The sequence below is a fragment of the Mesorhizobium sp. STM 4661 genome (assembly GCF_000359125.1).
GTDB lineage: Bacteria > Pseudomonadota > Alphaproteobacteria > Rhizobiales > Rhizobiaceae > Mesorhizobium.
The window spans coordinates 1-54,875 of the sequence record NZ_CAAF010000073.1 but is presented as its reverse complement, the minus strand read 5'-3'; the positions used below and the strand labels follow the sequence as shown (position 1 = coordinate 54,875).

Here is a 54,875-nt window from a genome sequence, read left to right as displayed (position 1 = left end):
ACTCGCCGATGGTGTTGACGCCGATGCCGGCCAACCGCTCCCTGGTGACCGGGCCGACGCCCCACATCAGCTCGACCGGCAACTCGTGCAGGAACTCAAGCTCATGGCGCGGATCGACCACCACCAGCCCGTCGGGCTTGGCCACTTGCGATGCGATCTTGGCCAGATGCTTGGTGCGCGCCACGCCGACCGAGATCGGCAGGCCGAGCTCGGCCTTGACGCGGCGGCGGATGGCGGTGGCGATCTCGGCCGGCGCGCCGAACAGATGGGTGCAGCCGGCGACATCGGCAAAGGCTTCGTCGATGGAAATGCGCTCGACCACCGGCGTGAAATCGCCGAGCACCTTGATGGCCGCATCGCCCAGCCGCTGGTAATCCCTAAAGTTGCCGCCAACGAAGATCAGCCCAGGGCAGAGTTCGCGCGCACGCCGCCCCGGCATGCCGCCGCGCACGCCGAAAGCCTTGGCCTCGTAGGAGGCGGCAAGCACCACGCCACCGCCGACAGCGATCGGCTTGCCGCGCAAAGAAGGGTCAAGCAATTGCTCGACCGAGGCATAGAAGGCATCGAGATCCGCGTGGAGGATGTTGGCTTCCATCCGAGCCGTTCGCCCGCGGCGGTTCGAATGCCGCATTGTCTTGAGTGGTGGATTTATGGAACATAAAGGGAACAAAATGGACGGATTGTCAAGGCACTCGGTCGCGTGGCAATCGCATATGGATTTTTTTGCGAAGAGGACCCCCACCCTAACCCTCCCCACAAGGGGGAGGGAACGCTGCCGCGCGCCTTTACTTGCCTTTTTGGCGTCGAAAGAGAGGCAATTTGCTGAGGTCAGCGCCACGGAAGTTTCCCTCCCCCTTGTGGGGAGGGGTTAGGGTGGGGGTCCATCGTAGAGCGAAAGCCTCGGCTTTCCACCTGCGATTGCCCTGCCCGCAAGGGGGGAGATCGGATGTCGCTTCGGCTCTCGCCAACCACCAACGCCGCTGGCGCCAGCGCGGGTCCAGGTCGGGTTCACGCCGCTTCCCGTGCCCAGAGGTGCTGGCCGTAGCGGCGGAAGAAGCGCGCCAGGAGGCGCTGCTGTTTGGCGCGGGCGAGGTCTTGCAGGCGCCTTTCCTGGCGCCAGCGCGGCATGTTGCGATAGCTGGCGATGAAGCGGGCGGCATCCTCGATCGCTTCCTCGGCCGACAGCGCCGGACAGATCGCCGCCAGGAACAGGGCCTCGCTCTGTTTCACCCGGTCGACTACCGCCTTGCGCTGGTCATGGCCTTGCCGGGCTCTGGCTATGCCGTCGAGGCGGATGGCCGCCAACGCGGCCAGCATGGCCGGGCTGTCGCCGACATAGCCGCAGTCTTGGGCGAATTGGGTCGCGTCCATGGTCACTTCCTCAATGCCGACGGCCGCGCCTGCCGCCCATCGGTGTCGGTCACGACGGTGGCATTCGCAACAAAAGCATAACTCAAAAATATACACAAGTGAAACTTTTATCCCGACTTGAGCGGAACCGACTCGACTCCCCGGGAAAAACCGCTAATTATGTGAACAAAACAGGAACATAGGGGTGAGATGACGATGACAATGCCGGGCAAGGAGGCGACGATCGCCGATGTCGTTTCGGTCGCGGTCGAATGTATCGATTGCGGCCGCAACAGATGGTGGAAGCCGGCCGAGCTCAGGCGATACGGCGTGAACGGACAGACGCCGCTGGTGGCGCTTTCTGCGCGCCTTCGCTGCTCGGCCTGCCAGGCCGACGGCCTGCCGGGCAGGGCGGTTTCGATCCAGGCGGCATTCATCGAAGAGCATGAGCGGCGGCGCAGGGAGACGCGCAGGCGAGCCGAGCGCGAGGCGCCGCTGGAGAGATCCAGGCGGGCTTGAAGGCCAGATCTGCAATCTCTCCGCAAGGGGCAGGGTTATCGCACGCGGAAAGCCGAGGCTTCCACTCTACGATGTACCCCCACCCCTAACCCCTCCCCACAAGGGGAGGGAGACTCCGTTGGCGCTGACCTCGGCAAATTGCCTGCCGTTCTGCGCCAAGGAGGAAGCAAAGGCAGGCGGCAGCGTTCCCTCCCCCTTGTGGGGAGGGTTAGGGTGGGGGTCCTCTTCGCAAGAATCCAATGCGATCGTCCTGCCCACAAGGGGCGATGGCGTCGCCGTTCAATACCCCAGCAGTTCCTTGAGCGGGATGACGCGGAAGACGCTCTTGATCGCGTAACGGTTGAAGGTCAGCGTCTTCGGCGGATTGTATTGCTCGACGACCAGCTCGCCGGCGGTGCGCTTGACCAGCTTCTTGACGAAGGCCTTGCCGTTGCGCTCGCCCTCTTCGGGCAGCGTCTCGATCACTACATGGTCGCCGGGCACGGCGTCGCGGCCGCCGCAATAGATCATGTCGCCGGGCTCGTAGCGCGGCACCATCGAATCGCTGAGCACATGCAGCGCAAACACATTTTGCAGATGCCTTATGCCCGGCGGGCGCTGGACATAGCCGGCCGTCTCGCCGTTGAAGGTGAAGTCGCCGTCATCGCCGCCGACGGCGGCGCCGAAAATCTTGATGTCCATCGGGCCGGTGGGCAAGGGGGCGGGATCGGTGACGATCTCGGCGTCGGCGACATTGTCGGCATCGTCGAGGAAGACGACCTCGCCCTTGCCCAGCGCCACCGGGTCGACGCGCAGGAAGGCGGCCGTCTTCAACAGGTTCTCGGTCTTGGGCAGGTTGCGGCCGGTTTCCCAATTTCCGACGGCGGCGACATCGGTGTCGTTGTGCTCGGCAATGTGGCGCATCACCAGGCCGCGCTGCTTGCGCGCCTTGCGGATCGCCGCCCCGACCTTGATCGACAATGAGGTTTTCGCCATGGCGCCATCTGAAACATTAGGAATGGTTTTCGTCCATGAAAGAATGGCTTGCATAAATTTTCGAGTTATGCTTATATACGACCATGCACAAGCCGCACCACTCCGTTTCAATTTCGTATCCGTTCCGGCTGTCCTCCTCCCCGGCCGGGACGAAGCCCGAGGCCGACGCCTCGGATCCGGCGCCGTCTCCCCCGGCGACCGGAACGGCCGGAGGCTTCCCGCCTCCGGCCACGAATTTCCTGGGCGGTTCGCCGGTCCTCGGTGAGGGACGTAAATCGTGCATCCGCACCGAGGACGGAGCCGTCATTGTCCTGGACCGCCGGACCGGCAGGGCGGCGTCCGGCGCCAGCCGCGATGCGGCCGAGGCGAAGCTTGGCGGCATCGCCGGCCAGGCCAGCATCGCGCCGCCGGCCGATCGCTGACCGGCCTCCGGTCGGCGCCTCTGACGGGCCTCCAGCCGGGTCTGAATGACCAAAACCTTTCGAGCGTCTCCCGGCGTGGCCGGAGGCTGCCCAACGCGCTGCAACGGATCAAGACAATGGCCGGCTATACCGACACCGAACTGGAAACGATCGCCCGCTGGCTGAAGGAGGGGCTGTCGGCCTCGAAGATCTCCTACCGGTTGAGCGCGCTGCGCGGCGACGCGGTCTCGCGCAATGCCGTCATCGGCATCGTCCGCCGCAACGCCGGTTTGAGCGCCATCGGTTTTGCCAATCCCGGCGGGGGCAGGTCCGGCGGGCGGTCGAGAAAGAACGCGGCAAAGCCGCGCCAGCCGGTAGCGCAAGCCGGATCTGGAGGGCCGGCAAAGCCGCCGGAGCAAGCAAAGCTGCCTGGGCAAGCAAAGCTGCCTGGGCAAGGCGGGTCTGCAAGGGTCAGGCCGTTGAAGCCGGCAAGCTACATCAAGTCGGTTCGGCTGGCGCCGCCGGTTTGGCTGCCGCCGCAGCGGTTCGGGCTCCCGGCGCAGGAGGGCGAGGCCCTCAAGGCGCCGACGCCGCGCCCCGCCCGGCGCCAGCCGCATGTCGCGGCCATGCGTTTCATCGATTGCCTGTTCAACCGCTGCCGCGCGCCGCTCGACCTGACGCTGGAGGAAGACCCCGAAAACGACGCGCCCGGCGCCCGTCCGGGGGCGGAGATGCTGTGCTGCGGCCTGCGCACGCGGGCGCTGAAGAGTTATTGCGCCTATCACGCGGCGCGCTTCCACGACCATCGCCGCACGCTGCTGGCGGATGCTGGATCAGCGCCGCCGGCTGGTCGGCCGTCTTCTGGTCAGGCTGCCGAGCGCTTCGACCGAAGTGTGCGAGCGCTCACTTCGCAAGCTAATCGCCAGGCGCGCGGCTTTGCAGAACCTGGGTTCCTCGCCCCCGCTTTCGCGGGGGAGAGGTGGCTCGGCGAAGCCGAGACGGAGAGGGGGCCTTCGTGAAGCCAAAACCGGATGAGGAACACCACGCGAATTCGCCGCTGTAGGCCGCCCTTTCAACAAATGAGACCGCCAGCTCCAGCGCTGTTCCCCTCTCCGTCTCGGCTTCGCCGAGCCACCTCTCCCCACTTCGTGGGGCGAGGAAGTTCTGCCTTCCAGCAAATCCAACGAGGACGAACCCCATGAGCAAGAAGACCGCCCAGAAGGCCAAAGCCAAGCCACCGAAGCTGCCCAGGGACGAGGCCGAGCAGGTGCGCATCCGCAAGGAGATCGGCCATGATTTCGCGCTGAAGGACGACAGGTTCGGCCGCAAGCGGCTGGCGGCGGGCACGGCCGAGGCGCGTCGCGTCTACGAGGTGTCCAATGACGGCTACACCTCGACCGGCGGCATCGTGCGGGTGCGCACTATCGATCCGCTCACCGGCATCACCTCGCTGTCGCACCAGCAGCGCGAGGCTGGCCTGCGCTACCGCGAGGATTTCCGCATCTCGCAGCAGGACGGCGTCAAACCGACGACCTGGACCGAGCGCGTCGATGGCGGCCGTATCGGCGGCGGCGTCGCCGACCGTATCCTCTCAGCCGGCCGCGCCCACGCCAACGCCACCAGGGCGCTGGCGCACTGGGAAGTGGCCGGCGTGGTGCAGAAAGTGTGCTGCATGGGCGAAACGGTGAAGAGCGTTGCCGAGCAGACCGGCGAGGGCAGGGATGTGGTGACGAAGCTGCTGAAAGTGGGGCTGGATCTGCTGGCCGTGCACTATGGGATGATGCTGGGAAGGCGGGTGGGGTGAGGGGATGCCTCCGAGCTGCTTGGAAGCTTTGCACGGAGTCGCGGCTCGCACTACGCGCGAAACCCGGCTAAGCTTAAACTCTTTGCAGTCCAGGGACGAAATCGTGAAAGCCGTTTTCGACGTGAAGCCGGGCTCTGGCTATGACGATGATATCTCCCGTCGCTATCATTTCCCCGCTCGCAGCAACTATCTGGACGCCGCTCGAAATGCTGTTGGTGATTGGGTGCTCTTTCGCGAACCACAGCGCAACGGCGGCCGTCGCGCCTATATCGCAGCGGCTCGTGTGATCAGTGTCGAACCGGACCTTGAGCGGGCTGACCATTACTATGCGAATGTAACGGACTATCTCGAATTTCCAACGCCCGTACCTTTCGTCAGGAATGGCCGTTATGCGGAGGCCCTATTGCGCGATGTCGTCAACCCCAGCCGTGTTGGTCAAGCTGTGCAGGGCAAGTCCATGCGTCCGATCCTTACGGAGGACTTCGACGATATCGTGCTGTTTGGCCTTAGCGAGACGCTCGATCCCTCCAATGCCAAGAAACTTGATCTCGATATTGTGCCTCTGGACATGCCTTTGCCGATACAACCCGGTTTTGCCGAGACCGTCGATCGCCGCGTCGAGCAGATATTGCTGAACCGAAAAATCCGTGACGCCGCCTTTCGCTTGGAAGTCTGCCGAGCTTACGAAGACAAATGCGCCGTCACAGGCCTGCGTATCATTAACGGTGGCGGCAGGGCCGAGGTTCAGGCGGCCCATATCAAACCGGTTACGGTCGGTGGTCCGGACGTTGTCCAGAACGGTATCGCGCTATCGGCGACCGTGCACTGGCTCTTCGACCGGCACCTCATCTCGATAGATGAGAACCATCGACTTCTGGTCGCGCACAACCGGGTGCCTGGTGAGTTGAGGAATCTCTTCCGCCCGGAACATCAAGGTTTGCATCTGCCATCGGATCGAAAGCTGTGGCCGCACCCAGCGTTCCTGGCTCACCACCGAGAGGCGTTTGCCGGGGCGGTGCACTGATGGCGGAGCCAGCCTAACAACGCCAGCCCCTCTAATCCTTAGCGCGCTCCACATAAGCCCCATCGGCCGTCATCACCACAACCCGCGTGCCGGCTGAGATGTGGGGGGGCACTGTGGTGCGCACGCCGTTGGAGAGCGTGGCCGGCTTGTAGGACGAAGATGCTGTCTGGCCCTTGGTCACCGGCTCGGTGTCGACCACTTCGAAAGTGGCGCGCTGCGGCAGCACCAGCGATATCGCGATGCCATTGTGCTGCGAGACCTGCACGGCCATGCCTTCGGAGAGATAGGGCGCCATGTCGCCGACCACGCTTTCGGGCACCGCGACCTGGTCGTAGCTTTCCGGGTTCATGAAATGGAAGCCTTCGGCGTCATGATAGAGGAAGGTGTGCTCGCGCTCCTCGACATAGGCGCGCTCGACCTGCTCGGTGGTGCGGTAGCGCTCCGATACCTTCACCCCGTCGGCGATGCGGCGCATGTCGAGCTGGGTCACCGGCGTGCCCTTGCCAGGGTGGATGTTTTCGGCAAAGAGGATCACATAAAGCTTGCCGTCCTTATCGACGACGTTGCCTTTGCGTAGGGAACTGGCGATGACCTTCACCACGATTTTCAATCCTGCTTTGGTTCGTTGGCCTTGCCGGCCTGAAACGGTTGATCGGCGCAAATCGGCCGCGCGAGCCGTCGCCCTAGCGCATCTTGGCTTGAACCGCCAGCCTTCTGTGCAAATCCGCTGCGCATGACCGGCGCTTCACCCTGGTGGACGCCCGATGTCCATGCCGACCGCCGGCCGCGGCTGATCCTGCGCAACCGGATCGCCGCCGCCTTTCGCGACTGGTTTGCGCGGCGCGATTTCGTCGAGGTCGAGGCCGTGGCATTGCAGATCTCGCCCGGCAACGAGGCGCATCTGTCGGCCTTCGCCACCGAGGCGATCGGGACGGATGGCACTCGCCAGCCGCTCTATCTCCACACCTCGCCGGAATTCGCCTGCAAGAAGCTGCTCGCCGCCGGCGAGAAGCGGCTGTTCAGCCTCGGCGCCGTCTATCGCAACCGCGAACGCGGCCCCTTGCATCATCCGTCCTTCACCATGCTCGAATGGTACCGGGCTGATGAACCCTACGAGAGCCTGATGCAGGATTGCGCCGGGCTTGTCGCGCTGGCAGCGGAGCAGGCGGGCGCCAGGCGTTTCGTCTTTCGCGGCCGCGAAGCCGATCCGTTCGCCGAGCCGGAGCGGGTGAGCGTCACTGATGCTTTTGCACGCCATGCCGGTATCGACCTGCTCGCCACGGTGGGGGCGGACGGGAGTACGGATCGCGAGGCGTTGCACGCAGCGCTGGTCCAGGCGGGTTTGCGCACCGCGCCCGACGACAATTGGGCCGATCTGTTCAGCCGCGTGATGGTGGAAAAGATCGAGCCGATGCTGGGGCAGGGCCGCGCCACCATCCTTTACGGCTATCCGATCTCCGAGGCAGCGCTCGCCCGGCCGGGTGTGGAGGACGCAAGGGTGGCCGAGCGCTTTGAGCTCTATTGCTGCGGGGTGGAACTCGCCAACGCCTTCGGCGAACTGACCGACGCCGCCGAGCAGCGCCGGCGTTTCCAGATCGAGATGGACGAGAAGCAGCGCATCTATGGCGAGCGCTATCCGCTCGACGAGGATTTTCTTTCGGCGCTCGCGATCATGCCGCAGGCGAGCGGTTCGGCGCTCGGCTTCGACCGGCTGGTAATGCTGGCGACGGGGGCGGGCAAGGTGGAGGATGTGATGTGGACGCCGGTGGCGGAGTGAAAATCAGCATCGGTCCATGCCGGCTTCGATGACGATGTGCTGGCAGACATTGTCGATGTCGCGGAGGACGTCGTCGTTCCAGAAGCGCAGGATGGTCCAGCCAAGCGCCTCAAGTCTTGCGGTTCGCGCGGTATCCAGTCTCGCGACTTGGGCATCGGCATGCTGAGAGCCGTCGAGTTCGACGATCAGCTTTTTATCCGGACAAGCAAAATCGACGATGTAGTTGGCGATCGGCATCTGCCGCCGGAACGACAACCCCATCAGGCGATGCGCTCGGATTTCGTTCCACAGCTTCAGTTCGGCGTCGGTCATCGCCTTGCGCATCTTGCGCGCATTGCCGCGGTTGACCGGAGGCACAGGATAGTGAGTCATCGCCGCCGACCCCCCTCTGCCCTGCCGGGCATCTCCCCCTCAAGGGGGGAGATTGGCTGGCCGCAATGCCGCACGTCGTCCTTCAACGTCGGCGATTGAGGCCGGAACGATGCGAAGGCGTAATCTCCCCCCTTGAGGGGGAGATGTCCGGCAGGACAGAGGGGGGTGCCTCGCGCCATCCTCACTACCGTCCCATCAGCAAACCGACGATCAGCCGCTGCATGTTGCCGCCCTGGCCGAATTCGACGCGGTCGAACTCGCGGCTTGCCTGACGCTGGGTCTGGGAGAGTTCGGAGAGCCGCCGGGTCAGCTCGGTCCTGATCTTCTTGCAGCCGGGGTCGCCGGGCACTGTAAGGCCGACGCTCACGGCTTCGATCTGACGCACCATGTCGGCGATGGCCTCGCCATGCACCTTTTCGTGGGCGGCGATGCCGGCGGCAAAAACCTCCCAGCTCTTCTGGACCGTAGCCGGTAGCGGTTTGGAGGGTTTCGGCAAGGTGTAGGTGATGATGAGCTTCGGCCGGGCCGAAGCCAGCACGCAGGCATCGCCGCGCGGTTGATAGTCCCTGACCCAGGTCAGCTTGAAATTGGTGTACGCGATGGCGCGGGCCTTGCCCTTGCCGATCGTTGGGCCGCGCTCGCCGATCGAGGCATAGAGCTCCGGGCCGGTCTGCCCCGAAATGGCGTAAGTCTCCACCTTCTCGATCGGCTTCCACTGTGCCGTCTGCGCCTGGGCAACCGGCGGCGCCAGCAGACAGGCCGCAAGCAGATATCTGAAAGGCTTCATGCGAATTTCCAGGCCACAACGGGAAGCCGCCCGTAGCAGGGATCGTCAATTCGGTGAAGTGCGTGCCTCGCAGATTTCGGGTTGCTGCCTGGTCCGACAAAGAAAATGGCGGGCTTTCGGCCGCCATTTTCCGTCCGGCAATTCGGCAAGCAGAGGTCAGTTCGCGCCGCCGAGCCTCTGGCCGATCCGCTCACGCCCACCCGGCAATTTCGCTCCGCTTATTGCCGGCCGCGCCACAAGCCCCAGATTCCCCTGTGTTGCCAGCTTGCAGGATGCCGGTTCCCGGCACTGTCCCATGGAGATGACCCACATGGAGGTGAGCATGACACGCGACGACATCATTTCGGTGCTGGGACCGGTCGACGAGGCCGTCATCGCCGACATCGTCTCGACCGGCGCGACGATCGAGGAACTGCGCGAGGCCTTTGCCTGGATCGGCGCCGAGGAGGCGCTGGTGAACGAAGGCCGTCACCTGCCGTCGGCGAGGGTGGCGGCACTGATCGAGCTGCTCGAGACGCCGGACGAGGAAGACGTGGCGTAGCGGAGTGGGCGCTTAAAGCGCGTCGCGCTTTAGGTCTGTTATGCATGTCGTTGTCCCAAAACCGCTGCACACCCTCGGTTCGAGCCCGAGGGCATGCTTTTGGGCGACATGCATTGGCTCACTTCACGGCAGCGGTCACCATGTTGGAGAACAGCGCGCGCTCGAGCGGCCTTTCCAGCGTCCGCGCAAAGGGTGTCGCCATGTGGTGGCGGTCGCGGTAGGCCAGTCTGCCGCCGATGAAGACGCGGCAGGTCTGGGCGTCGCAGAACTGGTCGGTCATGTCGACATAACTGGCGTTCGGTATCGAGCGCACGATGTCGCGCTCCACCGCGGCGGCCGCGTCGTTGGCGGCGTAGGCCCGCGTCTGGTCGCACAGCGACGGTGTTTGCCCTCGCCACAGCGCGCGGGCCACGCAGGTGTCGACCTGCTCGTCGTTGAAGGGCACGTCGCGGATGAAGGCGACCTTCAGCCCGGCCTGGCTGAACGCCTCGATCGTGGCGCGCAGGCCGGCGCGCCATTCCGCATCCTGGCTGTCGGATACTTTGGCGTTGGGCGACATCTTGCGCGAGCTCGCCAGCGCGATCTCCGAGATCACCACCAGGCTCGGCCGCGCGGCGATGATCTCCTTGATCGACTGCGCGCGCCATTGGTCGCACTCGGTGTAGTCGCGCTTCAGCTTGGTGACCCAGATCGTCAATTGAGAGGCCCGGCAGGAGGATTTGAGCCAGGTGAGGACCCGGTAGTTGTGTTTTTCGGCAGCCGCGATCAGCGGCGTCGACCAGTGGTCGGCATGCGAATCGCCGAACAGCGCGATTGAGCCTTCGGCGTTTCTCGGGCCGAACACGCAGGGTTTTGGCGTGACATCCTCGAAGTCGAGAATGCAGCCCCCGGCGCGCGCGGTGGAGGGCAGTGCGGCGCTTTCGGCGATGATACGCTGTTGGGGGTCGATATCGTGCACGGCAAGACGCGCATTGGCGTAAGCTGCTGCGACGCCGGTGCCGGTCAGGAGGACGGCCGGCACCAGCGCCCGCGCCGCATTGGCCATTAGCCAGCCATTGCGGCGGATCGGGTTTTCGATGAAATTATAGGTGAAGATCGACAGCGCCAGCGTCAGCGCCAGACAGCCGAGCCGATCGGCAAGCGACAGCTCCGGAACCATCATCGCGGCATAGACGATGACCGGCCAGTGCCAGAGATAGAGCGAATAGGAAAGCTTTCCCAGCCATTGCAGAGGCGGCAGTGACAGCACGGCGCTCGGCCCTTTTTGCATATTGCCCGAGCCGCTCAGCAGCAACAGCACGGCGCCGGCCACCGGCACCAGCGCCATCACGCCGGGAAAGGGGGCATCCTCGCTGAAGATCAGATAGGCGCCGGCGATCAGCGCCAGGCCAAGCCATCCGCATGCCGCGCCAAGTTGCGGGCGCTGCCGCCAGAATCCTGCCGGCGCCATCGTCGCCAGGCCGCCGGCCGCGAATTCCCAGGCCCTGAGCGGCGAGAAATAGAAGGCCCAGGGCTGCGATATTTCCGTCAGCCAGGCGCAGACGGCGAACGACACCACGCCGGCGAGGCCGATCACCAGGATTGCCGCGCGCCTGCCCGGGCGCAGCCAGGCGGCAAGCAGCAGCAGCGCCGGCCAGGCGAGATAGAACTGCTCCTCGACCGAGAGTGACCAGAAGTGGATGAAGGGGTTGTTCGCCGCATCCGGGGCGAAATAGTCGAACGACCAGCGGATCAGCCAGAAATTGATCGCATAGGCCGACGCGAACATGGCGCCTTTCGAATAGAGCGACTGTTCCTCCGGCGCCAGGATGAAATAGCCGGCGACAAGCGTGGCGAGGATGACGAACAGCGAGGCCGGCAGCAGGCGCCTGGCGCGCCGGGCGTAGAAGCGCCACAGGTCCAGCCTGCCGGTGTCGTCGATTTCCCGCAGCAACTGGCCGGTGATCAGATAGCCGGAGATGACGAAGAAGATGTCGACGCCGGTGAAGCCGCCCGGCAGATCCGACAGGCCGAAATGGAACGCAATGACGCCCGACACCGCGAGCGCCCGCAGCCCTTCGATATCAGGCCGGAACGATGCTGACACGACGAACCCCCGTGTTGGTCGTTGACAGCCCACCCGTTGCAGAACCTCGACTCTATGTGTCGATACCGCAATGCAACAAATCTAACGCAGTGCAACATAGAGGGAGGTTTTGGGCAGCGTCGGCCGACGCAACCTGCATATCTGTCCGGGCTTTAGGTTGTTGCTTTATGCATGTCGTTATCGCAAAACCGCTGCACACCCTCGGTTCAAGCCCGTGGGCATGCTTTTGCGCGACATGCATCAGAGGAGCCAGTCGCTCGCGCGCCGGGCTCCTCCTCTCAGTTGGCACCCATCACGCGTGCGCGTGCGGGTGACGGAAGTCCCAGACTGCCCAGGCCGAAGCGGCGACGACCAGCACGCCGAGGACCACATGGGTCCCCATCGCGTTGACGCTCGCGGCGAAGCCGAGCAACCAGGGCGAGACGATCAGCCAGAGCCCTACAACAAGGTTCAGCCACTCTTCCCACTCGGCGAATGCCGAGAGCGCGGCAAGCGCCAGGGCACCGAGCACAATGCCCGAAATCCAGGCGTTCCACGCAGGATTGGCTTCCGTAACGAAGCCGACGATCCAGGGTGAGATGAACAGGCAGATCGCAAGGACCAGATTGATCCAATCCTGGGCCTTCTTCCCTTCCATCAGGTTTGCCATGACAACCTCCACAGATGAAGCTTGAACAAAGCACGATATTCGCGTGCAAATGCACGCTTAACTATTGATGTAATTACGCTTCAACCGGCCTTCAAGAAGGTGCCCCGGCGTCGTGTCGGCACCATCGCGGCGCGAAAACGCGACGATGATGGCGGCAAGGTCGAGCGGACCGCCGCCAGTGCGAAGGCCGGGCATTCGCGTTGCCGATGTCCGGGGCATCGGCTATTGACCGGCAGCCAATGCCGGCGCAGTTCAAATGGAGCCCGACCATGACAGACCAGACCATCCTCAAATTTGGCGCCGTCGAAAACGCCGAGGCCGGCGACCTCGCGGGCTGGATCGTGGTCGACGGCAACCCGACCATGAAGACCGCCGTCCAGCACACCACCGAAGACGGCAAGGTCATGTCGGGAACCTGGCAGGCCACCCCCGGCACCTATCACGCGACCTATACCGATTACGAATTCGTGCACATGATCTCGGGCCGCATCGTCATCACGCCCGATGGCGGCGCGCCCGTCGAAGTCGGCCCTGGCGATGCCTTCGTGGTCGAAGCCGATTTCAGGGGAACGTGGAAGATCATCGAGCCGGTGACCAAGCACTTCGTCGTCAGGGTCGGCTGATACCGAGGCGGCGCCTCCGGAATTCCTGGAATTGGAAACGTGCAGCTGCAAGGGAATCGGCGCGAGCTAGGCTCGCAGCCGCATCAAGGCAGCCGGGTGCGCGACATGTCGCGCAAAGTTTGACGGTCACTCCTTGATGACCGTCCTTTGCGCATGAGGGCAGCAGCTATTCGTGCGTTTCGTCGCGGCCTGACTTCAATCCTTGAAGCCGGTCGAGTCGAGCAGGGCGACCTGCTTGCCGTCGATATAAAAGCGTATCACGTGCGCGCCGGTATCGATTTCGATACGCGTCGGCTCGATGGCCGCGGGAACCGGCGTGCCATATGTCGCTGCCGCGCGTGAGCCGGCTACAGCTCGCGACGGCCCGTCCGGCCCGAAGGTCAGCAGAAGCAGCGCGGCGGATCCAGCCGCAACCGCGGTGAAGGGGATTTTGAGAGAGGCGATCCAGGACATCGAATTATTCCTTCCTTGGTTGAGGCAGCGGTTCGTTTTGCGGCCGGAGAGCCCGTTTTCGCGGTTGCTCAAAATCGGTCGTGCCGTGACTGCGAGGAGGAAGGGGTTGCGTATTCAAGCTCCAGATAGTTTTCGACGGTTGCCCTTGCCCTGCGCGACCTTAGCGCCGCCCGGCGGGGGCGAAAAGGGCAGGCGCGTGGAAGAGCGTGGAATTCCGCGGATTTCCTGGAATATGGAACTTTAGGAGAAGTGCGGCTTGCAATGAATGCCGTGGGAGCAAGTGCTGGCACATGTTATGCCTTGCAGTGGCATAAAGGGGCGGTGGGATGGCACAGCATATCGCGCAGAAGCTACGGCTGACTTCGGCCCTGCTGGGGACCGTCAGCCGCAAGGACCTGGCGGCGGCGTTCCGGCATGTCAACCCGAAAACTTCGTTCGATCTCGGCCGTGCCGACAAATGGCTGCAGGGCCGCGCGCAACCACGCGAGCTCGGCGTCTACGACGACTGGTCGAAGCTTCTTGGCCTGGAGCAGCCCGGCGCCTGGATTGCCCAAAGCGATCTGCCAGGTTTCACCGCCGCGATCTGCGCCCGACACGGCATCGACAGGACGGAACTGGAACGCCGCGCCGGCGCGCAGTTCGAGGCATCATCTGGGCATGAGGAGCGAGGCCTAGGATTGGCCCTTGCCGGAACCTACGCATGCTATTCGCATGCCTTGTCGCCCTATTATCGCGGCCAGTTGATCAGGGGCAGCCTGTCGATAGAGGCCGGGCCGGGTGCGCACGGGCTGACCGCAGCCTATCGCGAGGTGTTGCCGACCGGGCAACTCCTGGTCGGCGGACTGGTGACCCCGACAAAACGCGGCCTTTATACGCTACTCAAGGAACCCGGCGGCGATGCCCATTTCTTCCTCTGCCTGTTTCCACAGTCACGGCCGGGAAGCGTGCTTGGCGGCTATATGTGTGGCGGCGCCATCATCGGCCCGGAGCCGCAGCCATCCCTGACCAGGATCCTGATCGTCCGCTTGCGCGATCCGGCGCCCGAGGCATGGGGCGGATATCTGCCGCCCAACGGGTCGATCGCCGATGATCTGGCATCGCTCGGCGTGACCATCGAGCAGCCGGAAGTGATCGACCGGCAGCTGGCGCAATTCCTCGTCTCAGACAGCAAGGACGGCGGTGCCAGCCAGATCCCACCGGCCGAGTTCCGCGCCATCCTTGATCTGTTCGACCGTCATTGGCTGCGCCATTCGGGCTAAGCCTGACCTCGTCTTCCGCCTTTGCGGAACCGATCACCATCCTAGGTTGTTGTGTTGCAGGAAGGTGGCCCATGCCCCTCACGGTCCGAACCACGCTCTGCAACATTCGCGACGATCTCCACGCCCCGCGCAGGACGGTGGCTGCCCGTGGCCACATCGAGACGATCCAGGCCATCGATGCGTTGATCGGCGTCGCCGAAATGGAGGCGGTCCGGGCCATCAGGCGGCTCGACCAGGGACTATGATCCCGAAAAGTGGAAACCGGTTTTCGGAAAAGATCATGGTCAAACAAGAAGTCGTGCCTGGCTCAGCAGAAACGAACACCAACGGAAAGAACAATCACAATGAACATCAGGGAGATGACGCGAGAGGAATGCACTGCCATGTTGAAGTCGGCCAGGCTTGGACGCCTTGGCTGTGTCCGAGACAATCGGCCTTACGTGGTGCCGATCCATTTTGCCTTCGGCGACAATTTCATTTTCAGCTTCTCGCTGCTCGGCAAGAAGGTCGAGTGGATGCGGGTCAACCCGCGAGTCTGCCTGCAGGTCGACGATGTCGGCAACGTCCATGGCTGGAAGAGCGTCGTCGTCGACGGCGTCTTCGAGGACCTGCCGAACGCGCCCGCTCTGAATCCGGCGGCTCCCGCCATCGACCAGCAGGGGGCCGTGTCGGATCATGAGCGTGAATTTGCCTGGTCGCTGCTGCAGAAGCACGCCAACTGGTGGGAGCCCGGCTCGCTTAATCTGGGCGGAACGCCGGTCCCTGCCGGCAGCCATCTGTTCTACCAGATCAAGATCGAGACAATTTCTGGACGGCAGGCTTTCCGGTAGGCCCGGAGCGCTAGGGCCTATGTCAAATGACGTACCCATTACCCGGCGGAAGGCGCAAAAAAACCGCGTTCCGGAGGGGGATCGGGAAGCGGGCTCTTTAACGACCGAACGCTTGGGATGTTCGGTATGTCAATTAACACAGCAGCGAAGGGTTGGGTCCACTCAAAGCAAAGTTATTCGATAGACCGGACTGTCTTGCGTTTCAGCCCCTTTTGCGACGTAGCCGGCGGTCACCTCTGTCTTTGTGGGCGGCGAAGGCTGTCAGGACCTCGGCCTTCTCGAGCTTTGGGGTCTTGAAGAATACCAGGGTCCGTCCGAGTTCCGCTGCGACCTCATCGAATTCTGCGGGAGGACGAAACCAAAGAGCCGCCCTGGCGGATGCCGATGCATGAACTCCTAGCCTTGGCTAATGTTCCTGTTTCCACCGCCAGACGGCTGCCGCGACAAGGCTAGAAGTTCCGCCTCGTCGGTGATGCCGGCCATATAGTTGGCGACGATTCGAGACGCCAGTGCTTCTCGATGAGCTTCAGATTCGCCTTTCCGCTTCGCCCGCTCGAACACGCGTCCAAAAAGCCCTACCTCGGAAGGCGTGAAAATGCGGGCCTCTCTGACCTTGCGATTGGTCGGCATGTCCACCCGCCTTCTTCGGGTGCCAAAACAAGCGCCGATTCCTGACGTGCAGCTATGGGACTCGGGTGGGCCGGCGCTCAGCGCCAAGTTAGGGTTGTTCTCGATGCCGTTTAGTACCAGCGTCCACGGCCGTAGAAGCCGCCGCCGCCTAGCAGCAAAACAATAAGAACGATGACCAGAATTGTGGTGATATCCATGTTCGCCTCCTATGAGCGCGCCCGGCCGTGTTCGCCGTGTGCCGCTCTTGCCCTGAGCAGTGCGTGAGTTGTGCCTGTAACCTCAACCAACGTTCCGCAAGCGTTCTTGTTCCAATGAACGGATCAAGCATGGCCGGCCCAACGGGACCGCTGAGTTAAGCGGCGTGACGCCACTCACCGCCGACTAGGAATGGATCAGGCTACGCTGCCCGCGGGATGCGCGAGGTGAACGTCGCCCTGGTCACCGACACGCTGGTGCCGTTGGTGTCGCTGATGACCTCGACCTTGGCCTCGAGCTGCTTGACCAGCGCCTCGACGATGGCTGTTCCGAGGCCCACACTCGGTGCCTCGCCGGCGGGTTTGCCGGCGCCATTGTCCGAGACGGTCAGCTTCCAGTCGCTGCCGGCGGTTTCGTAGGTCACCTGGATCAGCGCCTTGGCCTTCTCCATCGGGAAGGCATATTTGATCGCGTTGAGAACGAGTTCGGTGACGATCAGGCCGATGCTCACCGCCTTTTGCGAGTCTATCCTGCCGCCTTGCGCCGTGACGTTGACGACGATCGGCTGGTCCTCACCGACCATGGAGATGGCCAGGCTGCTGCACAGCTTCGACAGATAGGAGACGACGTCGATCTCTTCGATGCCGGCCGAGGTGTGGAGGTGGCGCTGCACTTCGGCGACCGACAGCACCCGCTGATGGGCATCCTTCAGATGCTGGCGGGTTTCCTCCGAGGTGACGGAGCGGGCTTTCAGCAGCAAGATGCTAGCGATGATCTGCAGGCTGTTGGCAACCCGGTGCTCCATCTCGCGCAGCAGCACATCCTTTTGCCGCAACAGGTCTTCGGTGCGGCCGAGAAGCTCTTCCTTTTCCCTCTCGATGGCACGGCGGGCCGTTATGTCGTTGAAAGCGAGCAAGATGGTGATGGCGGAACTGTGGTCGTAGAGGACCTTGCGAGCGTTGAGCAGCATCGTGCGCGGGCCGATGTTGGGGAAATCATGCTCGACCTCGAAGCCGTCCATGGCGGTCTTCTCGGGGATGATCGTCTCCAGCAGCAGGCGCAGCGCCGGGATGTCCCATTGGCCGTCGCCGAGCGCATAGAGCAGCGAGCCGCGCGTCTGCTCGGGGTCGACCTTGAAGGTCTGATAGAAGGAGCGGCTGGCCGCCAGCACGCGAAACTGCTCGTCAAGCACCAGGAAGGGCTCGGCGATCGTATTGACGATGGCCTGCGCCAGCGTCTGCGCGTCCTCGATATTGGAAATGGGATTGAACAAGGCTCAAAGCCGATCTGGAGGCGCTTTGCCTCCGCTCAGGCACGTCCTTACATGGTTGCCGGGCCGGTGTCGCGAAATGAATCGATCCGATGGTGCCAGTGGCCGAGCCCACCCGTCCCGCCTCCGCCAAGCTCGAGAAGGGCAAATCGGGGCGATCCGACCTCTCCCACGTGGGACGAGGTAAGGCGCCGGCGTCCGGCCCCTCACGTCCAGAAGTAGCGCACCGTGTGGAAGAACACCGGGGCGGCGAAGACCGGGCTGTCGGCGCGGTCCATCATGCCGCCATGGCCCTCGATCAGATGGCCCCAGTCCTTCACCCCCTGGTCGCTTTTGATGGCCGAGGCGACCAGCCCGCCGAGGAATCCCATCAGGCAAGCGATGAAGGCGACGCCGGCCGCCTGGACGACCGAGAACGGCGTCAGGAAGGACAGCAGGGCGCCAAGCAGGCTCGACGCCGCCAGCCCGCCGATCAGCCCTTCCCAGGTCTTCGAAGGCGAGACGTTGGGCGAAATCAAGTGCCTGCCGAACAGCTTGCCGAAGATGTATTGGGCGGCGGCGAGAAAGGTGATCCGGTTGGCGGTGACGCCGGCCCGTGCCAACCGGTCGGCAAGCGGCCGCAGTCTCGCCTGGAAGGCCGGTTTCAGCGCATAGAGCGTCGGCATGTGCGACCCCCCCGGCCGCAGCTCAAGATGATGTGGCAAGGATGGTCAGTTGGTAGCCAAGACGCAAGGGCCGCACGCGCACTCGCGCGTGGTTACAAGTTGCACAAGAGCCTGTCGCAAAGCGGAAAAGCCAGCCACGGATCGTTGCTGAGCAGCGCGACAAAAGCCCCGGTGGAGACCACCGAGGCTTTCAACACTGTAGATTGATAACTACCAGACCCAGACACGCCTGCGATAGCACCGAACGCGCCGCCGGCCGTGGCGCCAATAATTGCGGCAGACCCTTCTCCACACGCGCCGTCTGCGCCGTCTGTTGTATCTGCGCCAATGTCTGCGCCGATAGCCGATCGGCTCCAACTCCGGCTGGGCGTCTCCGTCCTCGAAGCCTTCTTTGTCCTGCGCCTCGAGTTCATCGAGGATGCCGCTTCTGGCGGCTGGAACGCCGGCCACAGCGTTGATGGGGCGAACCGTGCTCGCGAGCGCCGCCGCTCCCGCAATGCCAAACAGTCCTGTCAGAAATAGTCGCCGATCCATGGAAACCTCCCAATCACCTTTGAGCGAGACAAGGTCTACATCTGGACAATAGCGCGATGGTTGTAAAAACCAAGGGCTCGCAACAGAAGTGGTAAACACCTCATATGCCGGGCCGGTGCTACCGGAATGGCTTGGGCGCGCTGCGGACCTGTTCACAACCGATTTTAGAGGCTGTTCAAGCGCGATTCCTTGACGGCCTTGCGGCCGGCCACCTGTTGGCCACCAGTTCGACTGGCGGCCGGCCTCTCAGTCCGCCAGTTCGATCTCCCGATTGCCGCCTTGCCATGGCGGGCATCATTTGCGGCGCACGGCCGGACCAATGTCCGGCCATGAAATCCGCATTCGGCTGCGTTCAGCTCAGTGAAGGGCGTATGCAAAATATGAACTTTACAAATATTTGTATTTATGTGAAGTAATGTTTGCCAAAAGGTCACCCATGACAACCAATCGTTTCGCCACCCGTCTGAATTCCTTTGCCTCGCGGCCGCAGGCCGAATGGCCTGGTCTTGTCGGCAAGCCGTCCATGCTGCAGATGGCGGCGCGCGCGGCGAAGGTCTCAGGGCTGACCGACCTCGACCTCAACTTTCCCGACCATGTCGATGAAAAACCTGCGGAAATGACGCGAAAACTCGGCGATCTCGGGCTTTCCATTAACGGCTTCGCCATGCGCTACTACTCCAATCCGGCCTTCAAGCTCGGCGCCTTCACCAATCCGGATCCCACAGTCCGCCGTGAAGCCATCGACCTGACCAAGGCCGGAATCGATGCCGCCCGCGAGGCCGGTGCCAATCTGATGACGCTGTGGCTCGGGCAGGACGGCTTCGACTATGCTTTCCAGGTGGACTATGCGGCGCTCTGGCAACACGAGATTTGTGGCATCCGTGAAGTAGCAGTGCATGATCCCGACTGCCAGATCAGCCTTGAATACAAGCCCAACGAGCCGCGCTCCTACAGCCTGATGCCGGATGCGGCGACGACATTGCTGGCGATCCGCGATGTCGGCCTGCCAAATCTCGGCGTGACGCTCGATTTCGCCCATGTGCTCTATGCCGACGAGCAGCCGGCCTTCGCCGCCGCACTCGTCGCGCGGCACAGCAAGCTGCTCGGCGTGCATCTTAACGACGGCTACGCCAAGCGCGACGACGGCCTGATGGTCGGCGCGGTGCATACGCTGCAGACGATCGAGCTGCTGCGCCAGATCCGCAGGGATGGCTACACCGGCGCCATTTATTTCGACACGTTCCCCGACATGACCGGGCTCGATCCGGTCCACGAATGTGAAGTCAACATCGCCACCGTCAAGCGCATGCTGCGCATCGTCGATCGGCTGGAGCGGGACAACCGCCTGTCAGCGGCCGTCGACCGCCAGGATGCCGTCGCGTCGCAGGCCATCATTCAGGAAGCCATGCTCGGGCCGGACAGCTGAAGCGTCCTTCGGCATGGACCGTTTTTCAACAAGGGAGGAAAGACCATGAAGTTTCTGCTTGCCACCGCCACCGCCGCGCTGATGGCCCTGTCCATCGGCTCGGCCTTCTCGGCCGACCTCGCGCCGCTCAACTCCGATACCGAGAAGGATCGCATCGACTGGTCGCAGCTCGAGGCCAAGTTCGGGGCGTTCCCCAAGCTGCCCGACGGCACCAAGGCGGGCGCCGTCTCCAAGACGCTGACCAACGAATACTGGCGCTCGCTGGGTGAGGGCTACAAGTCCTTCGGCGACCGTGTCGGCGTTCCCGTCGTCTACCAGGCGGCGCAGAGCGAGGGCGACCAGCTCGGCCAGCTCACCATCGCCGAGGGCCTGGTCACGCAAGGCTACAACGTTCTGCTCGTCTCGCCGCAGACCGACTCCAATTTGCAGCCGATCATGGAACAGGCCAAGGCCGCCAACGTGCCTGTGGTCAACGTCAATGACGCGGTCATCCCGCAGGCCGAGCACTATGTCGGCAATGTCCAGCGCGACAATGGCGTGCGCGTCGCCAAATGGTTCATCAAGAACCGGCCGGATGGCGGCAAGGTCGCCATCGTCGAGGGCCAGGCCGGCGTTTATGCCGCCGTCCAGCGCACCGACGGCTTCAAGACCACGATCAGCGAGGGAGGCAAGTTCGAGGTCGTCGCCAGCGTTCCCGGCAACTGGGACCGCCAGACCTCCTATGACGCGGCCACCAACATCCTGCAGCAGCACCCCGACCTGATCGGCTTCTATGCCAACAATGACGGCATGGCGCTGGGCATCTTCGAGGCGGTCAAGGCCGCCGGGCTGCGGGACAAGGTCGCCGTCTTCGGCACCGACGGCATCTCCGACGCCTATGCCTCGATCCGCGCCGGCGAGCTGACCGGCACCGTCGACTCCTTCCCGGTGCTGACCGGCGAGGTGGCGCTGGAATCGGCGCTGCGGCTGGTCGCCGGGCAGAAGCTGCCGCGCGTCGTCGCCACGCCGCAGGCGCTGATCACCAAGGACAATGCCGACCGTTATTCCGGCGCCGGCGATGCCGTGCGCAAGGCGCTGCTCGAGGACGCGGCGGCGGGCAATTAAGGGCGGGTGGCGGGTGCCGGTCCCCCTGGGCTGGCATCCTTTGCCTGGAGAATAAAACCAATGCCTGTTCCCCGGCTGCAATTCGAGAGCATTTCCAAGGTGTTTCCGGCCGTGCGGGCACTTAACGATGTGTCCTTTTCGGTCGGCGCCGGCGAGATCCATGGTCTGCTCGGCGAGAACGGCGCCGGCAAATCGACACTGCTGCGCATCCTGTCGGGGGTCTACCGGCCGACGGCTGGAAGCGTGCTCATCGACGGCAGACCGGTGACGCTGAACAACCCGGTCGCGGCGCGCGCGGCAGGCGTGGCCATGATTCATCAGGAATTGCAGCAGGTGCCGCGGCTCAGCGTTGCCCAGAACATGTTCCTTGGCCATCCTCTGACACGCGGCGGTGTCTTTGTCGCACGGCGCGAGCAGGAGCGCCGCGCCGCCTCCGCCCTTGCCGCCATCGATCCGTCCATCGACCCGGCGGCTCCGCTCGGCAGCCTGAAGGTCGCGCAGCGCCAGATCGTCGAGATCGCCCGCGCGCTGCTCGACCGTGCCCGGATCGTGGCGATGGACGAGCCGACATCGAGCCTGACGCCGAGCGAGTTCGAGCGGCTGGCGCAAGTCATTGCCGGGCTTGCCCGCGACGGCGTAGCGGTCGTCTATGTCTCGCACAAGCTGGACGAGGTGTTCGGCATCTGCCAGCGCGCCACCATCATGCGCGACGGCGTCGTCGTCGATTCCGTCGATCTGGCAAAAGTGTCGGAGAAGGCCGTCGTTGCAATGATGGTCGGCCGCGAGCTTGCCCAGGAACAGCACCGCTCGCACGCTTCCGGGGATGTCAGGCTCAGCGTGCGCGGCCTCGCCTCGGCGGCGAAGGTCCGTGACGTTTCGTTCGGCCTGCATCGCGGCGAGGTGCTGGGCATCGCCGGCCTTGTCGGCTCGGGCCGCACCGAACTGTTGCGGCTTCTGGCCGGAGCCGACCGGGCATCGGCCGGCACGATCGAGATCGACGGCAAGAGCGTAAAACTTTCCAGTCCGCGCGAGGCCATCGCCGCCGGCATCGGGCTGGTTCCGGAAGAGCGCAAGCGCGAAGGCATCGTTCCGCTGCGGTCGATCTCCAGCAACATGGCGCTGGCCTCGATGAGCGTTTTCGCGCCGCGCGGCGTCATCGATCACACCAAGCTGAAGCAGGTGGCGAGCGAGAAGATGAAGCGGGTCAATCTCAGGCCATTCCTGCTCGACCGGCCGATCCGCCTGTTTAGCGGCGGCAATCAGCAGAAGGCGATCATCGGCCGCTGGCTGGCGGCGGGAACGCGCATCCTTTTGTTCGATGAGCCGACGCGCGGCATCGATGTCGGCGCCAAGGCGGAGATCTACCACCTGATCGAGGAGCTCGCCGCCGAGGGCCACTCGGTCGTCGTCGTCTCCTCAGAGCTTCCCGAGGTGATCCGGCTTGCCGACCGCGTGCTGGTCATGCGCGACGGCGCGGTCGCCGCCGAACTCGACCGGGCAAGCCTCAGCGAACAGGCGATCGCAGCGCACGCCATACCGCAAACGAAGATGCAGGCCGGCCAGACCCATGCGGGCAGGTCGGCCGGACCGCAGGCAAGGCAGTAGATGACGGACATCGGACAAGACACAGCAGCACGACCCCGGGCGGATTTCCTGCACCGGTTTTCCATGCGCGACGCCGGCACGTTGATCGGCCTGGTGGTGATCCTCGCCGTCTTCGGCGCGCTGGTGCCGGGCTTCTTCGCCGAGCGCAATTTGATCAACATCCTGCAGCAGTCGAGCATCAATGCCTGCCTGGCGCTGGGCATGACGTTGGTCATTATCTCCGGCGGCATCGATCTGTCCGTCGGGCCGACGGCAGCGCTCTCGGCCGTCATCTCGGCCTCGATGCTGGTCGCCGGCGTTCCGTTTGTGCTGGCGATCGCCGCCGGTCTCGCCATCGGCCTTGCCTGCGGGCTGCTCAACGGCATCCTGGTCGCCCATGTCGGCCTGCAGCCCTTCATCGTCACGCTGGGTACGCTCAGCACCTACCGGGCGCTGGCGCTGATCTACACCGGCGGCAATCCGGTGCTCGGCCTGCCCCCAGGCTTCCGCGCCATCTTCAACGGCTCGCTGTTCGGGCTGCCAATGTCGGTCATCATCGTGGCCGCCGTGGCGCTGGTCGCCTGGGTCGTGCTCAAGAAGACGCCGTTCGGCGAATATCTGCTGGCCGTCGGCGGCAATGAGGAGGCCGCCTACATCGCCGGCGTGCCGATCGCGCGCACCAAGATCGCCGCCTACATGATCTCGGGGCTTCTGGCCGCACTGGCCGCGCAGATCCTCATCGGCCGGCTGGGTGCGGCCGAACCCATCCTCGGCAATCTCTGGGAACTCGACGCCATCGCCGCGGCGGCAATAGGCGGCGCCTCGCTGATGGGCGGCAAGGGCAGTGTGGTCGGCACCATTCTGGGCGCCGTCATCCTCGGCACCATGCGCAACGGCCTGACGCTGATGAACGTGCAGTCCTTCTATCAGCTGCTTGCAACTGGACTTATAATCCTCGCCGCGATGCTTATCGATCGCGTGACGAGGGGACGTGGATGACCTTGAGCAATCTGGATCTGAAAGCCGTAGGACCGCGCATCCGCATGATGATGCCGCATCTGACGCCGCTGGAGGCGAAGGTGGTGGAAACCGTCTTCGGACGGCGCGGTTTCGACGAGACCATCCCGCTCAAGCAGATCGCCGAGGAGGCGGGCGTGTCGGAGGCGATGGTGGTGAAGATCGCCAAGAAGCTCGGCTTCTCCGGCTACCGCGATTTTCGCACCGCCGTCTATGAATACAGCCGCCTGCCGACCGCCGAGATGCATCAGGAACTATCTGCCGACGACAGTTCGGCCGAGATCGTGCAGAAGGTGTTCCGCACCTCCATCCAGGCGCTGGAGGAAACGCTCGCCATCCTCGACATGGACGATTTCGACCGCGCCGCCGATCTCCTTTACCGCGCGAGGAACAGGGACTTCTACGGCGTTGGCGGCTCCGCCCAGATCGCGCGCGACGTCTCGCATAAATTCCTGCGCATTGGCATCCGCACATCAGTCTACGACGATTCGCACATGATGCTGATGTCGGCTTCGCTGCTGGGCGCCGACGACATCGCGGTCGGTTTCTCGCATTCCGGCAACACCAGTGCCGTCATCGACGCCATCCAGCTTGCCCGCAAGAGCGGCGCCCGCACGCTGGCCATCACCAACTACGACAACTCGCCGCTGGCCGCCGTCGCCGACATCGTGCTCTGCTCGACCGCGCAGGGTTCGCCGCTGATGGGCGAGAACGCGGCGGCGCGCATTGCGCAGCTCAACATACTCGACGCGCTGTTCGTCGCGGTCGCGCAGCGCGACTACCAGGCGGCGGAGCGCAATCTCGGCCGCACCATGGCGGCGGTGACGTCGAAGCGGAAAGACAAGGGCTCATGAAAGTTTGGGGCTCATGAAAGTTTGGGGCACATGAAAGTTTGGGGCACATGACGCCACCGGTTCCGCTCGTCACCGTGTTCGGCAGCCTGCATTGCGACATCATGGTCGACGCGCCGGACCGGCCGCGCAAGGGCGAGACGGTGACCGGCCACGCCTGGCATCCCAAATGCGGCGGCAAGGGCGGCAACCAGGCGGTGTCCGTAGCCCGCGCCGGGGTGCGCGCGGCGATGGTCGGGGCGGTTGGCGACGACGATTTCGGCAAAGCTCTGCTCGCCAATCTCGATGGAGCCGGTGTCGACCGCCGCTTCGTGCGCGTCGTGGCCGGCGTTGGCTCGGGCATAAGCGTGGCTATCTTCGACGCCTGCGGCGATTATGGCGCGGTGATCGTCTCGGGCAGCAATCTTGCTCTGGGCGAGACGGACGTCATTGCGGCGGCCGATCTGGTTGCGCGGACGTCCGTGCTGTTGCTGCAGAACGAAGTGCCGGAGGCGGCCAACATAGCCGCAGCGCGCGCGGTGAAGCAGCATGGCGGCCGCGTCGTGCTCAACGCCGCACCCGCCAGAAGACTGTCCGACGAACTGATCGCGCTGGTCGACATCGTCATCGTCAACGCCATCGAGGCGGAATTCCTGGCCGGCGTGCCGGTCGTCGACACGCTCGGCGGTGCATCCGAGGCGGCGCGAGCGCTGGTCGATTTCCATCCGGCGGCGATCGTCACGGCCGGCGGGGAGGGGGTTGCCTATCGCGACCGCGACGGCCAGGCGTTCGCGCTGGCCGCCATCCCGGTAAAGATCGTCAGCACCCATGGCGCCGGCGACGAATTCGTCGGTGCGTTCGCGGCTGGGCTTGCCCGTGGTCAGCCGATCGAGGCGGCGATTGCCGCCGCCAACGGTGCCGCGGCCTTGCTGGTCGCTACGCCGGAGCGGGAGCGCGAGGCGCGCTGATTGTGCGGGCCTCCCGATTGGCTAGGACATCTTCACCTTCGGCTCCCGGTTCCACAGACGCAATGCGCCAAGCGCGGTTATGAAGCCGGCGACGTCTTTCGGACCGGACAGTGCAATGACGCCTTCGTCGAGACTGTCGGCGATACCTGCCTTTTCGAACAACGGCGTTGCGGCGTCGACGTAACCGATGAACTTGCAATGCGCAAAAGCGTCGGCGACGAAATCGCGTGCTGTGGCTTCCTTGATCAGGTCTGCCATGGCGCCTTTAGCGGAAAGCAACGCGACCGCATCGTAGAGGACGGAAGGACCGCCGCCGATCATCTGCTGTGCCTCGATCAGGCTGCCGTCGCTTGCCTTGGCACCACCGACCTTCGGAGCGATGATCTCGAAGCTGGCGCCAGCCTTGGCCAATGCCGAAGTCAGTGCCTTGAGCAATGCGGCGTCGGTGCCGTCGGTGACGAGAATGCCGAGCTTGCGGCCCTCGAACCGTTCCGGGCCATTTGCTAATATGCTGAGCGACGGCGCGGCATCAAGATCCTGGCGGGTGGCTACGGCCGCATCGGCGGGTTTCGGCATGGCTTTCAATCCGAGATCGGTACCGACCTTCCTGGCAAGACCATCATCGATGTTGAGAAGGTGGGCGACCATCCGCTCGCGAATGACCGGTGTCTGGACCTTGCTGAGTTCGAACGTCAACGCAGCAGCGATGTGCCCTTGCTCCGTTGGTGTCTGGCTAATGTAGAACTGCCGTGCCTGGCTATAGTGATCGGCGAAACTCTCGGCGCGGATGCGCTGCTTTGGGCCCTCTTCGGCTTCGGCAAACGAGCGGAAGCCGCGCTGCGGTGACTCTCTCGGTCCTTCGCCGAAGGAGTTCGGCTGATAGTTCACGCGGCCGACCGGATTGCGCATGGCCATGTGGCCGTCCTGCTGGAAATGATGGAACGGGCACTTTGGCGCGTTGATCGGGATGTGCGTGAAGTTCGGCCCACCGAGCCGCTTCAACTGGGTGTCCAGATAGGAAAAATTCCGCCCCTGCAGAAGCGGGTCGTTGGAAAAGTCGATGCCGGGCGGGACGTTTTGGGTCATGAACGCAACTTGCTCCGTCTCGGCAAAGAAGTTGTCGGGCATGCGGTCGAGCACGAGGCGGCCGACTGCGATCGGCGCGAGGGTCTCCTCGGGAATGAGCTTGGTGGCATCGAGCACGTCGAAATCGAAGCTGTCGGCGAAGTCCTGATCGAACAATTGCAGCTGCAGCTCCCATTCCGGAAAATTGCCGGCCTGGATCGAGTCCCACAGGTCGCGGCGATGGAAATCCGGATCGGCGCCGTTGATCTTCACCGCCTCGTTCCAGGCCACCGACTGCAGCCCAAGCTTGGGCTTCCAATGAAACTTGACGAAGGTGGATTCATCCTTGGCGTTGAGCAGGCGGAAGGTGTGGACACCAAAGCCTTCCATGAAGCGGAAGGAGCGCGGGATGGCCCGGTCCGACATGACCCACATGATCATGTGCATGCTCTCGGGAGTTAGCGAGATGAAATCCCAGAAATTGTCGTGGGCCGATTGAGCCTGGGGGAAGGCGCGATCAGGCTCTTCCTTTACGGAGTGGACGAGATCCGGAAACTTGATGGCGTCCTGAATGAAGAACACCGGGATGTTGTTGCCGACAATGTCCCAGTTGCCTTCTTGCGTGTAGAGCTTGACCGCGAACCCACGCACGTCGCGCGCCAGATCGACCGAACCTTTGCTGCCGGCGACAGTGGAGAAGCGCACGAAGGCCGGGGTCTTCTCGCCGGCACGCTGGAAAATATCGGCGCGTGTGTACTTGGCCAAAGAGTCATAGGTCTCGAAAAAGCCGTGGGCGCCGTAGCCGCGGGCGTGGACGACGCGTTCGGGAATGCGCTCGTGATCGAAGTGGAAAATCTTCTCGCGGAAATGGAAGTCTTCGAGAACGGTAGGACCGCGCGCGCCGATCTTCAGCGAGTTCTGGTCGTCCGACACCGGGCCGCCTTGTGCCGTGGTCAGCACGGGCATATCGCCTTCGGCCAGTTGATGAAGTTCGCCGCCTTCGCCACGCATCAGCTTTTGATCGTGAACGGTAGCAGATGTGCCGTTGGTGTTGCGCGACGATTTGGCCATGACATGTTTCCTGTGAGACGTGCGGGGGCTGCACATCCCCACAATGCATTGCACGTTGGAGGGTTCCGCTGACGTCGCTCGGCGCCGACATGGGTTGGTGCCAACCGTCGGACTGGACCTTTAAGGCGACCGACACTGCTGACGACGGCCGCAGCGCCTTGTCCGCTCCTACGCACCGCCTGGCGTTTTTTCACGGATGAACGTCGCCGCGGATGGCGGAGCCGGCAGGCTTAGTGCGGCGCACCACCACCAGCAAGATGTCGAATACCGTTCGTCGTCATCCAGCGGGCGCGAGCCAGATGCGTCGCCCAGGCCCGGAATGCCCTTTCTGGCTCCCGGATCGGGTCGATGTGCAGAACGGCCTGGGCAACCTCACGCCAGTCTGCTCCGTCGGCCGAGGCATCGAGCAGCCGGACATAGGTCAGCATGCAGTCTTCGTCATAGCCGGTCGGCACCGACGACATCGGCGCCACGTCCGCTATATGAGTCGGCTTTAACATTGCGACCTGCCAACGATGACCAAGGCGGCATCATGACACGCGATAGTGTAGCCAGCGCCCTGTGTTCGAAGGACGCGGACTAGCCGGATTTGTAATTTAGTGGAACCTAATCTTAACGATGCGATTACCATATATGGGTAAACATGAGATCCGGACTGTTGCTGAACACTGGCTGACGGCAGGTCAGCTGGCAGAGGATCCAATGATTGCCGTCAAGGACCGGATACTAGAAGCAGCCGAGAACGATACGATTTCTTTCGTCGTTGCCAAGGCTGAGCAACGGGACGCCGACCTCGTCGAAGCAGCCGACCCCGTCGAGGAAGCCGATACCGTTGAGAAAGTAGAGCCGCAACAGATCAGGCTCGCCGTGAGCTTTTTCCATGATTTAGAAGTGTCTATCCTTGTTCTTTATGCTGTCTACGCCATCGCAGTGGCGGGTGTGGCCGCATTCCTGTTGCTGCAATGGGGGCATGTCTTCTAGGCAGGTCCTTCGGTGACGACAGCAAATTGGTCACCCGTCCACCGGCTGACACCAGATCCTTCAAGCCGAAGCCCGCCATCCCTTGAGGATGACGGAACTCCGCCGCCGCGGGGATGACGGGCCCCGTTGCCTGGGCGCCCGGGCGCCACGTTAGCTACGTCTGCAACTGATGCTCCCGTAGATGCTCAATACGCGGCCGTCGCCGCTTCGTGCATCGGCAAAATAGATGAAGGCCCGCGCTCTGGCGAGGGCGCGGGCCGATCGGGTTGCAGCCCGATCCGCAGGTGGAACCCGAAGGCTCCACTGCTCAGGCATGGTTATTAGACATGGCTAATGTTCCTGCATCGGCCGAACGAATGATGTGACCGCCCCGGAGCACGAGCACGCTGGCAAACGATTCTTTTCGCGTGAAGCAGTGCGCCCCGCAAGCTTTGAGAATGGCGCTCGTGTTTGCGGGGGAGGGGCTCGCTTTCGGGGGGGAAGCCATGCACAGGAAGCAACGCCTCGTCTTTTTGGTGGCGGTCTTTGCGTCTGTTCTGGGCTTTGCGCTGTTGGTGGTGGTCCTGCAAATACTCAGCTCGTTCGACTAGTACCGAGCGGCGCGCCGCCGCCGACTTCGCCCACTGCATGCGCGATCTCGTCGATGTCCATTATCCCGAGGCGACCCGCATCCGCGTCGTGCTCGACAATCTGTCGACCCACTCGCCCGCAGCCCTCTATCAGGCCCTGCCGCCATCAGAGGCGCGCCGTATCCTCGGAAGGCTGGAGTTCCATTACACGCCCAAGCACGCCAGCTGGCTCAACATGGTCGAGATCGAAATCGGCGTCCTGCGCTGTCAGTGCCTCGACCGCCGCATCGAAAGCCGCGACAGCCTCGTTGCCGAGGTCGCCGCTTGGGAAAACCAGCGAAACAACAGCGGCGCCCGCATCAACTGGATGTTCTCCACCCAACAGGCCCGCATCAAATTGGCCAAAGCCTATCCAAAATCAACCGCCAAAGAGTCATAATCCCTGTGCAGAGGTACTAGATAGACTAATGCGGTCTTGGTCGGGCGATCGCCTCGGCAAAGCGCTGGACGAAGCTGTCGAGCAGTCCGCCTTCGGATGCGGCGTTGTGAAAGTCCAGCGGTCGCAAAATAACCATTAACGCCACTGTTTGCGCCGGTCAGCTGCCGGGCTCCGTCACGCCGAACCAGGCCACCAGTCCCAGGACTGCGCCGCTGAGCACGATTTCCGCTTTCGTTCCCAATTCTATCGCGCTTTTGGCGCCAGCCCGTCTGCTAACTCGCGGGATCAGAATGTAGCGGTTCACGATTGCGGCCGCGATCATGACAGCGACCAATCCGATTTTGATCAGGAGCAGGCGCTGATATTGCGAGGCGAAGTCGATTGGAAGTTGACCTAGGATAAGCAGCGTGTTCGCCAAGCCCGAAAGAGCGACCAAGATGACGGCGACGTGCCCGGCGGTCGAGAACCGAATAAGCGCCACCGTTGCCTGCTCGCCCACAGGGTCGCCCAGCCTGGGCAACACCAACAGAACCGCCGGCAGCGAACCGATCCAGGCCCCGGCGGCGAGGAGATGGAGAACGTTGTTTGCCTGGTGCAGACGGCCTATCCAGCCTTCATTCATAGCGGCGTGGCCAGAAAGCGAAAGACTTGCCAGCAGGAGGGCGGACAGCGCGGCGGTGGCCGTTATGCGATGGGCGCCGGAAAGAAGCGCCGTCGCCAGAAGAAGCAGGCCTATGCCGACGGCCTGCACGATCCAGGCACTGCCGATATTGGTTTCGAGCGCAACGGCCGAAAGCAATTCACCATCGAATGCCGCTCCCCAACTGTCGCCGATGATGACCGTGCGAAGCGGCAGGTAGAAAACGCCTACGGCGACAAGCGCGGCCAACGCCGCCTGTCGCGCGCGCCTCAGGCCTGACCAGATCTCCTCGCGCAATCCCGCTGGGACAAGCGTTGCCAAATAGGCCCCGGCGCCCCACAGGAACAGCGCTGCAGCATCGAAGAGGAAGCGACAGACGACAAGAGCGATTTCGGCGCTCGTCAAGGCGCGACATTGAAACTGAAGGTGCCTTGAAGCTTGTGGCCATCTACCGATAACACATTCCAGTCGACGCTGTAGCTTCCGGGGGTGAGCGGTCCCGTGACCGGAACGATAAGGCCCATATTTCCCTCGGCAAGATTCGCTGCGCCGGTCGCGGGCAGACTCCCGTCAGGACCCGAGAGCTTCACGGCACTGAACCTGAGATTCACCTCTTCGGTAAAGGAAAGTTCAAGTTGGGCCGGCGCCGGAACCGTGGAGTCCGCCGCGGGCACCGAGGAGGTCAAATTGGCATGTGCAAACGTCGGCGCGCTGCCGAAGGCAAGACCAAGCGCGGCCCACAATGCAAGCATTCTGACGTATCGTAGCATTTTGACGGAGGATACCTTTTCCGTGGCCTGCAAAACATTTCCACGACAGCATCTTCCCCTGGCGCCGGGGACAAATCAATGCGACAATTAGATCGCAGCCAAAGCCTGCGGCAACGCCCAATGCCACCGCTGGATTATCCAGCTTCGCCAGCTTCGCCAGCTTCGCCAGCATCGCCGGAGATCTCGAGTTTCACCGAGGCGGCGACCGGCGCCTTGGTCGGTGACGAGCTGGGCCGGACGCTACGCCGCGCCGCGCGATCACCGACAACGCCGCTCCGACCGTTATCGCAACATCGGCGAACTAGGCTTTGAGCTGGTGGATGTGCGCACGCTGTTGGCTCTCGAACAGCACCTGGAGGATTCCTGCGAAGACGCGAGCCGCGCTAAAACTTCGGACAAAACTCGCCCGCATGATCTCGGAATGCCGCCGGGGCGCGGTGGCGGAAGCGCCGCGTTGTCGAAGCACTGCACGGAGAGCGGGGAGATCAAAACTGCCATCCAACGGCCTGCGCCATCTGGCTGTTGACACCCGACCGGCGACGTTGCTGGCCCCACCGGCGCAGCGCCCGCGCGTATTCGGATGATGCGGTGATTGTATGTCATGGCCGTCCGATCGAAATCGCGCTCTTCACCGGCTCATGCGGTCCCGCCGCGAGCGAGACGCGACATTCCCCACCATGCGAGCGGAGCCACTACGACGACGCTGGCCATGCCCGGAAAGTAGCCATAGGGCTCATTGGCGAGCATCGGCATGATGAAGTGCGCGAGCTCGGTCAGCCCCATCGATGCAAAAAATGTCCACGCGAGAAAGCGGCCGAACTCCGGGTCGCGCCTGACGAGGAGGGGGATGGCCAGCCACGCGCCGACCGGGATGACGAGAAGCGCGAGGATCAGCCCCAAGGAGACTTCGGGCACCGGCGTTCCCGTGACCCTGGCCGAGACGGCCTCGAAGAACGCCGTGCGGTTCTCCTCGACCTTGTGCAGCAGCACGAAGGCGGCGAGCGTCAACCAGTACGGAAGCCTGATCGAACGCCATGACGCGCCCGGCGGCGCGGCAATCCAGAGGACGAAGCCGCCGAGATAGCCGACGAGGAACAAGAGCGCGTAGAGCGGACCAAGGTAGAGGTAGCCGAGAAAGGGAACCAGGAGGCTGAAGCCGAAAGCGGCGGCGATCAGTGGGAGGCTTCTGTTCTTCATGATGCTGCATCGCCCCGGTCGCGGGGCGTTCCCTTGCCGGGTGACGCTCCCGTCGCGGCCCGGGGCTTGGTGCGACCCCTGTGCCGATGAATGAGCAGATTGGGCACCGCGCCGAGCAGGAAAACGCCGGCGAAGGTCACATAGACGGGCCAGTCGTACTGCGCCGCGAGCAAAAGCGACGCGACGATTCCCAGCAACGCCGTCGGCGGCACGTTGGCAATCGATGGGAGGCGGAACGGCCGCTTCAGGTCGGGCTGCGTGAAGCGCAGCACGATCACGGCCAGGTTGATCGCGGCGAAGACCAGCGTGACACCGAGCGAGGACAAGCTGGCGACGAACTCGATCTTGCCGGCAGCGGCAAATCCGCAGGCCACGGCCAGATAGGCAAGAGCTCCGATCCACGGGCTGCGGCTCGAGCCCAACGTCTTGGCCAGCAGCTTCGGGAGGTCGCCGTCGCGTGCCATGCCGAACAGCAGACGGCTCCCCGACAGCGAGCTGCTCAGCACGGCATTGGCCGTGGCGATGAGCGCGGCGCCGATGATTGGCGAATAGGTACGGCGCCAGGACTCGCCAACGAGCCGCGATACCGACGGCACGTCCTGCTCGGTCATGGCTCTGATGTGGATCATCGCCAACTCACCGTCGCACGCGCGATTTCAGCCAGCGGTCGAAGGCCACGGCGAGGATCAGGATCAGGCCGATGACGATGCTTTGCGTGTAGGACGAGACATTGTTGAACTGCAGGCCGTTCTGCAGCACGCCGATCAGTGCCGCGCCCACCACCGTGCCGCCGACGCTGCCAATGCCGCCGAACAGCGAGGTGCCGCCGATGACGACCGCCGAAATCACCGTCAGCTCATAGCCGATGCCGGCGACGGCTTCCGAGGAATTCAGCCTCGCCGACAGCACGAAAGCGGCAAGGCCGGCGAAGAAGCCGACGATGACATAGACCGAGATCAGGATGCGGTCGACGCGCAGGCCGGACAGGCGCGCCGCCTCGGCATTGCCGCCGACGGCATAGACCACACGGCCGTAGCGCGTGTAGCGCAGCACGATGTGGCACAGGATCGCGGCAATCGCGAAGATGATCGCCGGCACCGGCACCGGGCCGATCAATCCGGTGCCGAACCAGCGCATCGAAGCATCGAAGCCGGAGATCGGGCCGCCATTGGAGATGGTCAGCGTCAGGCCGCGAAACACTGTCAGGCCACCAAGCGTGACGACGAAGGGCGGCACTTTCAGCCTGGTGATGGCAAAGCCCTGGACGCCGCCGGCGACGGCGCCGACCACGACGGCGGCGAGCAGCGCGGCAAACCAGCCATAGCCTTGCGTGCCCGTCGTCGACAGCGACAGCGTGTTGGCCGTGCCGCCCTTGGCCACCACCGCCGCGACCATGCCGCAGAAGGCCAAGAGCGAGCCGACCGACAGGTCGATGCCGGCGGTGAGGATGACGAAGGTCATGCCGAGCGCGATCAGCCCGGTAATCGAGATCTGCCGCAGGATGTTGAACAGGTTGATCGGGTCGATGAAGCTCGGCTTCAGCACGGTGAAGACGACGATCAGCACCGCCAGGAACATCAGCGGGCCGAAGCTCATCAGCAGGCGCGCGACATTGATGCCGCCGCGCTGGGCTTGTTCGGTCGTGCTCGTCATTGCGTCGCTTCCTGCTTTTGGTCGAGCGCCATCAGTTCCATCAGTTTTTCCTCTGTCGCCTCGATGCCGGGCATCTCGCCGGTGATGCGGCCGCGCCTCATGGTGACGATCCTGTCCGACACCGCAAGCACTTCGGGCAATTCCGACGAGATCATCATGATGGCGATGCCGCGCGCGGCGAGGTGCACCAGGATCTGGTGCACCTCGGCCTTGGCGCCGACATCGACGCCGCGCGTCGGTTCATCCACAATCAGCACCTTGGGGTCGCGCGCCAGCCAGCGGGCAAGGATGACCTTCTGCTGGTTGCCGCCGGACAGGCCCTCGATGGCCTGCTCGGGCGAGGCCATGCGGATCGACAGCGTCTTCCTGTAGCTCGCCAGCGCCTCGCGCTCGCGCCGTTCGGCCATGAAGCCGGCGGCGTTCGAGTAGCGGCCGAGGGAGGCGATGGAAAAATTGGTGAGAATGCCGAGTGCGGCGAAGATCGCCTGATGCTTGCGGTCTTCCGGCACCAGGCCGATGCCGAGCGCGATAGCGTCTGCCGGCGATGCGGGTGCGATCGGCTTGCCGTCGAGCATGATGGTGCCGGCGGCAATGCGGTCGGCGCCGAAGATGGCGCGGGCAAGCTCGGTGCGGCCGGAGCCGACGAGGCCGGCGACGCCGAGGATCTCGCCCGCCTTGAGGTCGAGGTTAACGCCTTCGAGCACGATGGCATGCGGCGCTTGCGGATCGCGCATGGTGCGTAGGCCCCGAACGGAGAGCCTGACATCACCCGCGACATCGCGCTGCGTCGGCCTGGCATAGAGCTCGGACGCGGCGCGGCCGACCATCTTCTCGATGATTTTGGGCAGCTTGATCGGTCCGCCCTCGCGGTCGAGGTGGCCGGCCAGCCTGCCGTCGCGCAGCACCGTCATGCGGTCGCAGATGGCGGAGGCCTCTTCCAGCCGGTGGGTGACGAACATGATGGCGACGCCGTCCCTGCGCAGCCGGTCCATGATCGACATCAGCCGCTGCACTTCGGTTTCGGTCAGCGCCGAGGTCGGTTCGTCCATGATGATCAGGCGGCTCTTCAACGACAGCGCCCGCGCGATCTCGACCAGTTGCTGCTCGGCGACCGACAGCGCCGACACCGGCGTCGCCGGGTAGAGGTCGAGGCCGACGCGGGCGATGATGCCGCGCGAGTCTTCCTCCATCTTCCGCCAGCTCACCAGCCCGAGCGGGCCGAGCGGCGCGCGGCCGATGAAGATGTTCTCCGCCACCGTCAGCGTCGGGATCAGGCTCAGTTCCTGATAGATGGTGACGATGCCGAGGCGCTTGGCATCCTGCGGATTGTGCGGATTGAATTCGACACCGTCGAAGACGATGCGGCCGCTGGAAGGCGGCATCACGCCGGACAGGATATTCAGCAGCGTCGACTTGCCGGCGCCGTTCTCGCCGAGCAGGCCGAGGATTTCGCCGGGCCGAACCTCGAGCGAAACGTCGCTAAGAGCCGTGACGCCGGCAAAATGCTTGGTCACGCCCTCGACGGCGAGGAGGGCGGGCGATGGTGATGGCTCCAAGGCTTCGGCTGGCAAAGGATGCTCCTTGAATTGCGATCCACCCGAAAGGCTGGCGGGACAGCGCCCCCCTCTGTCCTGCCGGACATCTCCCCCTCCAGGGGGGAGATCGGATGTCACCCAAGCTTTCGCTAATCTTCGGCGTTGAAGAGAGGGCGACGCGCTGAAACTGCCAATCTCCCCCCTTGAGGGGGAGATGCCCGGCAGGGCAGAGGGGGTGCGACAGAACGCTACTTTTGTCGTTGCGCGCCCTTCGTCGCCTACTTCGTCTCGCCAAGCCTTTCAGCCTTGTCGAGATTGTCCTTGCCGATGACGATCGGCGTCAAAAGCACGAGCTTTTCCTTCGGCTCGGTCTTGTCCCTGGCATAGGCGACCGCGATCTGCACTGCCGTGCGCGACTGCTCGCCGGGGAACTGTTCGACCGTGCCGGCCAGCTTGCCGTCGCGCACGGCGACCAGCGCTTCGGGAAGCGCATCGAAGCCATAGATCTTGACGTCGGTGAAGTTGCGCGCCGCGCAGGCTTCAACCGCGCCGAGCGCCATGTCGTCATTGGCGCAGATGATCGCATCGGGCTTGCCGTTGGCGGCAAGGCCGGCCTCGGTGACGGACAGCGCCTCGGCGCGAGCGAAGTTGGCGGTCTGCTCGAAGACGATCTGGTACTTGTCCTTCAGCGGATCGAGCACGTTGTGCACGCCCTTGTTGCGATCGATCGCCGGGCCGGCGCCGGGCTGGCCTTGCAGATGGAAGAGCTTGGCGCCGTTCGGGAACGCCGCCACCATGGCCTGCGCCTCGGCCTCGCCGCCCTTGACATTGTCGGCGCCGACATGGGCCAGGATGCCCTCGACGCCGTCGACGCGGCGGTCGATGGTGACCACCGGAACACCGGCCTTGACCGCTTCCTCGATGGCCGGGGCCAACGCGTTGACGTCGAGCGGCGAGATGACGATGGCATTGACCTTCTGCACCAGCGCCGCCTCGATATCGGCGGTCTGCTTGGGCGCCGAGTTCTGGCCGTCGCTCTCGATCAGGTTGACGCCTTGCGCCGCGGCCTCAGCCTTGATCTGGTTCAGCATGTGCACGAAGAACGGAAAGCCGAGGCTCGGCACCGAGCCCAGAATGGTCAGCTTGTCCTGGGCAAAGGCCGAGGGAGCGGCCAGCGCCAGTGCGCCAAAAGCCACCGACGACAGCAGGAGTTCACGTCTGTTGATCAAGTTAGTCTCCTCCACATGAGCGCATGACCCCCAAACCGGGAGCGGTTTCGAAGATCATTGCGTCGATTCAAAAATGGAGTGTCCTTTGAGCGCCCAAAGGGACGCAACGGCGCTCCAGCCGGTCCACCGCGACGTTCTCCTCCGCTCGGCGCCGGCGTGGGGGATGCTAGCCAAGGGCAGAGGTTTGCGCAACAGGCCCACAAGGGAGAAGGTGGCCGCAGCGGAGCGGAGGCCGGGTGAGGGCTCCTCCAGAATTAGGCCGCGACGACGGGAATGCTCGCAAATCCCGATTCCATGCGCGATCGTTGAACATGGATAACCGCCGTCAGCCCTTCCTGGCGACCAGCAGGGAAGCTTCACGCTCCGGCGTCGTCACCGAAAAGCCCGCCGGGCCGACCGCGGTGAAAAAGCGATGGAATATCTCGATGAAGACACGCACGAAGAGCGGCTTTGCCGAACCGTACATGTCGGCGACGATCAGCGTCGGCGGCGGCAACTCGTCGAAGATCGGCTTGCGGACGATCTCGTCGCCATCGGCGGTGGCACGGCCGATCGGCCGCATGTTGAGGACGGCCATGCCGAAGCCCGAGGCGACGGCCGAGCGGACCGTTTCGTAGGAGCGCGTGCGAAAGCGCACTTCCGGCCGTTTCGCCAGCACGTCGAACAGGGTCAGAAGATAGGTCGCCGTGTGCGGCAGGTCGAGCAGCACCAGCGGCCGTGCCGCCAGTTCCGCCAGCCAGATGCCGTCGCGCGCGGCAAGCGGATCGTCCGCATTGAGCATGGCGTGGGCCGGCACCTTGCAGATGCGGGTGACGCTGTCGATTCCGATCGGACCGATGTCGTAGAGAATGGCCAGGTCGATCTGGCCGGCGACAAGCCGTTCCTGCAACTGGACCTGATCGGCCTCGACCAGGTCGATCTCGACATCGCCGACGCTGTCGAGATAGCTGCGCAGCATTTCCGGCATGAACAGGGCGCCGAACGGCTCGAAGCAGCCGATGCGCAGGACTTTCGGCATGCGCCCGCTGAGGTCGCCGATCGACCGGTTGAACTCCGTTTCAGCCGCCAGCATGATTCGGGCGGCGGCGACGAAGCGTTGGCCGGCCGGCGTGATGGAGACGCCGCGCGCCGGCCGTCTGTCGAAAATGCGCGCCCCCATCCCGGCCTCGGCCAGCGTGATCGCCGCCAGGATGGAGGACTGCGAGATGTAGAGCGACTTGGAGGCCGCCAGCACGCTGCCAAGGCGGGCGACTTCGCAGACATAGCGCAACTGCCGGATGGTCAGGTTCATGGCTCTTGTTACATTAAATGGCGAATGTTCCCCAGAATAATACATTTTGTGGAAATTAAGAAACCGGCCACACTGCCCATGCTGACAAGGCTGCCAGAAGAGCGGCCGTGGAGTGAGGGGTTCGAACTGCATGCCGAATGGGATCTCTCCCATTGCCGACGCCGATGATCTGTGCCGGCTGAGCGCGGCGGAGCTTAACGCCGCCTACCGCACTGGCGCGCTGTCGCCCGTAGAGGTGACGATGGCGGCACTCGGCCGCGCCGAAGCGATCAATCCGCTTTTCAACGCCTTCACCATGATCGACCGCAAGGGTGCGATCGAGGCCGCCGGCGCCTCCGAGAAACGCTGGCGGGCAGGCGAGCCACTGTCCGCGACCGATGGCATACCGACGACGCTCAAGGACATCGTCTGGGTCGAGGGCTGGAGCGTGCGCTACGGCAGCAGGACCACGACTTCCGCCGCCTATGACAAGGATGCCCCCGCGGTTGCCCTGCTGCGCGGAGCGGGCGCCGTCTTCATCGGGCAGACGACGACGCCCGAATTCGGCTGGAAGGCGCTCACCGACAGCAGCCTCCGCGGCATCACGCGCAATCCCTGGAATGCCGACAAGACGCCCGGCGGATCTTCCGGCGGGGCGGCGGTCGCGGCCGCCACCGGAGCCGGCGTCTTCCACCTCGGCACCGACGGCGGCGGGTCGATCCGCATCCCGGCCTCTTTCACCGGCATCGCCGGATTGAAGCCGACCTTCGGCCGCGTGCCGGCCTATCCGTCGAGCGCGTTCGGAACCGTCGCCCATATCGGACCGATGGCGCGGACAGCACTTGATCTTTCCGCCATGGCCGACGCCATGTCCGGCCGCGATATCAGCGACTGGCAGCAAGGCGTGGGAACGCTTTCGCCACTTGGCCGGATCGAAGACACTTTGCGGGGCGCCCGGATCGGCTACTGGTCGAAGCCGCCTTCAGGAGCGCTGGATTCCGGGATCGCCGCGACCGTCTCTCATGCCTTGACGTATTTCGATGCGTTCGGCGCGACGGTCGAGCCGATTGATCTCCCAGATGGCGATTTTCCGGGCGGCGATCTTCTCGATCTTTTCCAGCATCACTGGTTCACCGGCGCCGCGGCGCGGCTGGCGCTCGTCCCGCAGGGCGAACGGGCAGGCATCGATCCGGGCTTCCTGGAGATCGCGCGGGCGGGGGCGGCGTTCGACGCCAAGGCACTCGTCGCCGCGCAGTTACAGCGCGCCGAATTCGGCGCCGCCATGGACCGGCTGCTCGACGCCTATGATTTCATCGTCTCGCCGGGAACATCGGTTCCGGCCTTCGACGTCGGACTTGAAGTGCCCTTGGGCAGCGGCCTGTCGCGCTGGACCGAATGGGCGGCGTTCAGCTACCCGATCAATCTCAGCCAGCAACCCGCCTGCGTCATCCCTTGCGGCATGACCGCGGCGGGCCTGCCGGTCGGCTTCCAGATCATCGGCGCGCGCGGCGACGATGCCCGCGTGCTGTCGGCGGCCGCCGACCTGGAAGCCGCCTTTCTGCCCATGACCCAAGCCTTTCGCCTGAAGGACTTCGCGTGAGAGATTTCGCATGAGGAAAAGACTCTAACCAACGACAAAAAGGGGAATTTGCCATGATGAACAGACGTGCAATGCTGCAAGGCGTGGTCGGCGCGGGCGCTGCCGGCGCCGCGCTTCTTGCCGACATGAACAATGCCGCGATCGCCCAGGACGCCAAGCCCATTCCGGTCGGTTCGGCGCTGCCGATGTCCGGCATCGCCGCCGCCGACGGCATCGAGTTCAAGAACGGTCTCGAGCTTGCCGCCGAGGAGATCAATGCGGCGGGCGGCATTCTCGGCCGGCCGGTCGAGATCCACATCGAAGACACCAAGGAAATGGGCGCCGATCTGGTCAGCCAGTCGATGCAGCGGCTGATCGACCGCTTCGAGGCGCCGGCCATCATCAACGGTTACAATCTCGGCACCAACATGATCGAGATGGACGTCGCCGCCGACAACGACGTCATCATGATGCACTACAACACGCTGATTTCGCACAATGAGAAGTTCAAGACCGACCCGGCCCGCTACTACAGTTCCTTCCAGGGCGACCCGCCGGAGTTCTGGTATGGACCGGGCTGCCTGAATTTTCTGAAGACGCTAGCCGCGGACGGCAAATGGCAGGCGCCCAACAAGAAGCTCGCCATCATTCCGTCGGCCAACGAATATTCGATCGTCATCGCCAACGCGATCCGCGACAAGGCAGCCGAATACGGGTTCGAGGTCAGCCTGTTCGAGACGGTTCCGTTCCCGACCAACCAGTGGGGACCGACGCTGGCGAAGCTGCGCCAGGATCCGCCGGCGGCGATCCTGATCACGCATTTCCTGCCGCAGGACCTGGCGCAGTTCATGGTCCAGTTCCTCACCGAACCGATCAACAGCCTGATCTACATGCAGTACGGACCGTCGTTGCCCGCCTTCCGCGAGATCGGCGGCGAAGCGGTCAACGGCGTCGTCTATTCGACGGTGATCGGCTGCCTGCCGGACGATTTCTCCAAGCCGTTCCGCGAGAGCTATCGGGCGAAATTCGGTCCGAACTCCGCCTACATCACGGGATCGCAGACCTATGACGGCCTGTGGATGTGGGCGCTTGCCGCGGCAATCGCCGGCGGTCCGGGCGAGCCGATGAACAAGGAGCAGACCACCAAGGTGGCCAATGCCATGAAGCGCCTGGTCTATCGCGGGGTCAACGGCACCTATCGGGCCGATCCCGCCGGCCAGTCGGCCTTCTGCTATCCGACGCAAGTGGCCGATCCGTCGCTTGGCATGCCGCACCAGTTCCTGCAGCATCAGGACTACAAGACCGATCCGAAGCTGATCGCGCCGGTGCTCTATGCCACGGACAGCTTCATCCTGCCGCCATGGATCAAATGAACCAGACATGGAAATGAAACCAACGAAACCGGCCGGGGTTGCGCCCGACCGGTTGCCACCAGGTAAGATGCCAGGGCAAACGAGATGACTGAGGCTGCGGGCCCGATGCTGGTTTGTGACGGTGTGGTCAAACGCTTCGGCTCGCTGGCCGCCGTCGACGGCGTGTCGATGGTGGTCAATCCGGGTGAGATCGTCGGCATTGGCGGGCCGAACGGCGCCGGCAAGACGACCTTTTTCGATGTCGTGACCGGGATCACGCCGGCCAGCGGCGGCCGGGTGCATTTCGGCGACACCGACATTTCGGCCTTTGCTGCCGACCGCATCTGCCAACTCGGCATGGCCCGCACCTTCCAGCTCAATGCCGCCTTCGACAGCCTGACCGTTCGCGAGAACATCGAGATCGCCGCCTATTTCGGCCGGCAGCGGCGAAGGCTGGCCGGCTTTCGCCTCGGCGAGGAAGTCCGGCAGGCAACGATGGAGGCGCTGGACTTCGTCGGGCTTGCGGCCAAGGCCGACGAGACCGTGGCGCGGCTGCCGGTGCTCGACCGCAAGCTCCTGATGATCGCCGGCGCCATCGCCACCCGGCCGAAAATGCTCTTCCTCGACGAGCCGGTCGGTGGGCTCAACGTCGCCGAGATCGACCAGATCATGGCGATGGTGCTGAAACTGCGCGACCAGGGACTGACCATCGTCCTGATCGAGCATGTCATGCGCTTTCTCCTGGCGCTGTCCAGCCGCGTCATCATCATGCACCATGGCAAGGTGATCTTCGAGGGCAGGCCGGACAAGGTAGCCGAGGACCAGACCGTCGTCGAAACCTATCTCGGCCAGGGCACGCGGAAACGGTTGAAGAAATTCTTCGATGAGCAAGCCGCCGCGACGCCCCCCGTGATGGGGACGCCATGATGGGCGCAGCCGCAAAACCGCCTGTCCTGCAGCTCGACCGCATCGTCTCCGGCTATGATGGGCTCGACGTGCTCAAGGGCATTTCGCTGACCGTTCATGCCGGTGAGTTCGTCACCGTCGTCGGCCCGAACGGCCATGGCAAGTCGACATTGCTCAAGACCATCTCCGGCCTCGTGCCGCTGCGCGGCGGGCAGATCAGCATCGACGGCCAGCGCCTGTCCGGCAAGCCACATGAGACGGCGATGCTGGGCGTCGCCCATGTGCCGCAGGGCGACATGCTGTTTGCGCAGATGAGCGTGCTCGAAAACCTGCTGATGGGCGCCTACCTGGCGCCGGACAAGGCCGGGATCACGCGCCGGCTGGACGAGGTCTATGCGCTTCTGCCGAAGCTCGCCGACCGCCGCGGCCAGATCGCCTCGAGCCTGTCCGGCGGCGAACGGCGCATGGTCGGCATCGGCCGCGGCCTGATGATGGGCGGGCGCATCCTTCTGATCGACGAGCCGTCGCTCGGCCTGGCGCCGCTGATCATCGACCAGGTCTACGGCGTCATTTCCGAACTGAGCAAGGCCGGCCGCACCATCCTTTTGGTGGAGGAGAACCCGGCCCGCGTCGAGGATCTCGCCGACCGCCTGCATCTGCTCGACGACGGCGCCATCGTCTGGTCGGGCAAGCCCGCCGAACTGATGGCGCGCGACGAGCTCCTTGCAACCTATCTTGGAGGCTGACGCCATGGTCGATGTGCTCATGGCCATTCTCGTCGCCGGCTTCACCTCGGGCGCGCTCTATGCCCTGGCGACGGTCGGACTGTCGCTGGTCTGGGGATCGATGGGCATGCTCAACATGGCCCATGCGGCGATGCTGACGCTTGGCGGTTACGTCGCCTTCACGGTGATCACCTCGCTCGGCCTGCCGATCGCGCTCGGCTTCGCGGGCGCCATCATCGCCGGTGCCGTGGCCGGCGCCATCCTCTATTTCGCGATCGTGCGCAATCTGTTGAAGAACGACAAGTCGACATTCGAAGCCAACGTCATGATCGCCACGGTCGGCATCGGCATCGCGCTCGAGAACGCCATCCTCCTGACCTATGGCGGACAGCCGCTGAAACAGCCGGTTTCGATCGTCGGCACCTTTCGCCTCGGGCCGCTGACGCTGCCCTGGCAGAACCTGATGATCATCGCGGTCGTCGTCGTCATGATGGTGGTGGTCTCGCTGGCGCTCGGCCGCACGCGGATGGGCCGGGCGATCAGGGCGACGGCGCAGAACCGCGACGCGGCCCAGCTCATGGGTGTCGCCGTCAACCGCGTCTATCTGCAGGTGCTGATGCTGTCGGGCGCACTCGCCGGCATCTGCGGCGTCATGGTGTCGTCGATGACGCAGCTGTCGCCGCCGCTCGGCAACGACCCGATGCTCAAGGCCTTCATCATGTGCGTGGTCGCCGGTCTCGGCAATCTGCCGGGCGCCGTCGCCGCGGCCCTTGGGCTGGCGCTGCTCGAATCCTTCGTCCAGTACGCCTTGGGCGCCCGCTGGGGCTTTCCATCGCTGCTGTTCGTCGTCATTGCCGTGCTGATCTGGCGACCGTCCGGCCTTTTCGGCCGCGCCGAAATCCGGCGCATGTGAGGGCACCATGACAGACACCATGTCGCGTTCCTCCATGTCCCGGTCAGCCAAGACCGATCTTGCCATCAGCCTGGTCCTGATCGCGGCGGCGATCGCGCTGCCCTTCATGGTCGACAGCCGCTACATCCTCGGCCAGATCGTGCTGGCGCTGTTTTATGCAACGATCGCCTCGCAGTGGAACCTTCTGTTCGGCTTCTCCGGCATCTTCTCGCTGGCGCAAATGGCGATCTTCGCCTTCGGCGGCTATGCGACGGCGATGCTCTGCTTCTATTTCGGCTGGAACGTCTGGGCGGCTCTTGTGCCCGGCGCACTGGGCGCCGTGCTGTTTTCGCTGGTCGTGGGCCTCGCCTGCCTTCGCCTGACCGGCGTCTATGTGGCGCTGCTGACGCTGGCGATTGCCCAGACGATGTATCTGTTGATCGTCACCGACACCGAATGCTTCGTCATGGTCGGCTCCGTCTGCCGTCAGTTCACCGGCGGCGCCGTCGGCTTTGCCCGCTTCGGCGATCTCGGCACCAGGGCCTTGCTCAGAGCGCAGTGGCTTGTCGGCAACTACGCCATCATCGCGGTGCTGTTCGCGGTGACAATGGTCTTCACCTACGCAATCGTCAAAAGCCCGATAGGCCTTGCCTTCCGGGCATTGAAGGACAATCCGGGCTACGCGGTGGCGCGTGGCGTCAACCGCTTCCAGGCGCAGCTTCTGGTCTTCGGCATTTCCGCCTTCTTCACCGGCCTGGCCGGCGGTTTTTATGCCGCGCATTTCCAGGCGATCGGCCCCGGCGTGCTGTCGATGTCGCAACTGATGTTCATCATCGCCATCGTCGTCGTCGGCGGCGTCGGCACGTTCTGGGGACCGCTGGTCGGAACCGTGGTGTTGGTCCTGGCCGACGAATTGATGCGCGAGAGCGGCGAGTTCCGCACGCTCGGCCTCGGCCTGATCATCGCGCTGTCGGTGGTGCTGATGCCGAAGGGGCTGGTCGGCCGTTTTGGCGATCTCGTCCACTGGCTCGCGCGCCGTCGCGCCAATCTCGCGGAGAGCCGGCCGGCAGACAGCAAGCCGGCAGTGAGCAACATTGTGCAAAGCCCGGCCCCGGCCGGAAAGTGAGAGACTTACGATGTTCGATACGATCATAGTGGGTGCCGGCTCGGCCGGCTGCGTGCTGGCCAACCGCCTCAGTGCCGATCCGGCCCGCAAGGTGCTGTTGCTGGAGGCCGGGCGCGAGGCGCCGCTGGCCTCGGACGTGCCCTCGGACTGGCCGACCATGTTCAACACGGCCGTCGATTGGGGCTACTACACCGAGCCGCAGGCAGGCTGCCGCGGCCGGCGGGTGTTCTGGCCGCGCGGCAAGATGATCGGCGGCTCCGGCGCGCTGAACGCCATGATCTATATTCGCGGCCTGCCGTCCGATTATGACGGCTGGGCGGCGATGGGCTGCCCCGGCTGGGCGTGGGCCGACGTGCTGCCGGTGTTCAAGGCCTGCGAAAGCAATGCCGAACTCGGCAACGATCCGCTGCATGGCGCCAACGGGCCGCTGCATATCGGCAATGTCCCACATGTCGATCCCAACGAGCTTGCCTGGATCGAGGCCTGCAAGGCCGCCGGCTACAAGCAGAACCGCGATTTCAACGGCGTCGAGCAGGAAGGCGTCGGCCTCTTTCAGTTCACCATCAAGAACGGCGAACGCTGGGGCACCGGCAAGGCCTATCTGCGCCCCGCGCGGGAGCGCCCCAATCTGACGGTGAGGACCGGCGTGCTGGCCATGGGCCTGATCGTCGAGAGGGGCCGGGTCAAAGGCATCCGCTATCTGGTGAATGGCGAACCGGAGGCCGCCTTCGCCGACTCAGAGGTGGTACTGTCCTCGGGCTCGATCGGCAGTTGCCAGCTGATGCTGCTTTCGGGCATCGGCCCGGCCGACGAACTCGCCCAAGTCGGCGTTGCCCCCGTGCACGATCTGCCGGGCGTCGGCAAGGACCTGCAGGACCACATCAACATTCCGATCACCTTCTATACGAAGGACAGGATCGGCGTCGGCGCCTGGACCGACGAGACGCTGCGGCGCGATTTTGTGGAATGGCAGACATCACGCAGCGGTCCGCGTTCCTCGCCCTGGGTGGCGGCTGGTGGCTTCGTCAAGAGCCGACCCGATGTCGAACCGGATTTGCAGCTTTACGGCGCCATCAGCCCGCATCGCGATTATGTGCGATTCCTGTCGTCGAAGCCTGGCATCACGCTGCACACCACGCTGCAGCGGCCGGACAGCCGCGGCGAGATCCGCCTGCGCTCGGCCAATCCGGTCGAATATCCGGCGATCGACCCGCGTTACTTCATCAGTGACGAGGACGGCTCGGACATCGCCACGCTGGTCGAAGGCATCCGCATCAGCCGCCGGATCGCGGCGCAGTCGCCGCTTGCCGAAATGCTCGTCGGCGAGATCACGCCGAGCGCCGAATGCGAGAGCGACGCCGAGATCGCGGAGTATATTCGCGGCCACTGCACGACGCTCTATCATCCGACCAGCACCTGCCGCCTGGGCACCGACGCGATGGCCGTCGTCGATCCCGCGTCGATGAAGGTGCATGGGCTGGACGGGCTTTGCATCGCCGACGCCTCGGTGTTCCCAAGGATGGTCTCGGGCAACACCAACGCGCCGACAATCATGATCGCCGAACGCGCCGCAGCGATGATCCTGGCGGGTTAGGAAGCAGCAGATGACGACGGGCTGGAATTTTCACGAGCTCTATCTCTGGCACGAGACCGGCAACGCCGCGCAGTTCTTTCAGCCGAGCCTGACCATCGAGCCGGGCGAGCATGCGGAGAATGCCGCGACCAAACGCCGGTTCCGCAACCTCATGGAGGTTTCGGGCCTCACCGGGAAACTGTCGATGATTGCCTCCGTTGCGGTGAGCGAGGACGATCTCGCCCTGTTCCACGACCGCGACTATGTCAGCCGCATCAAGACGCTCAGCGACGGGCGTGGCGGCGATGCGAGCTATCTGACACCTTTCGGCCATGGCAGCTATGAGATCGCCTGTCTCGCCGCCGGCGGCACCGCGGCGGTGATGGACGCGGTGCTGAGCGGCGATGTCGGCAATGGCTACGCTCTGGTGCGGCCGCCGGGGCATCATGCCGAGCGCGCGCAAGGCATGGGCTTTTGCCTGTTCGGCAACGTTCCGGTCGCCATCCTGAAGAACCGGGCCAAGCATGGCTTCGAGCGGGTCGCCACCGTCGACTGGGACGTCCATCACGGCAACGGCACCCAGTCCGCCTTCTATGCGGACCCGTCCGTGCTGACCATCTCGATCCACCAGGACGGGCTCTATCCGCATGACAGCGGTTTTCACAAGGAGCGCGGCGAGGGCAAGGGCGAAGGCTACAACATCAACGTGCCGTTGCCGGCCGGATGCGGCCACGGCGCCTATATGTCGGTCTTCGAACGCATCGTGCTGCCGGCGCTTCATCGCTACAAGCCCGATCTCATCGTCGTGCCGTCTGGCTTCGATGCCTCGGCGGCCGATCCGCTGGGACGCATGATGCTGCACAGCGGCAGCTACCGCGAGATGACGCGGATGTTGATGCAGGCGGCGGACGATCTCTGCGGCGGACGCCTGATGATGTCGCATGAAGGAGGCTATTCGGCTGCCTACGTTCCCTATTGCGGCCTGGCAGTGATAGAGCAGTTGTCCGGTATCAGGACCGATATCGACGACCCGTTCCTGCCGGTCTTCGAAGCCTATGCCGGCCAGCCCCTGCAGCCGCATCAGGCTGCTGCTGTTTCCAAGGCGGAGGAACTGTTGGGTGGTATCGAGTGGTGAATAGTGAATAGTGAATAGTGAATAGTGAATAGTAGTCAGTAGTTCAGTAGTCAGTAGTGTATTTAGTCGTTCTTTCGTCACGTATTGTGTGCAATTTCACCATTCACCATTCACCATTCACCATTCACCATTCACCATTCACCATTCACCATTCACCATTCACGCCGGCCGATCGAGCCGGAGTTTGCTTGCCATCATGTTCAGCGGGGGCAGCAGCAACGATATCAAAGGCTTGCGTATCGGTTTTTCGATGAAGAACGAGATCACGAATGAGGCGGACAGCAAGGCCGTGAGCACAATTGCCAGGGCGACCCAGCGGCCGACCGCTGGCGATAGCGCGTTGAGCCAGAGCGTGCCGATTTCCTGATGCAGGAGGTAGAGCGGATAGGTGAGCCCGCCCAGCATAAGCACCAGTGGTGTCGGTGCGATGCGGCGACGCAGGAGCAGAGCCCCGCCGAACAGGCCATAGACGACGACATTGGCGGCAAGCAGCTGTGCAAGCGACGGCGAGAATCCGAAATTGGCCTGCATCCAGTCGGCGCCCGAGGCCACCTCCCTGCACGACAGCAGGAACGCCGCGCCGAGCAGCACAAGCGCCTCGATAGACGAACCCTTGGCGACAATGTGCTGGGCAAGGATGCCGCCGGCGAAATACGGCGCGTATTGCGTGATCAACACGAACTGCAGAGCCGTGCTGTGGATGACCGTTTCGTTGATAACGGAAATCAGCAGCCATGCCGCCACGATCTGCAGCTTCCAGCGCGAGAAGACGCCGAGGAACAGAGCGATCGCGATCCACCCATAGAAAATGATCTCCATGACGATCGACCAGTAGACACCGTCCACGAAGGGTCTGTTGAAGGCCGGGGCGACAATGAAGAGATTGGCGGCCCAGATGCTTGGGTCATATGGAAGGGTCGGATTGGCAGCCAGCGTCTGCACGATAAAGCTGGCGGTCATGCAGACGAGGAAGCCAGGATAAAGCCGGGCGAACCTTGCCGCGGCGAATTCCGTCCAGTTCCTGCCTTCGGCCGACCAGGCGATGACGAACCCGCTGATCAGAAAAAACAGGTTGACGCCCATATAGCCGTATATGGCGAGGGAGCCGGCTTCGGGGTAGCCGTTCGCCAGCAGTGGCGGCAGGTAGGATCCGTGAAAGAGATAGTGGAAGAACAGGACAGCCAAAGCCGCGACCAGGCGCAACAGATCCAGCGACCCCATGCGCTCGGACTTGCGGCCTGTCGCTCCAGACGCCATTACTCCACCCAACCCGATTACCGGCAGGCTAGGCGCGAGCGAAACGGGTGGCAATTAAGCCGGATGGGCTACTCTGGCAGGGCACGGCGTGGCTGCGCGCCGTCGGCGCCAGGCGGCTGGCACCGACGCTGATACATTCCAAGTCCGGCCGCCTGACAGAAAAATAGTGTCGAAATGAAACCTCACGGGCTCACGATTGCCGACATCCGCGCCTCTAGCCCACTTTCGCCTTCTTCAGCACATCATTGACCCTGGCCTGCCAGCCCCTGCCGGTTGCCTTGAACTTTTCGATCACCGCCGGCTCAAGCCGGATGGAAATCTGTTGCAGCGGCACAGCGACGGGTGGGCGCCCCCGGCCGCGCTTGATGCTTTCGGCCAGATCGGGAAACGCTTCGGCAAAAGGCCTGCCCTTGGCAATCTGCTCATCGGTCAATTCCGGGCTGTCGGCGTCGTCCCAATCCTGCCTGGTATAGCCGCGGCCGGGAACGAATTCTTTCATGGGTTTCTTGCGGGTCATGTCAAAAGGCTCCTTTCCCTGATGCTGGCCGGACGCATCGAAACAATCGAAATGGCTTCCGTGCCGAGATGGGCGAAGATGACGACGATAGTGCCGTCGGATAGACGGCCGAGCGCCACATGCCGACCGCTCTTGCCGGGATAGATGGTCGCCGCCTCGAAAAATTCGATGGTGAGATTGGCGAAGTCCATCCCGTGCTTGTCGAGATTGGTCAGGCGCTTGTGCTCATCCCACACGATTTTCACCGGATTATTTGTATCACTAAAAATATGGATGTCAACCATTATTTGTGATACAGAAAAGGAAGTGTCATGATGCAAAGTTGCTTTCCTTCAGTGGTTGTTTTTCCACTTACGAAGGACAAATCCGAAGAGGGAAATTTGCACGGTGCGTGGCTGGCGTGATGGCAGGGCCGGCTCATTTGGGCTTGGTGTAGCCGTCGTTCCAAGCGGTTCGCACCACCCGAAAATTGACAGGCCCCCCGGTCTCGGCCATCCTTGTCCCTGCCGTTCTGTTGTGCGGCGTCGAGCGTATGAGCGAGTCATGGCCAGTTCCGTCACTGCCCAAAAATCCAAGCGCGCCGCGGTGCGCCAGGCGCTCGACCGCCACAAGGTCTACATCACCGCGCAGCGCTTTTCCGCCGGCGCCTACAGCGCGCGGGTTCTGGTCGACGGCGAGGCCTATTGGGTCGACGAATTCCGGTTGAGCCAGCTTCAGCAAGGACTTTCGCCCGCCGAGCTCGAATTGACACCGGCCACTGACGATTGAGCCGCGTGGCATCCATCCTTTCGCACCGCTGTGGTGGAGGAAAATCCGCAATGCTGGCGGGACAGCACCCCCCTCTTTCCTGCCGGACATCTCCCCCGCAAGGGGGGAGATTGGCAGCTTCGTCTTCGGCGCTTCACCTCCAACGTTGGCGATTGGCGAAAGCTGAAGCGACTTCTGATCTCCCCCCTTGCAGGGGAGATGTCCGGCAGGACAGAGGGGGGTGTGAAGGAACGCTGCGCTGGCTATCCGAAGGCGCACTAGCCGCCACTCTCGCCTGACCCATGCCAACTCCCTCCAAACTCGAGGCCTATCGCGCCAAGCGTGAATTCAGCCGCACGCCGGAACCGGCGGGCGGGCTGCTCAGCGACGATGGCAACCGCTTCGTCGTGCACAAGCATCATGCTACCGCCGACCATTACGATCTGCGCCTGCAGGTCGGCGATGTCTTGAAAAGCTGGGCGGTGCCGCGCGGCCCATCGCTCAACCCCGCGGATAAAAGACTGGCGGTCGAGACCGAGGACCATCCGCTCGACTATATCGATTTCGAAGGCGTCATTCCCGAGGGGGAATATGGCGGCGGTCCGATGATCGTCTGGGACACCGGCAGCTGGGCGCCGATGGACGATGTCGAAAAGAGCCTGCGCACCGGCGCCTTCAAGTTTCGCCTCGCCGGCGAGAAGCTGAATGGCGGCTGGATGCTGACACGGCTGAAGCCCAAGCCAGGCGAGGATGAGGGCAAGAAAAACTGGCTGCTGTTCAAGGAGCGCGACCTCGCCGCCGATACCAAGCTCGATATCCTCAGCGAGCGGCCGGAAAGCGTCAAATCCGGGCGCCGCATCGAGGAACTGGTCGAAGCGCCGAAGCCGGCGACCAAGCCGGCAAAGCCGGTGGTGCTGAAACCCGGCGCTTTGCCCGGCGCGGTCAAGGCGCTGCTGCCTGCCCGCATCGAGCCGCAGCTGGCCACGCAGGTGCCGAAACCGTCGGATGGCGTCGATACCGGCGAGACCTGGCTGCACGAGATCAAGTTCGACGGTTATCGCACCATGGCGCATCTGGCCGACAAGGCGGCGCGGCTGATCACCCGCGCCGGCCTCGACTGGACGAAGCGCTATGGCGACTTGGCCGGCGCCTTTGCAAAACTGCCGTGCCGCGAGGCGGTTATCGATGGCGAGATCGTCGTGCTCGACGCCAAGGGCATCAGCCGCTTCGCGCTACTGCAGGACGCGTTGGCGGAAGGCGCCGGCAACAAGCTCCATTTCTATGCCTTCGATCTGCTTTATCTCGACGGCTGGGATCTGACCACGGCGCCGCTCATCAGGCGCAAGGCGCTGCTTTCGCAACTGCTTTCCGGTCTTGGCGCCAATTCCGCGATCCAATTCTCCGACCACGTCGAAGGCGACGGGCAGGGGCTCTATGTCAGGGCCTCCGAACTCGGTCTGGAAGGCGTCGTCTCAAAACGCGCCACCGCGACCTATCAGAGCGGCCGCACCAAGAGCTGGACCAAGACCAAGGCGCTGAAATCCGATGACTTCGTCATCGCCGGCTACACCACGTCAGACGCCGCCGAAGGGCTGGCGGCACTTGGCATGGCGGAATTCGAAAACGGCGAATTGCACTATCGCGGCAAGGTCGGCACCGGCTTCGATGCCGGGATGGCAGGCGAATTGCTGGCCCGGCTGGAACCCTTGCGCGAAGGCGCCACCGCACCCGAAGGCGTGCCGCGCGAGATCATGCGCGAGATGAACTGGGTGCGGCCACTGTTGTCGGCGCGCATCCACTACGCCAACCGCACGTCGGACAATGCGTTGCGTCACGGCGTGTTCCGCGGCCTCAGGGATGTCGGCCTGTCGACGCCGGTCTCGGCGAAACGCAAGCGGCTGATCGCCGAGGCCGATCTCGCGACGATCTGGGTGACCAACCCGACGCGGCGGCTGTTCGGCAAGACCGGGCCGACCAAGCTCGATATCGCGGTCTACTACGCGCTGGTCGGCGACTTCATGCTGCCGCACATTCTCGGCCGTCCGGTGTCGCTGGTGCGCTGCCCGACCGGCAAGCCGCAGGATTGTTTCTTCCAGCGCCACGCCTTCACCGGCATGCCGCCTTCGGTCGTCACCTTCGAGGCGACCAATTCCGAGGGCGAGACAAAATCCTATCTGTCGGTCGAGGGCGCCAAGGGCTATCTGGCGCTGGCGCAGTTCGGCGTCGTCGAGTTCCATACCTGGGGCACCCATCGAACAAAACTCGACAAGCCGGATTTGATCGTCTTCGACCTCGACCCTGGCGAGGGGATTGCGTGGCGCGAGGTGGTGGAGGCCGCGGTGCACATCAGGGGTGAACTGGAGGGTCTTGGGCTGATGCCGTTCGCCAAGACCTCCGGCGGCAGCGGCATCCACATATCAGTGCCGGTGACGCAAAAGCAGAACTGGAAGAAGCTGCATCAGGTGTCCAGCGCCATCTCCACACATCTGACTGCCACGGCGCCCGACACCTTCACCACAACCATGGGCAAGGACAACCGCAAACGGCGCATCTTCATCGACTATCATCGCAATGCGCGCGGCCACACGTCCGCCGCACCCTATTCGCTGCGCGCCCGCACCAATCTGCCGGCCTCGACGCCGGTGAGCTGGTCCGATCTGGAATCCATCGACGCTCCGCAGGATTTGAATTATTCTTCGCTGCCGGGCCTTCTGGCTACCTCGGGCGATCCCTGGGCCGACATGGAAGATTTCGCTAGGGATTTGCCGGTATTGTGAGGGCTCGATGTAGGATTTCGGCGTTATCGTTCGTCCTTCGGACGAACAGCGCTGCAACAGTTCGACAGTGCACGGCCGCGTAGGAGAGAATTCATGGCGCCCAGGGCAAGTTGGAAAGGTTACCTCAAGCTCAGCCTCGTCAGCTGTCCGGTCCGGCTCTATCCGGCGACGAGTGCCAGCGAACGCATCAGCTTCAACCAGCTGCACAAGAAGACCCACAACCGCATCAACATGAAGCCGGTCGATCCCGAGCTCGGGCTGGTCGAGCGCTCGGACCTGGTCAAGGGCTACGAGTACGAGGACAAGCAGTACATCATCATCGATGATACCGATCTCGACGCGGTGCGCATCGAATCCAACCACACGATGAACATCGAGGCCTTTGTCGACGAGGGCGAGGTCGACGTGATCTACCAGGACGCGCCCTATTACCTGGCGCCGGACGGCGCGATGGCGGAGGAAACCTTCGCGGTGCTGCGCGAAGCGATGCGCAAATCCGGCAAGCTGGCGATCGCGCGCCTGGTGCTGTCCAGCCGCGAGCGCGTGGTGACGATCGGTGCGCGCGAGAACGGCATGTTCGTCTGCACCTTGAGGAACCCCAACGAAGTGCGCGGCACGGCTGAATATTTCGGCAACATCCCGGCCGGCAAGCCGGATGCCGAAATGCTGCAATTGGCCGAAGCGCTGATCAAGCAGAAAGAAACCACCTTCGATCCGAAGAATTACGAGGACCGCTACGAGATCGCGCTGATGGGGATGATCCGTGAGAAGCTGAAGGGCCACAAGCCGATCATCGCGGCGGCGCCCGAGCGCGGCAATGTCATCAACCTGATGGATGCGCTGAAGGCGAGCCTGTCGCAATCGGCCAAGCCGCCGGCCAAGTCGAAGAGCAAGGCAGACGATGCGGCGAAGCCCGCAGCCAAGGCCGGTGCGGCCAAGGAAAACCCGCTGAAGGCCAATCTGCTCAAGGCCGTCGGCAAGAGCAAGGCGTGACGGCCCCCGCCGGCGGCGTCTTCGGCGTCGTCGGCGCGCTGGCGGCGTTTCCGCTACGGCTGGCCGCGCGTGAGGTCGCGCGCCAGCAGGGCCAGTTGCGGCGCGGCGTCACCAGGCGCACCAGCCATGTCGTGTTCGGCCGCTTGGTGCTCGCCAAAGCAGGCGATGCCGAGATCGAGCGCCGCGCCGATGCCGAGCGCGGGGCGGGGCGCACGCTTCTCAGCGAAAACGGTTTTCTACGCCTGCTCGGGTTGATGAAGGCGCCGGAGGCCTCGGCGCTGTCCAGGCAGTCGCTCATCGACCAGTCGCGGCTTGTCGCCGCCGACTTCGACCTTCTCAGCCTGTTCGACGCATTCGAGCATGATGGCGAACCCTATTCCTTCCGCGACCTGATCCTGGCCCGCAAATATGCCGGGCTGATATCAGGCGGCGCGACCTGGGGGGCGATCGCGCGCTCCGTGCACCGCTCTGGCCCGGTCGCCTCGCTGACCGCCAAGTCGCTCGCCGTCGGCTCGGCATTTGGTCGCCCGGATGCGATCTATCTCGAGGACGGGCAGAGTGAGCTCGACGGCCAGTTGCTGTTCGATTTGGGCGTGGCCAATTCAGGAATGTATGGCGACGACACGCTGGAAGAATTGTTCGCCGAGGCGGAAGCGGCGGAGGAGGAGGGCCGGCACGACGCCGCGGCCGCCCTCTACCAGCGCTGCCTTTCCATCGATCCAAGCGATGCCATCGCCGCCTTCAACCGCGCCAACTGCCTGCGCGGCGCCGGCCGTGTGGCGGAAGCCGCGAATGACTATGCCCGCGCCATAAGACTCGATCCGGGTTTCGTTGAAGCCTGGTTCAACCTCGCCGGACTGATGAGCGACGAAGGCCGCGAGGCCTCGGCGCGCCGGCACCTCGTCAAGGCGATCGCGCTTGATGCAAACTACGCCGATGCGGTGTTCAACCTCGCCAGGCTCGAATTCGACGCCGGCAATCTGGCGGAGGCCCGCCGCTGCTGGGTGCGCTATCTCGAACTCGATGCGGATTCCGAATGGGCGCGGATGGCGGCCAAGGGGATACAGTTCGTTGATCTGCAACTGGCGCAGAAATCGGCGGGATGAGGGCTTCATTTGGTCGCGCTTGAGCACCCCCCTCTGGCCTGCCGGCCATCTCCCCCGCAAGGGGGGAGATCGGATGCCGCCATCGCTTTCGCCAATCG

Annotated in this window: 56 protein-coding genes and 2 pseudogenes (1 of these 58 running past the window's edge); 32 read left to right on the top strand and 26 right to left on the bottom strand. The window is 63.8% G+C overall.

What is annotated here, in order from left to right:
• Positions 1-595: the start of a DNA polymerase IV gene (dinB, locus tag MESS4_RS24500; RefSeq protein WP_006336841.1), read on the bottom strand. 647 nt of this gene lie to the left of the window's left edge; 595 of the gene's 1,242 nt are visible here — the first part of the coding sequence; it begins with the start codon at positions 593-595; its stop codon lies beyond the left edge, outside the window.
• Between the two features lie 413 nt (positions 596-1,008).
• Positions 1,009-1,371 carry a hypothetical protein gene (locus MESS4_RS24495; protein ID WP_006336840.1) on the bottom strand — a complete coding sequence of 121 codons (363 nt, stop codon included), beginning with the start codon at positions 1,369-1,371 and terminating at the stop codon, positions 1,009-1,011.
• A gap of 189 nt (positions 1,372-1,560) precedes the next feature.
• On the opposite strand from MESS4_RS24495, the gene MESS4_RS24490 reads away from it, so the two are divergent.
• Positions 1,561-1,869, top strand: coding sequence for a hypothetical protein (locus tag MESS4_RS24490; protein ID WP_244441206.1), 309 nt, complete (start codon positions 1,561-1,563; stop codon positions 1,867-1,869).
• A 279-nt stretch (positions 1,870-2,148) separates the two neighbouring features.
• Here the strand turns inward: MESS4_RS24490 and MESS4_RS24485 are convergent, their stop codons facing one another.
• The gene (locus tag MESS4_RS24485; RefSeq protein ID WP_036242017.1) at positions 2,149-2,844 is read right to left on the bottom strand and encodes a helix-turn-helix transcriptional regulator; all 696 of its coding nucleotides are present in this window, start codon (positions 2,842-2,844) and stop codon (positions 2,149-2,151) included.
• A gap of 83 nt (positions 2,845-2,927) precedes the next feature.
• Between MESS4_RS24485 and MESS4_RS24480 the strand changes: the two genes are divergently transcribed.
• From MESS4_RS24480 to MESS4_RS24465, 4 genes are all read left to right on the top strand, one after another.
• On the top strand, positions 2,928-3,266 hold the full coding sequence (locus MESS4_RS24480) for a hypothetical protein (protein WP_006336837.1): 339 nt from the start codon (positions 2,928-2,930) through the stop codon (positions 3,264-3,266).
• Positions 3,267-3,382: 116 nt separating this feature from the next.
• The gene (locus MESS4_RS24475) at positions 3,383-4,264 is read left to right on the top strand and encodes a GcrA cell cycle regulator (modular protein) (protein ID WP_006336836.1); all 882 of its coding nucleotides are present in this window, start codon (positions 3,383-3,385) and stop codon (positions 4,262-4,264) included.
• A gap of 179 nt (positions 4,265-4,443) precedes the next feature.
• Positions 4,444-5,049 (top strand): DUF6456 domain-containing protein, encoded by a 606-nt coding sequence (locus MESS4_RS24470; protein WP_006336835.1) that lies wholly within the window; start codon positions 4,444-4,446, stop codon positions 5,047-5,049.
• A 103-nt stretch (positions 5,050-5,152) separates the two neighbouring features.
• Positions 5,153-6,073 (top strand): HNH endonuclease, encoded by a 921-nt coding sequence (locus MESS4_RS24465; RefSeq protein WP_006336834.1) that lies wholly within the window; start codon positions 5,153-5,155, stop codon positions 6,071-6,073.
• A 31-nt stretch (positions 6,074-6,104) separates the two neighbouring features.
• On the opposite strand, the gene efp is transcribed toward MESS4_RS24465, so the two are convergent.
• Complete coding sequence (gene efp / locus MESS4_RS24460) at positions 6,105-6,674, bottom strand: elongation factor P (RefSeq protein ID WP_006336833.1); 570 nt, start codon at positions 6,672-6,674, stop codon at positions 6,105-6,107.
• A gap of 132 nt (positions 6,675-6,806) precedes the next feature.
• Here efp and epmA point away from each other — a divergent pair, with 132 nt between their 5' ends.
• Positions 6,807-7,850 carry an EF-P lysine aminoacylase EpmA gene (gene epmA / locus MESS4_RS24455; RefSeq protein WP_006336832.1) on the top strand — a complete coding sequence of 348 codons (1,044 nt, stop codon included), beginning with the start codon at positions 6,807-6,809 and terminating at the stop codon, positions 7,848-7,850.
• Positions 7,851-7,853: 3 nt separating this feature from the next.
• Here epmA and MESS4_RS24450 read toward each other — a convergent pair whose 3' ends face one another.
• A complete protein-coding gene (locus MESS4_RS24450; protein WP_006336831.1) occupies positions 7,854-8,222 on the bottom strand; it encodes a DUF559 domain-containing protein in 369 nt (122 codons plus the stop codon).
• Between the two features lie 184 nt (positions 8,223-8,406).
• On the bottom strand, positions 8,407-9,009 hold the full coding sequence (locus MESS4_RS24445) for a DUF922 domain-containing protein (RefSeq protein ID WP_006336830.1): 603 nt from the start codon (positions 9,007-9,009) through the stop codon (positions 8,407-8,409).
• Positions 9,010-9,325: 316 nt separating this feature from the next.
• Between MESS4_RS24445 and MESS4_RS24440 the strand changes: the two genes are divergently transcribed.
• Positions 9,326-9,550 (top strand): hypothetical protein, encoded by a 225-nt coding sequence (locus tag MESS4_RS24440; protein WP_036242046.1) that lies wholly within the window; start codon positions 9,326-9,328, stop codon positions 9,548-9,550.
• A gap of 118 nt (positions 9,551-9,668) precedes the next feature.
• Here MESS4_RS24440 and MESS4_RS24435 read toward each other — a convergent pair whose 3' ends face one another.
• From MESS4_RS24435 to MESS4_RS33730, 3 genes are all read right to left on the bottom strand, one after another.
• Positions 9,669-11,636 (bottom strand): acyltransferase family protein, encoded by a 1,968-nt coding sequence (locus MESS4_RS24435; RefSeq protein ID WP_006336826.1) that lies wholly within the window; start codon positions 11,634-11,636, stop codon positions 9,669-9,671.
• A 292-nt stretch (positions 11,637-11,928) separates the two neighbouring features.
• A complete protein-coding gene (locus MESS4_RS24430) occupies positions 11,929-12,285 on the bottom strand; it encodes an SPW repeat protein (RefSeq protein WP_006336825.1) in 357 nt (118 codons plus the stop codon).
• Positions 12,286-12,342: 57 nt separating this feature from the next.
• Positions 12,343-12,480: a hypothetical protein gene (locus tag MESS4_RS33730; protein ID WP_157385661.1), complete on the bottom strand. Its 138-nt coding sequence runs from the start codon at positions 12,478-12,480 to the stop codon at positions 12,343-12,345.
• Between the two features lie 74 nt (positions 12,481-12,554).
• Between MESS4_RS33730 and MESS4_RS24425 the strand changes: the two genes are divergently transcribed.
• Entirely contained in the window at positions 12,555-12,908 is a 354-nt protein-coding gene (locus MESS4_RS24425; RefSeq protein ID WP_006336820.1) for a cupin domain-containing protein, read from the top strand.
• A 195-nt stretch (positions 12,909-13,103) separates the two neighbouring features.
• On the opposite strand, the gene MESS4_RS24420 is transcribed toward MESS4_RS24425, so the two are convergent.
• Positions 13,104-13,361: a hypothetical protein gene (locus tag MESS4_RS24420; RefSeq protein WP_006336816.1), complete on the bottom strand. Its 258-nt coding sequence runs from the start codon at positions 13,359-13,361 to the stop codon at positions 13,104-13,106.
• A gap of 326 nt (positions 13,362-13,687) precedes the next feature.
• Between MESS4_RS24420 and MESS4_RS24415 the strand changes: the two genes are divergently transcribed.
• From MESS4_RS24415 to MESS4_RS24410, 3 genes are all read left to right on the top strand, one after another.
• Complete coding sequence (locus MESS4_RS24415; RefSeq protein ID WP_006336814.1) at positions 13,688-14,620, top strand: hypothetical protein; 933 nt, start codon at positions 13,688-13,690, stop codon at positions 14,618-14,620.
• Positions 14,621-14,691: 71 nt separating this feature from the next.
• Positions 14,692-14,865 (top strand): hypothetical protein, encoded by a 174-nt coding sequence (locus tag MESS4_RS33725; protein WP_006336812.1) that lies wholly within the window; start codon positions 14,692-14,694, stop codon positions 14,863-14,865.
• Between the two features lie 99 nt (positions 14,866-14,964).
• Positions 14,965-15,450: a pyridoxamine 5'-phosphate oxidase family protein gene (locus tag MESS4_RS24410; protein WP_006336810.1), complete on the top strand. Its 486-nt coding sequence runs from the start codon at positions 14,965-14,967 to the stop codon at positions 15,448-15,450.
• Between the two features lie 396 nt (positions 15,451-15,846).
• Here the strand turns inward: MESS4_RS24410 and MESS4_RS24405 are convergent, their stop codons facing one another.
• The 3 genes and pseudogenes from MESS4_RS24405 to MESS4_RS24395 form a co-directional block, all read right to left on the bottom strand.
• Entirely contained in the window at positions 15,847-16,080 is a 234-nt protein-coding gene (locus MESS4_RS24405) for a hypothetical protein (RefSeq protein ID WP_006336808.1), read from the bottom strand.
• Positions 16,081-16,477: 397 nt separating this feature from the next.
• Positions 16,478-17,548 carry a PAS domain-containing sensor histidine kinase gene (locus tag MESS4_RS24400; protein WP_006336806.1) on the bottom strand — a complete coding sequence of 357 codons (1,071 nt, stop codon included), beginning with the start codon at positions 17,546-17,548 and terminating at the stop codon, positions 16,478-16,480.
• Positions 17,549-17,751: 203 nt separating this feature from the next.
• Positions 17,752-18,096, bottom strand: a pseudogene (locus MESS4_RS24395) (phosphatidate cytidylyltransferase); the annotation flags it as partial.
• A 1,084-nt stretch (positions 18,097-19,180) separates the two neighbouring features.
• Here MESS4_RS24395 and MESS4_RS24385 point away from each other — a divergent pair.
• The 6 genes from MESS4_RS24385 to MESS4_RS24360 are packed head-to-tail and all read left to right on the top strand — an operon-like array spanning position 19,181 to position 25,673.
• Positions 19,181-20,170, top strand: a complete 990-nt coding sequence (locus MESS4_RS24385; RefSeq protein WP_006336798.1) for a TIM barrel protein — start codon at positions 19,181-19,183, stop codon at positions 20,168-20,170.
• A gap of 45 nt (positions 20,171-20,215) precedes the next feature.
• Positions 20,216-21,274, top strand: a complete 1,059-nt coding sequence (locus MESS4_RS24380; RefSeq protein ID WP_006336796.1) for a substrate-binding domain-containing protein — start codon at positions 20,216-20,218, stop codon at positions 21,272-21,274.
• 60 nt (positions 21,275-21,334) lie between these two features.
• Positions 21,335-22,879, top strand: coding sequence for a sugar ABC transporter ATP-binding protein (locus MESS4_RS24375; protein ID WP_006336794.1), 1,545 nt, complete (start codon positions 21,335-21,337; stop codon positions 22,877-22,879).
• A complete protein-coding gene (locus MESS4_RS24370) occupies positions 22,880-23,857 on the top strand; it encodes an ABC transporter permease (RefSeq protein WP_036242015.1) in 978 nt (325 codons plus the stop codon).
• Positions 23,854-24,729, top strand: a complete 876-nt coding sequence (locus MESS4_RS24365) for a MurR/RpiR family transcriptional regulator (protein ID WP_006336791.1) — start codon at positions 23,854-23,856, stop codon at positions 24,727-24,729. Before MESS4_RS24370 ends, MESS4_RS24365 begins: the two co-directional genes overlap by 4 nt.
• Before the next feature lie 47 nt (positions 24,730-24,776).
• The gene (locus tag MESS4_RS24360) at positions 24,777-25,673 is read left to right on the top strand and encodes a ribokinase (protein WP_006336790.1); all 897 of its coding nucleotides are present in this window, start codon (positions 24,777-24,779) and stop codon (positions 25,671-25,673) included.
• Between the two features lie 21 nt (positions 25,674-25,694).
• Here the strand turns inward: MESS4_RS24360 and MESS4_RS24355 are convergent, their stop codons facing one another.
• Complete coding sequence (locus tag MESS4_RS24355) at positions 25,695-27,809, bottom strand: catalase (protein WP_006336789.1); 2,115 nt, start codon at positions 27,807-27,809, stop codon at positions 25,695-25,697.
• 230 nt (positions 27,810-28,039) lie between these two features.
• Positions 28,040-28,309 carry a DUF2285 domain-containing protein gene (locus MESS4_RS24350; protein ID WP_036242013.1) on the bottom strand — a complete coding sequence of 90 codons (270 nt, stop codon included), beginning with the start codon at positions 28,307-28,309 and terminating at the stop codon, positions 28,040-28,042.
• Positions 28,310-28,442: 133 nt separating this feature from the next.
• On the opposite strand from MESS4_RS24350, the gene MESS4_RS24345 reads away from it, so the two are divergent.
• Both MESS4_RS24345 and MESS4_RS24340 read left to right on the top strand, forming a co-directional pair.
• Positions 28,443-28,790: a hypothetical protein gene (locus tag MESS4_RS24345; RefSeq protein ID WP_006336787.1), complete on the top strand. Its 348-nt coding sequence runs from the start codon at positions 28,443-28,445 to the stop codon at positions 28,788-28,790.
• Positions 28,791-29,381: 591 nt separating this feature from the next.
• Positions 29,382-29,798 (top strand): annotated as a pseudogene (locus tag MESS4_RS24340) (transposase); the annotation flags it as partial.
• A gap of 157 nt (positions 29,799-29,955) precedes the next feature.
• Here the strand turns inward: MESS4_RS24340 and copD are convergent.
• A complete protein-coding gene (gene copD, locus MESS4_RS24335; protein WP_006336781.1) occupies positions 29,956-30,843 on the bottom strand; it encodes a copper homeostasis membrane protein CopD in 888 nt (295 codons plus the stop codon).
• Positions 30,840-31,190 carry a copper homeostasis periplasmic binding protein CopC gene (gene copC / locus MESS4_RS24330; protein WP_006336780.1) on the bottom strand — a complete coding sequence of 117 codons (351 nt, stop codon included), beginning with the start codon at positions 31,188-31,190 and terminating at the stop codon, positions 30,840-30,842. The genes copD and copC overlap by 4 nt, the downstream gene beginning before the upstream one ends.
• Positions 31,191-31,428: 238 nt before the next feature.
• On the opposite strand from copC, the gene MESS4_RS33715 reads away from it, so the two are divergent.
• Positions 31,429-31,734, top strand: a complete 306-nt coding sequence (locus tag MESS4_RS33715; RefSeq protein ID WP_006336779.1) for a hypothetical protein — start codon at positions 31,429-31,431, stop codon at positions 31,732-31,734.
• Between the two features lie 110 nt (positions 31,735-31,844).
• Here MESS4_RS33715 and MESS4_RS24325 read toward each other — a convergent pair whose 3' ends face one another.
• The 6 genes from MESS4_RS24325 to MESS4_RS24300 form a co-directional block, all read right to left on the bottom strand.
• Positions 31,845-32,405 (bottom strand): hypothetical protein, encoded by a 561-nt coding sequence (locus tag MESS4_RS24325; RefSeq protein ID WP_006336778.1) that lies wholly within the window; start codon positions 32,403-32,405, stop codon positions 31,845-31,847.
• A complete protein-coding gene (locus MESS4_RS24320; RefSeq protein WP_006336777.1) occupies positions 32,402-33,034 on the bottom strand; it encodes an amino acid permease in 633 nt (210 codons plus the stop codon). The genes MESS4_RS24325 and MESS4_RS24320 overlap by 4 nt, the downstream gene beginning before the upstream one ends.
• 7 nt (positions 33,035-33,041) lie before the next feature.
• Positions 33,042-34,058: an ABC transporter permease gene (locus MESS4_RS24315; RefSeq protein WP_006336776.1), complete on the bottom strand. Its 1,017-nt coding sequence runs from the start codon at positions 34,056-34,058 to the stop codon at positions 33,042-33,044.
• Positions 34,055-35,629, bottom strand: a complete 1,575-nt coding sequence (locus MESS4_RS24310) for a sugar ABC transporter ATP-binding protein (protein WP_006336775.1) — start codon at positions 35,627-35,629, stop codon at positions 34,055-34,057. The genes MESS4_RS24315 and MESS4_RS24310 overlap by 4 nt, the downstream gene beginning before the upstream one ends.
• A gap of 242 nt (positions 35,630-35,871) precedes the next feature.
• Positions 35,872-36,819 carry a substrate-binding domain-containing protein gene (locus MESS4_RS24305; RefSeq protein ID WP_036242040.1) on the bottom strand — a complete coding sequence of 316 codons (948 nt, stop codon included), beginning with the start codon at positions 36,817-36,819 and terminating at the stop codon, positions 35,872-35,874.
• Positions 36,820-37,147: 328 nt separating this feature from the next.
• Positions 37,148-38,113 (bottom strand): LysR substrate-binding domain-containing protein, encoded by a 966-nt coding sequence (locus MESS4_RS24300; RefSeq protein WP_006336771.1) that lies wholly within the window; start codon positions 38,111-38,113, stop codon positions 37,148-37,150.
• A gap of 130 nt (positions 38,114-38,243) precedes the next feature.
• On the opposite strand from MESS4_RS24300, the gene MESS4_RS24295 reads away from it, so the two are divergent.
• From MESS4_RS24295 to MESS4_RS24260, 8 genes are all read left to right on the top strand, one after another.
• The gene (locus MESS4_RS24295; protein ID WP_006336765.1) at positions 38,244-39,692 is read left to right on the top strand and encodes an amidase; all 1,449 of its coding nucleotides are present in this window, start codon (positions 38,244-38,246) and stop codon (positions 39,690-39,692) included.
• 53 nt (positions 39,693-39,745) lie between these two features.
• Positions 39,746-41,044, top strand: coding sequence for an ABC transporter substrate-binding protein (locus MESS4_RS24290; RefSeq protein WP_006336763.1), 1,299 nt, complete (start codon positions 39,746-39,748; stop codon positions 41,042-41,044).
• 84 nt (positions 41,045-41,128) lie between these two features.
• Positions 41,129-41,950, top strand: a complete 822-nt coding sequence (locus MESS4_RS24285) for an ABC transporter ATP-binding protein (RefSeq protein ID WP_006336762.1) — start codon at positions 41,129-41,131, stop codon at positions 41,948-41,950.
• On the top strand, positions 41,947-42,675 hold the full coding sequence (locus tag MESS4_RS24280) for an ABC transporter ATP-binding protein (protein WP_006336761.1): 729 nt from the start codon (positions 41,947-41,949) through the stop codon (positions 42,673-42,675). Before MESS4_RS24285 ends, MESS4_RS24280 begins: the two co-directional genes overlap by 4 nt.
• Positions 42,676-42,679: 4 nt before the next feature.
• Positions 42,680-43,567 carry a branched-chain amino acid ABC transporter permease gene (locus tag MESS4_RS24275; RefSeq protein WP_006336759.1) on the top strand — a complete coding sequence of 296 codons (888 nt, stop codon included), beginning with the start codon at positions 42,680-42,682 and terminating at the stop codon, positions 43,565-43,567.
• 7 nt (positions 43,568-43,574) lie between these two features.
• Positions 43,575-44,672, top strand: coding sequence for a branched-chain amino acid ABC transporter permease (locus MESS4_RS24270; protein ID WP_006336753.1), 1,098 nt, complete (start codon positions 43,575-43,577; stop codon positions 44,670-44,672).
• 10 nt (positions 44,673-44,682) lie between these two features.
• On the top strand, positions 44,683-46,266 hold the full coding sequence (locus MESS4_RS24265) for a GMC family oxidoreductase N-terminal domain-containing protein (RefSeq protein ID WP_006336751.1): 1,584 nt from the start codon (positions 44,683-44,685) through the stop codon (positions 46,264-46,266).
• A gap of 10 nt (positions 46,267-46,276) precedes the next feature.
• Complete coding sequence (locus tag MESS4_RS24260) at positions 46,277-47,380, top strand: class II histone deacetylase (protein WP_006336748.1); 1,104 nt, start codon at positions 46,277-46,279, stop codon at positions 47,378-47,380.
• Positions 47,381-47,539: 159 nt separating this feature from the next.
• Here MESS4_RS24260 and MESS4_RS24255 read toward each other — a convergent pair whose 3' ends face one another.
• The 3 genes from MESS4_RS24255 to MESS4_RS24245 all read right to left on the bottom strand — a co-directional run bounded on the left by MESS4_RS24255 (position 47,540) and on the right by MESS4_RS24245 (position 49,474).
• The gene (locus MESS4_RS24255; RefSeq protein ID WP_006336742.1) at positions 47,540-48,637 is read right to left on the bottom strand and encodes an acyltransferase; all 1,098 of its coding nucleotides are present in this window, start codon (positions 48,635-48,637) and stop codon (positions 47,540-47,542) included.
• A gap of 214 nt (positions 48,638-48,851) precedes the next feature.
• Positions 48,852-49,154 carry a BrnA antitoxin family protein gene (locus MESS4_RS24250; protein WP_006336741.1) on the bottom strand — a complete coding sequence of 101 codons (303 nt, stop codon included), beginning with the start codon at positions 49,152-49,154 and terminating at the stop codon, positions 48,852-48,854.
• The gene (locus MESS4_RS24245; protein ID WP_348259961.1) at positions 49,151-49,474 is read right to left on the bottom strand and encodes a BrnT family toxin; all 324 of its coding nucleotides are present in this window, start codon (positions 49,472-49,474) and stop codon (positions 49,151-49,153) included. Before MESS4_RS24245 ends, MESS4_RS24250 begins: the two co-directional genes overlap by 4 nt.
• Before the next feature lie 223 nt (positions 49,475-49,697).
• On the opposite strand from MESS4_RS24245, the gene MESS4_RS24240 reads away from it, so the two are divergent.
• The 4 genes from MESS4_RS24240 to MESS4_RS24225 all read left to right on the top strand — a co-directional run bounded on the left by MESS4_RS24240 (position 49,698) and on the right by MESS4_RS24225 (position 54,777).
• Entirely contained in the window at positions 49,698-49,922 is a 225-nt protein-coding gene (locus tag MESS4_RS24240; protein WP_006336739.1) for a hypothetical protein, read from the top strand.
• 281 nt (positions 49,923-50,203) lie between these two features.
• On the top strand, positions 50,204-52,678 hold the full coding sequence (ligD, locus tag MESS4_RS24235; protein ID WP_006336737.1) for a DNA ligase D: 2,475 nt from the start codon (positions 50,204-50,206) through the stop codon (positions 52,676-52,678).
• A 93-nt stretch (positions 52,679-52,771) separates the two neighbouring features.
• Positions 52,772-53,671 carry a Ku protein gene (locus MESS4_RS24230; RefSeq protein WP_006336734.1) on the top strand — a complete coding sequence of 300 codons (900 nt, stop codon included), beginning with the start codon at positions 52,772-52,774 and terminating at the stop codon, positions 53,669-53,671.
• Positions 53,668-54,777: a tetratricopeptide repeat protein gene (locus MESS4_RS24225; RefSeq protein WP_006336732.1), complete on the top strand. Its 1,110-nt coding sequence runs from the start codon at positions 53,668-53,670 to the stop codon at positions 54,775-54,777. Before MESS4_RS24230 ends, MESS4_RS24225 begins: the two co-directional genes overlap by 4 nt.
• Positions 54,778-54,875 lie beyond the last annotated feature (98 nt).

What these genes read in the sequence shown, in the direction of transcription:
- MESS4_RS24255 (WP_006336742.1), bottom strand. Translation starts at nt 48,637, where the DNA reads ATGGCGTCTGGAGCGACAGGCCGCAAGTCCGAGCGCATGGGGTCGCTG.
- MESS4_RS24325 (WP_006336778.1), bottom strand. Translation starts at nt 32,405, where the DNA reads ATGAAGAACAGAAGCCTCCCACTGATCGCCGCCGCTTTCGGCTTCAGC.
- MESS4_RS24470 (WP_006336835.1), top strand. Translation starts at nt 4,444, where the DNA reads ATGAGCAAGAAGACCGCCCAGAAGGCCAAAGCCAAGCCACCGAAGCTG.
- MESS4_RS24295 (WP_006336765.1), top strand. Translation starts at nt 38,244, where the DNA reads ATGCCGAATGGGATCTCTCCCATTGCCGACGCCGATGATCTGTGCCGG.
- MESS4_RS33730 (WP_157385661.1), bottom strand. Translation starts at nt 12,480, where the DNA reads ATGCCCGGCCTTCGCACTGGCGGCGGTCCGCTCGACCTTGCCGCCATC.
- MESS4_RS24370 (WP_036242015.1), top strand. Translation starts at nt 22,880, where the DNA reads ATGACGGACATCGGACAAGACACAGCAGCACGACCCCGGGCGGATTTC.
- copC (WP_006336780.1), bottom strand. Translation starts at nt 31,190, where the DNA reads ATGCTTGCATTGTGGGCCGCGCTTGGTCTTGCCTTCGGCAGCGCGCCG.
- MESS4_RS24240 (WP_006336739.1), top strand. Translation starts at nt 49,698, where the DNA reads ATGGCCAGTTCCGTCACTGCCCAAAAATCCAAGCGCGCCGCGGTGCGC.
- MESS4_RS24475 (WP_006336836.1), top strand. Translation starts at nt 3,383, where the DNA reads ATGGCCGGCTATACCGACACCGAACTGGAAACGATCGCCCGCTGGCTG.
- MESS4_RS24420 (WP_006336816.1), bottom strand. Translation starts at nt 13,361, where the DNA reads ATGTCCTGGATCGCCTCTCTCAAAATCCCCTTCACCGCGGTTGCGGCT.
- MESS4_RS24405 (WP_006336808.1), bottom strand. Translation starts at nt 16,080, where the DNA reads ATGCCGACCAATCGCAAGGTCAGAGAGGCCCGCATTTTCACGCCTTCC.
- MESS4_RS24495 (WP_006336840.1), bottom strand. Translation starts at nt 1,371, where the DNA reads ATGGACGCGACCCAATTCGCCCAAGACTGCGGCTATGTCGGCGACAGC.
- MESS4_RS24410 (WP_006336810.1), top strand. Translation starts at nt 14,965, where the DNA reads ATGAACATCAGGGAGATGACGCGAGAGGAATGCACTGCCATGTTGAAG.
- MESS4_RS24250 (WP_006336741.1), bottom strand. Translation starts at nt 49,154, where the DNA reads ATGACCCGCAAGAAACCCATGAAAGAATTCGTTCCCGGCCGCGGCTAT.
- MESS4_RS24275 (WP_006336759.1), top strand. Translation starts at nt 42,680, where the DNA reads ATGGTCGATGTGCTCATGGCCATTCTCGTCGCCGGCTTCACCTCGGGC.
- MESS4_RS24320 (WP_006336777.1), bottom strand. Translation starts at nt 33,034, where the DNA reads ATGATCCACATCAGAGCCATGACCGAGCAGGACGTGCCGTCGGTATCG.
- MESS4_RS24300 (WP_006336771.1), bottom strand. Translation starts at nt 38,113, where the DNA reads ATGAACCTGACCATCCGGCAGTTGCGCTATGTCTGCGAAGTCGCCCGC.
- MESS4_RS24350 (WP_036242013.1), bottom strand. Translation starts at nt 28,309, where the DNA reads ATGTTAAAGCCGACTCATATAGCGGACGTGGCGCCGATGTCGTCGGTG.
- MESS4_RS24450 (WP_006336831.1), bottom strand. Translation starts at nt 8,222, where the DNA reads ATGACTCACTATCCTGTGCCTCCGGTCAACCGCGGCAATGCGCGCAAG.
- MESS4_RS24385 (WP_006336798.1), top strand. Translation starts at nt 19,181, where the DNA reads ATGACAACCAATCGTTTCGCCACCCGTCTGAATTCCTTTGCCTCGCGG.
- MESS4_RS24290 (WP_006336763.1), top strand. Translation starts at nt 39,746, where the DNA reads ATGATGAACAGACGTGCAATGCTGCAAGGCGTGGTCGGCGCGGGCGCT.
- MESS4_RS24375 (WP_006336794.1), top strand. Translation starts at nt 21,335, where the DNA reads ATGCCTGTTCCCCGGCTGCAATTCGAGAGCATTTCCAAGGTGTTTCCG.
- MESS4_RS24485 (WP_036242017.1), bottom strand. Translation starts at nt 2,844, where the DNA reads ATGGCGAAAACCTCATTGTCGATCAAGGTCGGGGCGGCGATCCGCAAG.
- MESS4_RS24490 (WP_244441206.1), top strand. Translation starts at nt 1,561, where the DNA reads ATGACGATGACAATGCCGGGCAAGGAGGCGACGATCGCCGATGTCGTT.
- MESS4_RS24365 (WP_006336791.1), top strand. Translation starts at nt 23,854, where the DNA reads ATGACCTTGAGCAATCTGGATCTGAAAGCCGTAGGACCGCGCATCCGC.
- MESS4_RS33725 (WP_006336812.1), top strand. Translation starts at nt 14,692, where the DNA reads ATGCCCCTCACGGTCCGAACCACGCTCTGCAACATTCGCGACGATCTC.
- MESS4_RS24430 (WP_006336825.1), bottom strand. Translation starts at nt 12,285, where the DNA reads ATGGCAAACCTGATGGAAGGGAAGAAGGCCCAGGATTGGATCAATCTG.
- MESS4_RS24280 (WP_006336761.1), top strand. Translation starts at nt 41,947, where the DNA reads ATGATGGGCGCAGCCGCAAAACCGCCTGTCCTGCAGCTCGACCGCATC.
- MESS4_RS24230 (WP_006336734.1), top strand. Translation starts at nt 52,772, where the DNA reads ATGGCGCCCAGGGCAAGTTGGAAAGGTTACCTCAAGCTCAGCCTCGTC.
- MESS4_RS24265 (WP_006336751.1), top strand. Translation starts at nt 44,683, where the DNA reads ATGTTCGATACGATCATAGTGGGTGCCGGCTCGGCCGGCTGCGTGCTG.
- MESS4_RS24425 (WP_006336820.1), top strand. Translation starts at nt 12,555, where the DNA reads ATGACAGACCAGACCATCCTCAAATTTGGCGCCGTCGAAAACGCCGAG.
- ligD (WP_006336737.1), top strand. Translation starts at nt 50,204, where the DNA reads ATGCCAACTCCCTCCAAACTCGAGGCCTATCGCGCCAAGCGTGAATTC.
- MESS4_RS24415 (WP_006336814.1), top strand. Translation starts at nt 13,688, where the DNA reads ATGGCACAGCATATCGCGCAGAAGCTACGGCTGACTTCGGCCCTGCTG.
- MESS4_RS24355 (WP_006336789.1), bottom strand. Translation starts at nt 27,809, where the DNA reads ATGGCCAAATCGTCGCGCAACACCAACGGCACATCTGCTACCGTTCAC.
- MESS4_RS24345 (WP_006336787.1), top strand. Translation starts at nt 28,443, where the DNA reads ATGGGTAAACATGAGATCCGGACTGTTGCTGAACACTGGCTGACGGCA.
- MESS4_RS24260 (WP_006336748.1), top strand. Translation starts at nt 46,277, where the DNA reads ATGACGACGGGCTGGAATTTTCACGAGCTCTATCTCTGGCACGAGACC.
- epmA (WP_006336832.1), top strand. Translation starts at nt 6,807, where the DNA reads ATGACCGGCGCTTCACCCTGGTGGACGCCCGATGTCCATGCCGACCGC.
- MESS4_RS24360 (WP_006336790.1), top strand. Translation starts at nt 24,777, where the DNA reads ATGACGCCACCGGTTCCGCTCGTCACCGTGTTCGGCAGCCTGCATTGC.
- MESS4_RS24480 (WP_006336837.1), top strand. Translation starts at nt 2,928, where the DNA reads ATGCACAAGCCGCACCACTCCGTTTCAATTTCGTATCCGTTCCGGCTG.
- MESS4_RS24380 (WP_006336796.1), top strand. Translation starts at nt 20,216, where the DNA reads ATGAAGTTTCTGCTTGCCACCGCCACCGCCGCGCTGATGGCCCTGTCC.
- MESS4_RS24285 (WP_006336762.1), top strand. Translation starts at nt 41,129, where the DNA reads ATGACTGAGGCTGCGGGCCCGATGCTGGTTTGTGACGGTGTGGTCAAA.
- MESS4_RS24445 (WP_006336830.1), bottom strand. Translation starts at nt 9,009, where the DNA reads ATGAAGCCTTTCAGATATCTGCTTGCGGCCTGTCTGCTGGCGCCGCCG.
- MESS4_RS24270 (WP_006336753.1), top strand. Translation starts at nt 43,575, where the DNA reads ATGACAGACACCATGTCGCGTTCCTCCATGTCCCGGTCAGCCAAGACC.
- MESS4_RS24315 (WP_006336776.1), bottom strand. Translation starts at nt 34,058, where the DNA reads ATGACGAGCACGACCGAACAAGCCCAGCGCGGCGGCATCAATGTCGCG.